Source organism: Pedobacter sp. BG31, from assembly GCF_042464845.1.
Lineage (GTDB): Bacteria > Bacteroidota > Bacteroidia > Sphingobacteriales > Sphingobacteriaceae > Pedobacter > Pedobacter suwonensis.
Genome location: NZ_JBHNZK010000025.1, coordinates 1 through 57,214, shown reverse-complemented (window position 1 = coordinate 57,214; position 57,214 = coordinate 1). Strand labels below are relative to the sequence as shown.

Sequence of the window (57,214 nt, the reverse complement as noted above, 5' to 3'; positions counted from 1 at the left end):
TGAAGGGCAAGCTCTCCGCCCTGTTCGTAAAGTTCTTTGAAACGATAAAAGCTATCGCGTGAATAACCCATTACCTTGCAGGCTTGCGAGACATTGCCCAAATGCTGAGCAAGCTCAAGGATACCTAATTTGTTCTTAATGATCTTTAATTGTGTAGTCATAATACTAATCTCTGTTACGTTGTTTAATTTATCGTAACTGTCAGATTAAGTTTTGACTAATTCACATCTGCTGCTTCCGCCTTTTCCGTTCTGCAAGTTCCACAGGATTTACATCTGGTTCGATCGACTGCACTGGTTCCAGCATTGCCTCGATAAATCCACTAATTGATTGGCCTGTTACTTTGACCATATCCGCAACCGTTGAAAAAAGCCCGTCTGCTACATCCCGTGCCAGTTCATTAACATGCTCAAAATTATGGTGCTGATTTGTTGACAGTTCAAGAATATCCATTTGTTCCCTCTGAGCAGTGCTACCATTCTTCTGGACATTAGCATGCGCAAAAGTCTCCTTTAGCCCCCTGTCAAAACCAAAGAGCCTATCAAAGATGGTCTCTCCCGATTGCTTGAATGCCACACGGTTGAACTGCCCAAGCTTAGCAGAATGCTCCTTGTTCTTTCCCTTTGAGGTATTTTGGGGGCTTAGCTTAATCCTATTCGTAATGTCCTTACGGCTGACGATGATCTGAATATGATCTTGTCTTCCATCTTTGCGCTCGCCCGTTTTCCTTGTCCCGTCTTTTACTTCCTTATCTGTGTGTTTGTAATATCGGAAGTTTTCGTGCTTGCCGTACCAGAGCAAATCTTTATGGCTGTTAATGCCTGGTCTTTTAAAGTTCCTTGCGTACTCATCCATCATCTTCACCGCAAATTCCTTTAGTTTTTCTTTTGTACCTTTCTTGCCGTATAGATCGTAAAGGTGCGCCAGTTCCTTTTGGCTTGGACTGATGTTGATTAGAAAAAACTTACTGTCATCACAGCTAAGCTTTGCAATGTTATTATCGATCTTAACTCGGACTTCCTGTCTCTTGGTATCGTTTCTAACACCATTGAACCAGTTTTCGTAATCCGATACGGAATTTTTCCCATTCTTTAGATCATTCTCCTTTTCCAAATAATTGACCAAAGCTCTACTACTGCCTTTGTTATTCCCCGTTTCGGATGCTGTGATGTTGATGTAAATAGGCTAAATATTTTCAAGGGATTTTCTGACATGGCTTTGCAATTCCTCCTTTTTGGCAGCTGATACCGGCCATCCTAAAGATTCTCTCTGATTAATATAATAATTGAGTATCTCTCTAAAACTCGACTTTAGTTTACTTTTTTCATTGTAGTATTGGTGTGTTCTGGCAATTTCTTTTTCCAGTTGTGCCATGCGGTTAGAAATTCCGTCACTTTTCTTTTCCTCTCTCTGTAGATGCTGCCAGATTATTTTGAAATATTCCGTATGCTCTTTTGCTATAATGATGAGTCCATTACTACCGGTAAAGATTGGTAGCAGAAAATCTTTCTCCTGTTTTTTAAAAAAGGAAATTATTCTATTTACTCCGTTAACGAGCTCTTTTTTAAGTAGCTCATCGTTGAAATCGACAGGATCTTTTTTTGTACCATAAAAATAATTTACCATCTGTATAACCAACAGTTTTTTTGTTCTCCCAAGTTTCAGAGAAATTTTTTCCAGTTTTTCGTCCGTTGCTTTTGGGTATCGCACAGACTTGATATTGATATCTTCCATTACCATTCCTTAAAAGTTTTTCTCCAGTTCTATATTAAGTTTCACTTCACTTCCCAGCTTTGGATGCCATGAGGGTTTATATTTAATAAAACCGCTTTCCTTCAATTCCCTGATATTTTTGTGGTAAGTAGAAACAGACTTTATCCTTGAAAATCGCATAAGCTTTTTTCTGCTTACATTAAATGGAAGCTTTATATCCTGATAATTGCAACACTGAACCAATGCAATTAATATGCTTAAATGCGTTGGAAAAAAATGTGGCTGTATTGACGCCTGCTCAAAGTATCTATGCAATCCTTTGTGGTACAAATTTTCATCTTTATTCATTTTATTTCCCCTCCATCATCTTTTCAATTTTTTCCCTGCTGTAAAACATAGTTCCCCCGACCTTACGAAATGGCAAATTGCCATTGATACGCAAATTCTGTAATGTACCAGTCGAAATATTTAGCATTTTCCTTACTTCAGCACTCCTCAACCATGATTTATTTGAAGTTCCACTATTAGTTTTAAAATATTTTTCATTTCATTCAGCATTTCTGTTTTGAACTGCTGCAGATCATCCATTGTAATGATATCCATCTTCATAATTAGCTCCTTTCATTTTGTTATGTACATGAATTCACACATACATTATTTTTAAACCTAAATATTTGGTATACCTTAAAGTATACCGTTTAGTCTTTCTATCGGCTTGAAAAGCCGACAAGTATCCCCGGAGGATACTTGAAACCCCTGTAGCGATAGCTCAGGGCAAGCAAGTAGGGCCACTGCCCAACTTCCGCTTGCTCAGCCCCCGAAAAGGGTACTGACTGCCTGAACCACCTTTCCACCGCTAATGACCGCACCACAACCTTTTGCGCTGTCCCGAATTATCAAGCTGTGCCAGTGGTTTTTGTTACATAGAAACCTTTGCTAGTAGATATATGTGTATGTTGTTATATGCAGATATATCTACTCGGCTATATGGATATATAATTATGTGGGTGGTATGATGCCGTTCGTAGGTAAATGGATTTCTTCCGTGTTTTTCTTCCTTCCAGATCTTACCCATTCGGATAGTTCCACCATGGAGAAATATAGTCTTTTGCCCCGCTTGTTCACTGGGATTTCCTTCCGGCTCACTTTGGTGTAAAGCGTGGGTACGGTCAGGCTGAGAAATTCGGCAGCCTGACCAATTGTCAATAAATCGTCTCGGGGACGTTGGGGATTTTGCGACCTGTTTTCCAGCAGCAGGTCTTTAATACGGTCTATCTTTTCGTGCAGATTACTAATGGCCTGTGGTAGTTCTTCAAATGTGTACTTCATAAGCGGTATCTTTTGTTTTGATACCGCAATATTAGTGGCTTGTTTTGTACGGTTACAACACGTTAAACCGCATCCTTACTGTTTCCCTACTAATATTTACTGTTTTTTTGTTCCGGACTGTTGGAACTAGAAAAGGAACTTTGTCTTTTATCCTTACCTCTAAAATCGGTGATTTGCAAACCTTAGCATCAGAAGATATTATCGCACTAAGCCAGCCCTCCGAATATTCGTTTACTTTATCTCCATTGCTATATAGGAAGTGTTTTAGAATCCATTTTTCAAGTTCTGCTTTATTGCATCCCACAATCAGGTTAGCTTCATACAGCTGCTTAAAAGCATCGGCCAGTTTATTACTGTTTCCGTTGAAGATCAACTGGCTTGCAGGTTGTTCGTCCGCTTTTATTAGAGCGTCAAGCTGGCTGAAATGTTCTTCTGAAAAATAAGTCCTTATCAGTTGCAAGAAATCATCTATATATTGATGATTGAATTTTGGTCGACCCGCATCAGGATTATATGGGATTTTTGGAGGTAACTCTGGCGTAGCATCTTCGACTTGTTTGGGGCTTTTCTGTTTGGCCATCCATTCCTCGAACGTTTCACGGGGATTTATAATTTCATCGATTTCGTTGACCAGCTCACTTAAAAACTTGTCTCTGATCTTCAAAGTATCGTGCAGACTTTCCACAAACTCATCACCTATATAAATATCCTTGTAGTCTGATTGCAGGTTGTTAACGATGAACAAATATTGGAGTTGGATCGAAAATATGAAGTTGCCGGGATATGCGGCTTTAAGTTCACCGTAATGCTGGTGAAAATTTGTCCATATCAGTTTAAACCTTTCCTTTATTTTTTTGAGCTGTTCAAATTCTCTTTTTAAGCTGATGTCATTAAGTGAGAGCAGGTCAATTAACGCCATATCTTTTAATATCCTGATTTCACTCTTATAAGTAAAAGAATCATAGTAGTGTGTTTCGTGCGCAAGGCTATAAGCTGGCTTATTTCCATCTTCTTTTATGGGGTTCTGCAATTCAGCTTTGGTAACGATATGGAGGTTAAAACTTTGTAAACGAGTTAAAAAAATGGCCAGATTTTGCATAACTTAATTAAGTTTTAGGAGTAGTAACTAATGTAACTAATTCTGATCTAAATTAAAAAAACTTGCTGTTATAGACATGTGGTAAGGTTCGCTAGTGATGTCCTGATCCCGAAAACCGAAGAGGCCATCCAGCACAGAAATAAGAATGGCTCTACCTTTTAGCAGCGATTATCTTTCAAGTATCTGCCTCAAGGCATCCTATTAGGCAGTTTTATATATTAAATTATATCTGGATAGTTTAACAGTACTAACCGGAATTTATAATAACATCCGCAAGAGAATCAAATATTAAAATGGGAGACCGTCCGGGAATAACTTTCCGGAACAGCCCGCCAACTGCTGTGCCCACTTGCGGATTAGGCATTACCAGTAGAAAAAAACTTCTTTATATCCAAGAATCAGGCGCCTTGTCAATCCGATGCCTTTTTCAATTCCATTGGAAACTACTGTATGGTCAGGCTACCGCCCATCATCTTAGACTGGAGGACACCGATCTGCAGGAGATAGTTCCCAAAGCCGTCAAAGGCCCCGATTCTCGAAGTACAGATAGTCTCATAGATACCCGTCCCGGATCTAAGCGTATATTGAGAATACAGACAGATCGGAATCTGCCTATTTTTGTTAAAGCGCCGGTCCGGTCCGCCGTTCCTGTTGACATACTTCCAAGTGTGATCCACAACCATTGCGTCGCCGGGCACAATTTCATCTTCGATAAAACGGGTTGTGCCCCCTTCAATCTGGAGGTTGCGGTAAAATACCGCTGCAAACCTGTTGCCTCTTCTAATCAAAAGCCGCTCGGGCAGAAAAAACAGCTGGGTATTCCTTAACCTGATATGAGGTATATCCACATTGGTCTTAAAGTATTTTATCGGTACCTTATTGGCTGAAACCCCGGACACAGGAACCCTATTGATCAGTTTCCCTGCCCCAGCATTACGTTTCCAGTCGTGGTTCTGTTGGGCATGAAGGTACTGCCACTTTCTCACGCAGGAATTAAAACTGGAAAAGTGGCTGGCAAAGGCACTGTATACCACAGTCATCTGCTCATCCATGTCATAACGCAGTTCCATTTCAAACCGTTTTCTGTCAACTTTTGATAAAAACCGGATGAACAACACAAAAAATAGGATACCCGTCCCAAGCATCCAGAAATAATAAGGATTGATCAGGTAAACTTCCAAAGTCGTTTTTTTTGGATCGTCGATAACAGATTTACGGGCCAGTTTCTTTGAAACATAACCTATAGAATCTTTAAAACGTATCTTGAGCCATCCCTTTGCGGCTGAGTCAAGTAAAACGAATTCCTCCGCATCCTTTGCTGTACCCAATATCTTCGCATCCGCATTCGGAAGCATGCGGACATTGCAGCCCACATAAGAGTCAATAATCGCAACATTCCTCTTTCCACCCGGATCCAGGACAATTTCCCTGCTACCAAGTGAATACCAGCTGAGCAGGGCAACAAAAATCATCATCGGCCACACCCCAAACCACCTAACAAAAGAGATCTTGCCTGCTTTTTCACTCAGTTCCTCGATAAAGGCCTTGGAATCAACATCGGTCAGCTGATCGATATGAGCAGAGGTGATCGTGTGTATCCCTTGATCCTGTACGCTCACAGGACTAGGCTGATCCACCTGGCCTCCCCCGATCTTTTGTCTATAATAGATCCCATTGGCACCAATGGTCACATAAGTCCCTTTCGGCCCAGTACTGATCCTTGCCCCCCTAACATCAGTGGAATAACTTATCCCACTATTCGAAAAATTCATACGCACCGGTCCTAATTTCACCGATCTGCGGAACTGTAATCCCATAACCGACGTTTTATTGTGCTAACTTCGATATTTGCCCTGATAGAAAAATACGGTTTCCCCTAGGCAAAGGGCACCCCATCTCATCGGAAACAAAGTTTGCAGGCCCTATATTTATATTTTTTGATCGCATCCTCTTTGCTTACCTTTATCATCTGATGGGTGCATGCCTGAATACCCTTACACCCGTCCTTGGATTTGTGGTAGGCAACAGCGGTTGGACTCAGGCATATATATACCTCTCCGCTATCGGGACCTTTGTAAGAACAGAGGCCGAGCAAAAGAATGAGATTGATCAGTACTTTCATGATGAAGTGGGATGATTAATTTGGTAATCTGTTAGGTCAAAAAAACAGTATATCACGTTTATTTCTTATTTTTTTCTGTCCGGCCTATATCTGGTAGACCGCAAATACAGGGATATGGTCCGAAATCTTCCTTGCCTGCTTGATGTCTGGAAGCAGCCGGTAAAAATGGATAACCCCTGCTGCCTTTAACCTGATCTTTGACATATCGTAATAAAAGTTATCAAACTCCGATGCCAGGCATCCCGTCTCCAGACACTTCTGCCGCAGGGTTGTTTTCTGTTTGATAAGCGCAGGACCGTAGCCGGCTGACTTTAATGGATTGAATACGCTATGGGATTGGGGCAGATTAAAGTCTCCGCAGAAAATCAAATTGTCCGCAGGGTACAGCCCGGACAGATACCTGAAATACTTAACCTCTGTTTCCGGATGGGCAGATTTAGTAATGGCATGGAAATTCACCAGGGTCACCGTTTTTCCCCCGGCAACAAAACGGCCATAAAAAGGTTCACGCTCGATCTGACCTTCAAAGTACCCGTCAAGCCAGCCATTGCCCGACCTGGATACCCTCGAATCCTGCCAGAGAAATGCATAACGCTCCGCCTTATGTGCCGAAATTCCCGATGTAACACTACTGATCTCAAACTTCCATTTCAGCCTTCCCCTGTTAAGTTCATTAACCAGCCTCCTCACAGCCGCCGGACCACCCGGACCTGCTACTACTTCCTGGATAGCGATGACATCATATGGCTCAACTATCCGTGCGATCATTCCTATATCTGTAGCGCTCTTTGAAACCCCAAGGTCTTTCAGGTTCCACGATAGAACACTGAGCGTCACCTGTGCATAACAAAAGGAAGAAGTTAAAACAAGATAAAGGATAAAGAGTAAATATTTTTTTTTCATACCGTACCGTTATTTTAAGTGCAGTATCCTGATATCGATTACAAAATTGAGTTTTCCTTTAGCAATACTGGGTAAAGTAATGCCGACAACCTGACCCTCCTTATTAAGGAGCGGTCCGCCGCCATTCCTCGGTGTTATTTTGGCCGTGGTCTGGATAAGGTGTTCCTCTTTTTTCAATAAAGAAACAATACCGCTCGAGGTACTCCGATCCATTCTGTCTTGACCGCCCATCGCAAATACACTTTCGCCAATTTTTGGAGCCTCCTCTGCAACGGATAGGAAAGGAAATACCTCCGAACTATCCGTTTTCAATTTAAATACAACATAATCCAGCTCCTTACTGGACAACAGTACTTCGGAAACACGATACTCCCGTCCATCCTTCAGCCTGATTTTTTCCTCAACCGGGCTTTTCTGGACAAAGACATGGTAATTACTTACCGCAATACCATTATCTGAAATAAGAAATCCGGAACCTCTCACATCAGCTTTTTCATTAGAAGTGTAGACGGAAAAAACGGCATCCCTGTGTTCTTCATAAAGCCTTTGTAAGCTTTCACGTGTATCTCCTGTATCATCCTCGATATCATAGCTGGGCATATCCCGCACCGTCCCCACCACTTTACTGCGCCCTTGGGACGGTTTTCCTGATTGTGAACAGGAAAATACCACAACCAGAGGCAATACAAATATTAAACCCGTCTTTTTCATAAGCTTAATCGATATGGGCGATTTTGGGAAAGATCTGTATAAGAAAGCGCTGATTATCGTCTTCGTTGTTCAAACGCCCCACGCCTCCCCATCCATTACCGGAGATCTGGAGATCTATGAGATTCCTATATTCCGGGGACTCAAAATCAATACCCATGGTATATTTCCAATAGCTCCAAAGACTCATTGCCCTTTTATAACTCAACTCATAATTATGGGCAAGCCGCTTCGGGTTAAAGTCCTTAGAGGCATAACCTGCGATTACCAGGATATAGGAAAGATTCTTCATTTTTGGATCCGATTCCTTCTTCCTTTTAAGACCGTCGATTACCGATCTGAGTTTCAGTCCTGCCTCCTGTATCTTTTTCCTGGTGTAATCCGGATTGATCAGATCGTCATCAGAGAGGATAACTGCCCGGTCAGCATTGAACTTTACCTCGAAAGCGAGCTTAAAACGGTTATACTGTTCTTCAAATTTAAAAAGTGCCGTATCCTGTTTAAGTGGTATCAAGTTGGCCTCCACGGTCTCGATTATCTTTACTTTTTCCTCAAGAACAATGTTTTTGTGCTTGAGCTGCACATAGGTAAAAACATACAGGACAAGCATAATAAAGAAAAGACTGGTCACCAGATCGGCGAAACTCGGCCAAAAAAAATCATTTTTGTTTTTCATCAGGACTTCCCGTTGGTAAAAAATTTGGAAAACAGCGGTTTCTTGGTTTCCCGTTCTATCCGTTCCAGGGTACCATTTGTGGTCAGTATGCCCGCGCTCAGCTGCTCTATCCTTCCACTCAACTGTTCGGATATCTGGGTCCCTCCTTTTAAAGCCTTTACCTCTGCAAGTAGCGTTTGAAGATGCTTAAGTTCATCAAGGCTTGATTTCTTCTGCTCAATGACTTCTGCAACACGCTCAGATTGCTCAATAAAAAAGCTTTTTAAATCTTCAGAAAAATCCCCAAAAAGCTTTCTGGCTTCCAGATTACGCTGAACAGCCTCTTCACCAAGCAGCTCTGTCGAGCGTTGCAGGGATTGCTGTAACTGTCCGAAACTATCACTGATATGGAATCCGGTACTGACAATGGCTTCATCGACCTTTGCCTTATGTGCTTCCAGGTCACTAAAGTGCGCCGACAAAAAAGTTGTGAGCTTATTCCCATCATGGAGATACTGTTTAACGGAATTTGCAATAACTTCGAAATTGGATGTCCTTGCAAGCATGTCACGACTGGTCTTTGTCAGTTCAACCGAATTGGCCAGATGACTATTAATGTTTGAGAAGAACGAATTGAACTTCTCAAACTGGGCCAAAGCATTGCCCATCTCCGCTAATACCTTGACATTGAACCCGCTGATCTCAGCCACCTTTGATCTGTCCATCTGTTCAACAAGCTGTTTTTGCATCAATATCGAGTCATAGTTTTTATCGAAGACTGTACCAAGCCTATCAAGATTGGCATCAAATTTCTCATTGAAACGGAAAAGATTACGCTGAAGCGAATCAAAGGTCGCATTCATTCCCTGATTAAGGGAAGGTAAGAGCTCAACTTGTATCTTAGTGTAAAAATCATTTTTCTTATTCTCCAATCTGAATTTTGAGCCCTTGAAAGTTACTGCCGAATTTGAAATGGTTAGTAATAACCCAACAAAACTTGCAATCATTGCGATCTTTACGCTTCCCAATAATGTTGCAATACCGACTGAAACCGAACTTTCCCTGATATCGGCCCCTATGAGAGAGGACATACTGAATATTCCGATCACAATACCCAGCATGGTGCCCATTAGGCCAAGATACAACGGGGTGGACAGCGTGAGGTTCACCTCTTCTTCGAGCGTATCTGTATTACGTTCGACGATATCTTTAATGAGGCTGAAATCCGCCACCGAATGCCTGTTCCTGAGCAGGTATTTATTCATTGAATTAAGTATGTTCCCAAAAACCACGCTATTTCCCTGTGTACTTTCGACCAACCTTATCCTGACAGGTTCGCTTAGGGGACGGGCCATCACAATATCTTCCTTAATGAGGTTAATCCCTCCCACATTCTCTTCGACATCCGCCTCTTGACCGGAATAACCTGCCTGGACATCCTTTTCAAGCTCTGCAAAAATATCTGCAGTGGAGGAAAAACTGTCGATCTGTTCTTGGTTTAATTGCTGTTCGCTGATACTTATAGTAGTAATATCGGCTATGGAAAGGTCAAATTCTCTGATCTTTTTTCGAGTACGGATGAAAAAAATGATCTGCGCTATAACGATTACTCCGAATAGAATATATTCGATATTCTCAAGGCTTGTTTCCATATCTATAAGTATTTGATCTTGACTTTTCTAACCACATTCCATTTATTATCCTCAAGAACAGCTCTCCCCGATTCCCCTTTGTGAGTACTTATTTTTTTCGCCGTAGCATAATTACCCTCCATTTCTTCTGCTACGCTGAGGATCAGCTCATTTCTATTATTGAGTGCCATTGACACTGAAGAGATTTCTTCACAGAAATCAAAACTCGCTTCTGTATCTCCTGAGAGCCTAAAACAGTAAATACTGGCTCCTTCCAAAAAGGATTCCCTCCCATCCACACGACGGAATGAACCATCTGACAGCGGGCTTGGAAAGTACTGCCGTTTTATACTTTCCCTTAAGGGGCTCTCCACAGGTACCTCAACGGCATTCTGCAATAGCTCTTCTTCAATCATCTGACCATTTTCCATTTCGGCCATCGTTAGTTCAGCTTTTTTAAGGCTTAGATTTTTTTCATGGAGTTCTTCCCTTAATCGTTCTATTTCCCTTTGAAGCTTTTCGTTTTCACTTTTGAATATCAATAACTCTTTTAGTTGTCCTGGATCTCCGTCAAATCTGCTCTCGTTTTGCATTTTTTTTATTGTTGTAGTATTTCGCCTTTTGTTTTCCTTGCACGGCTTTCTTCCTATCTGAAAAAGCAGCGCTATAACCAAAGCCCCACCAGCTACACATAGTAGATATTCCCAATATGCGCCGGAAAAAGGTCTTACCTTTTGCACCATGACCTGTGTCTCCATAGTTTTGTAATTGCTCGTATCAATCGGAATTTCGGCCCGTAGCTCGCCCTCTGACCTGGTATATTTCCGGCCTATCGAATCCGTGAATTTGCGGAAACTTAACTCATCTTTTTTTAAGTTGAGTTGCCGATAAAAGCCATAAATTGAATCCAGTGTCAGGTTGGGATTTTCTTTAAGCTCATTAATCTTACTTATGAGATGCCGGTATTCATCAATCCTGCTTACTTCTCTATCGCTACGCGATGCAAAAAATAACCTGATTGCACTTGTATCCTGCAGATTCTTCACCTGATCATTGAATTCTTTTAATGAGTTCTTTTGATCGTTGGCTGCGAGCGCATAGCGGATAAAATCAAAATTTATGGAGTCCACCCTACCGGCGGGATATAACTGTTGGCCTTTTGAGTAAAAATTGAGTACAAGTAGAAAGACAATAGATATGCCGGCACCTTTTCTTAAGCTCATTGTTCCACCTCCTCCACTGATAATGCATTGATAAGCTGTTGGATTGTTTCGCTTAATGGCAGAAAAAATGGTGTTTCTGCCAGTACTGCTTTGGTATTGATCGGCGCGCCTTCCATTTTTTCATTGAATTCTATCGCAGCCTTTAAGAATTCTTTAAGATGTTTATTGCTGACCTCCCTGAAAACCTCGATCGACCGATAAGAAACCCCAAATTTGTCCTCGCATTCAAACCCCATCAAAAGTTCTGCAAAAAAGCCATTGAATTCACGGACCTGGGAGACGATCCCACTCTGCACGCTTTCATCAAGAAGGTCCCCGTGGGTGATTGTGTCCAGTCCCTCAACACAGCTAAGGGTATATTTGATATCTTTAAGGGAGACTTCATTTTCCAAACGGCTATAATGGATAATACTTCCTTTTGAAGTGATAGCTTTTGGGATATCTCTCTCTATTGACACTTTCAAACCTTTTGGTGCGGCCTCCTGGTAAACATATCCAAAGACTTCGCTGGCGAGCTCTGCAAGCCGCACGGGATTTGCCGAGACAATATTGAGCACCTTTGATCCGTTTCCACTGAATATCAGATTACCGGGAAGCGCAATCCCTTTTGTCTTCATCACCTTGGCTACGTGATATATCTTGGCGACATAAAAATATAAGAATACAATCTTGATATCACCGTCGTCTGCAAGTTTACTGTTGTAATCCAGTAGCGCCTTGTTTTTGATCGTGGCATTATTGGAAAGTGAAAACAGGAAAGCGTTGAAATCAGCTGCTTTATTGTTTGCAAACAGTTCATCTGCTATGCTTTTGAGTATAGAATGCTCATTAAGAAGCTCACTGAACTCCCGGTAATATTTCTGGACGAGCATATTGTTCGGGATATTACCGAATTCACTGAATCCATCACCGAATATTGTATTACCGGCAAATCTATAAGAAGAAACTAGCATAGGGATATTGTCCCGGTAAACCACAACGTCAGAAGTACCGCCTCCTATATCCATCAATACACTTGTCCCAAACCCCGAGGCTTCCAGATTCTGGTTGGTTTTAAAATAATAATAAGGTGCCAGCGATTCAGAAAGGCTTAAGGTATCACCACGCTCATTGATGTATTGTTGATACAGTGTGTTCCACAGCTGTGAAAGTCTATCTTTCCTTACCGCACTCATACTGACAGGGTAGGTCCAGATGACCTTTGTCAATGGAAGATCACCTCCATTAACAAGTACTTTTGCCCGGATCATCAACATTAATTGCTCTATAAATGCCTTAATCCTCATTTCATTATTACTTTCCCTACTGTCCCATTTCAGGTTGGTAAAATATCTACTGTTCTTATCGACATCTTTTTCGAAAACAAAGGGAATATTGAAATCCAATAGGGCCTTTCCGCCGGCCTTGGGTGCCAGCGACCTGCTCTGTGAGAGCGCGGTTCTGATCGGAAATGAAAAAACACTGTCCTTTCGGATGATACGGGGTACGAACTCCTTACTGACCGTTGTTCTTAGATCCACTGCACCAAGTCCTGAAAAATTATGTTCGGTTTCTTCTGATATCAATGAAACGGCCTGGATATCATGCTCGGTTATATCGAAAGCTTTTGGCTGTCCACCATTTACCGAATATTCTACATGTGAATTGGTTGTTCCAAAGTCCACCGCAAAAGTATAACTGTCGCCAGTGTTATGTGAATTCCTCCACTTGGGTGCGATGATTCCCCTGCCCTGTCCGCTGTCAACCTGGACAAAATCAAATGATTTGCCAACGAGAAAATATTTGGTTGTTGTTTTAGTAAAGTCGCCCCTGATTTTCTGGCTCCTCATCTTCTGCTCAATATCTGTCAGTTCGCGTTTGTCGGTATCGGAATAAAAGTGGAGCAGGTAGTCGATCTCAAAAGACCTACTGCCCATATTTCTGTCAACCAACTGCAGGCTGTATCTTACATTAACCCCCGCAGGGTGTTGAACAAAAGGAAAAAGTGTGATGCTGAACTGCTGTTCGGCAATAGCTCCCTTATTGGACTGGGCGTCTGCGGTACTTTCATTGTGGTAGACCCGTTCGAAAATTATAAAATCAGCACCTTTTTTAACCGGAACTTTTAGCAGTACGCGCACGCTATCTTTTATCCCTTCCTCAATACTGATATGTGGGCTTCCATATTTCCCCTCGGTCAGCTCTGAAACCTTGAAAAACTCAAAAAACAGTGGCTTTAAAGGCAACAGATAGCTTTTGGTATTATCTGCGTCAGAGAGCTTGAGGTTTCCGTCAAAATAGTGTACAGCATCAAGCGGGTAAACCATCCTGATGAGTGTATCCTCTAAAAAATCACTGACGGTAAGGTATGGGTACTTTATATTCAAACCCGGAAGGATACGCTGGCTTAAAGAGTCATTATCCACGTATTTCACCATGGTACGCTGGTCCCAGTTTCCATTAACATATTTAAAGGGTTTGTTAAAACTGTTCTGTAGGACCAGGGGCTTAGTCCCGTTATATTTGATACTATGGATAACAAAGTCACTCTGATCCACCGGAATCTTATCCGAATCAAGAATTTTGAACGCGACATCAAAAACTTCCACCACCTGTCCGGCGTCCTTGGTATACAGGCTTTGATAACTGCTCTCCAGATCAGAGGTCTTTAGGGTATTAAGGGCATTGTAAAGCGCAGGCTCTAAGGATAAAAGAATGTTAAGGTTTTTATTTAGATACTCTTGGAACGCTTTCATCTTTTCACCCAGCTCAGGTCTTGCTTTAAACAGCAGGTAAATGTATTTTTGAAATTCTGGATCCCGCTCATAAAGCGGTACTATATCCGAAAAAAAAACTTTGCCCTTTGTACTGATCAGGTTGAGTGAGCCCGAGCGGTTTGCGGCATTGAAAAACAATGTCAGCGGCGAAGTCCCGCCGATAACCTGATGGTTACACTTGATAATATAAATGCTGTTGAGCGCTTGAAAGTTGAATGAACCGGCATCCTGTCTAAGGTACATATCCAGCACATCACCCAACTTCCGGTGGCCTGGATTTGGGCTATCGATCAGTGTCCTTACCTGGTGCTGTTTATTCCATTCGATAATCTCAATCCTGTCCTTGAAATTCTCGTAAAAAAAGAGCAGTTCTGCAAGATCCAAACACTGTGAAACCGCCCGTTCGTCCTCCCTACTGGCCACCACTGTTTCCCCCCTTTGATAAAAACCAAGGCGCGGGCTCTGTCCAATATTCTCGAAAGACTTCCTGACCAGATCCATCCTTGCAAAAGGGCTGGGTATAGATGTAGGTGCATTCAGGGCGTGCCCTCCTTCCGGATCGGGAATCGCCTGTATCTCTTTTGTGCCATACTGGGCGGAAACGAACCAATCCTCTCCGCCGTTATCTGTAAATCCTATAATTGCTGACATATTTTAAATCTGTTGATATCCGTACTTTTCACCTGTTATTTCACCCGTTGTTTTGTAGAACAGGCTGATCAGTTTCTGTTCGGCCGAGCTGTAAGCCTGTCTATTATCCAGCTGGTTCAGTTTGGTGTCAAATGTGTCATATTTGAACTTGCCCATACCGAGCCAGTTTGCCTGCAGGGGTTTATCCCTCACCAGGTTCATCAGATCCGACTGACGGTCGAAAGGCCGGAAAGATCTTGCGTTCGCTCCCAGTTCATCAAGCCATTCATCATATTGCCTTAAGAATCCTAGAAGGTTTGAACCATAAAACTGTGCGTTTTTCTGCTTTTTATCGAAACTCGGCTGAGATGTTGACCAAGCCTGTCTTTCGATGGATTCTTCCAGATTTTCTTGAAGATATTTTCTGAACAGGGTAAACTGGGTGAGACTGCGTCCAAGCAGGTTTCTACTGCCGTCACATAGTTCTGCGAAAGAAAGGTCCTGGCTATTGTTTCTGATTGCATACTCCTTGTATACACTGTTTACAGGCCGACCATTCATAGTACTGAGTTCACTGTCCCCGACATTCATGAAATCGATGATTGCCAGTGCTCCGGCAACCTCAACAAAATGCGCCTTGTTTTTCTGTCCGTTGCTCCCTGGGTCGTTCTCATACGCCTTACCAACATGCCTGTCACCCAAATAGTACATCATGTTGAGCGAGCTGTTCACATTTCTCCGGTAATATTCCAGTGCTGCCTTGGTTTTTTCTATAAAATCTGATTTGTTGATGGGGCTTTTCTCGTCAACCTCGATGTTGAAGTATGGAAGGACGGTTAATGCCCCTATCGCCGAGTCCCTTAAAAAACCGGCATTGCTGATATCTGATTGTCCGGCAGCATCCCGGATACTCTTCAGTATAGTCGGGAACCCCGCCGCACCAGTCCCACCGAAGATCGAGCTGATAATAAAAATACGGTCATCTTTTCCGAAGTTATTGGCAAAAACCCTAAACTCCTCGGAATGTTTGAACTGATTGAGCACAACACTGCCCACATTAGGGTTTCCGACAAAACCGATATCCATCGGGATCTCTAAAAGATCGATTTCCTCCTTTGCACTGTTTATCGTCCGCCCTGAAAATATCAGGTCGGCAAGTGCCTTGTTCTCTTCCCCAAGCGAGTTGTATGAAAAATAGTCCTTGAATTTGGTCGATTCCACGTCCTTAAGGGTAAACGTATAAGTTCCCCCAAGCGAACCCTTGGTATCAAGTGATTGTAATGTTGAGAGCTTAGTAGAAAAAAAACCATTTCCAGTACCGACTTTTTCGGTAATGCGCTGATAGTTATTCAGTGCTGAAACTGTACGTTTAAGATCTTCATTGTCTTTATGCGGATCTATGATGACCGGCACAATCTCAAAATCGTTAAGCGGCTTGAGCCCGGAAGCGAGTAGCATGGTAAGGGACTTGATCACCCGTGATCCTGTACCACCTATACCGAATATAAAAAGTTTAGCCATATATTTATTAAATTAAGGTTTCCAGAAAGTGGTAAGCCGCGCATTAGTGGACAGACTCCTGGGAAATGAAAATGAGGTTAACAATATGAAGCATACCAGGCCCCAGAAAGCATTGGCAGTCCCGAAAAGCATAAGGTCTCCAGAACCGAAGATAAGTTGGTCGCATCTGTCAACTGTTTTTGGCAGCGAAAAGGCAATCCCGAAATTCATGGCCACACCCACCAGTGCTGTTATCCACCAGGAAAGTTTCGAGCTGAATTTCGCTGTGAAACGGTCAATAATCAGATACATCAACATAAAGAGGCCCAAGCTGATGGCAATCATGATCAGAAAGACCTCCAGGTATAAATTGCTTCCGCTAAAAGCGTCACAGGTAATGTCCCATCCCCGCAGGTGGGTCCCAAGATCGGTCTGGTAACCAAACCATTCATAAATCATTGCTATAAAGTCTGTCATGTTATTTATCTATTTTAATTTTGATTTCAATAATCTTGCGGTCGTTAACGCCTTGTCCAAAAGCCTGGTAAACCCCGCCAAGTAAATGGGACAGCCCGAAAGTACGTACCTGTTCTGTAATGTCGGTACCGATAGCAGAGTCATCAAGAGAGCTGCAGGCATTTACCCATTGAGGAACTTTATCCATCGCCGATATTACCAGCTGGTCTGTCTGGAGCTTTTTGGTCCGGAGCGTGATAAGGTGGGTATACCCTGAGAAAGAGGCGGAATGAAGCTCTGCAGAACTTAGTTTCCTCACCGAGATCGAGTAGGCGCTATTACTTAATCCGTAAATGTCCTTGTCCGAGAAATAATCTAGACCTTTAAGATTTGAGCTGAAATCAACAGCGATATTAAAGGCAAAATCGCCATTGGCCGTCTTCGCCGCAGAAATATGGTCTGAGTTCTCGAATTTAAAATCCCCTATACGCCCTTTGTTTACAACCTTATACCGAGGCACTCCCGGTACACCTGTTTTAAAAAATACTGCATTTTGGATCAGATGGCCGTTCTCCTCACTGACAATATGATTCTTTAGCGCCAGGGAAACCTGTTCTGCAGTACCCATAAACCAGATATAATATGGCCGTGTAACCTGATGAAGGGCAACCTGACGCGATTTATAATCAAAGTAAGTGCCCGTAAAATCTGCCCTAAGCTGAAATATTGCGATGGACAGGTCCTGCTTCCCGAGCTGATCAATTACAGCATCTTTTATAGCAACCTGTTGCATTTCCAGGTAACTTACAGCGTTGGTCTTTGCTCCCGGCGAAAACACAAAATCAGAAATCAAAACCGATGCATTGCCTGCATCTGTACGCCTAAGCACCTCTTTGATCACCGCAGCGATATCTGAGGTTCCTCGTTTGCCGCCCATTGCCTTAAAGCTTTTTCGCGTTAACATCTGACTGAAAGTGCCGATGTCTGTCGATGGAACCGCTATTACTTTGCTATTGATATAATTTAATTTCACCTCACGGCTAAACTGTTTGGTATTAACCAATAGGTCATAGACCGAACTTTTCAGATCAGCTTGACCGATGTATCCATCCATACTGAATGAGTTCTCAAAATAAACATTCACATCAAAAAGCCTTTTCTTTTCCACTGAGCCCACTGACAGGACAACATTAATGTTTTTAATGGCATAATATTTCTTCATATAAGCGATCAGGGCCATATCCTTCCTTAAGGCGGCAAACTTATCATCCTTAAGGATAGAGGCTTTGATACCGTCATATTCTCCCTGGGTAACCACACCGTCCCGGGCAATCAACGCCAGCTCATCCTGAAGTGAAAAAGACCCACAGGCCGATATGGCCAAAAGCGGAAACATCCACATCAGCTGCCTGATGAATGATCTTCTGTTATACATTTTATTTATCTTCATATTGTTTGGTTTATCACCCATATCACTGGCTAATGTGATAGAATGTCCAGCAGCCCATTCATGCGTGCCGGAACATCCCCACATTCCTATTGAGAGCTTATTGGTTATTTCGGTCGCTATTATTGGCGCAAAGACTAGTTTTCGATATCAAGAACATGTTACTTTTGGTATATTGGTCTGAATCTACAATGGGATATTGGGTTATTGATCCTGTTTTCATTTTTCGGGAAAATAGTTTGATATCTGTAGTTTGTTTACCAAAATTACCCAAGCCAAGTGAGGGTTTATTACGGGATCCCGTAAAGTGAAGATTATTTTGTTATCTGTTATCCGGGTAATCAGGATGCCCAGACCATGGGACAAAAAAAAGCCCCAGATCATTGAAAATCCGGGGCAATCGATATCGGTATCAGCCATTGATACGGCTGCAGTCCTTGCCTCCTTTTGCAAAAGCTTCGGAAATTAAGAAATCAGATGATGCCGTAATCCCGGCAATAAACAATCAGCTGCTCGTTATTGGAAAAACCAAGCCCCTCACGCATCTCTTTCAACCTCTTTTCCACTGTACTCAGTCCGGATGGTGAGATACCGTTGGCATCGAGAAATGTTGGGATATTTTTCTGCTTGGTGCCTTTGGAAAGCTGCGAAACAATAGTAATGTCCAGCTTATCGAATTCAAAGGTGTTATGGTGATGATTCTTTTTTTTGATCTCCAGCGGCATATATGTCCGCCCTTTAACGATCGTTTCGACAGCGGATGAGAGTTCTTCAGCATCCCTTCTGCCCTTTTGCACGAAAGCGTTGATCCCAAGATCCTGGTATAGCGAACGTATTACCGCGGGACGCCCTTCTGCAGAAAATACCACAATCCTGATATCCTCCTGTACGGCCTTAGCGGCCGTGATCAGGTCCTCTCCTCCTTTAAGTTCCTGTTCCCTGTGGTCCTCGGCAAATGAAAGGTCGGTAATGAGCAGGTCGAAAGGCTCGCCTGACTGCAAAGCCTTACGGATATGCATAAGTGCATCGTCACAGTAATAGGTGTACTGTCTCTGGGCAATCCCCAATGATTCCATGGTCTTGACGATGGAAATACTCGCCATCTGTTGGTCTTCAGCTATTAATACTTTTTTAAACATAGAAGATGAATTTAAACAGGAAAGCTAATCTGGATCTTTAGGCCCTGCTCTCCCTGAACGGTTTCAAAGATAATCGATCCCAAAACCGATTTCATACGGTTTCCCGTACTGCGCAGTCCATTGCCATGAACCATCTCTTCTTCCATCCCTTTTCCATTGTCACGGTAACTGATGTTTACCGTTCTCTCCACCCGTTCAAAACGCAACACCACGTTATCCGCACCGCTGTGCCTGCTCATATTGACCATCAGTTCCTGGAGTACCTGTTCGATCTCATAGAAAACATCGACAGTGATTCCTGACCATATATCCGCTTCGTTGCCCACGATAACAACCCTGGTCTGCTCTCCGGAAAACGAGCTTAACAGCTCCCGTGCATGCACATCAAAAGGCTGCTCAGGAACCACCGGCCGGTTATAGGAAATATTCCTTGATTTTTCATAAAGCAGTTCGATCTTATCCAAAAGGCTATCTGCACTGACATGTATGCGGTTCTGTATCTCTTTCATCATCCGGTATAGGCCGTTGGCCACCACATCATGAACGTGTTTAGAGGTTTTGAGCTCACTCTCCCTGATTCGTTTCTCAGTCGCCAGGGCCAGTTTACGCCTGTGCCTGTGAAACTCGGCCAGTCCAAACGAGAGCAATATCAGCGACACAAATGCGATTATGCCCATCTGATAATTCTTTGCCGTATTCTCTTTTTGCAATAACAGTTTATCCGCCTTATTCTTCTCGCTCTCATAACGGATCAACGCAAACTGGTTCTTGGCCCTGCTCCTCGAGGTCTGCAGACTGTCGTCCAGACGTTCATAGGCTTGAAAATAAGGTTTTGAACGCGCCGGATCTGAAAGCCTGATCAGCTTTTTGAGGGCCTGGAGCTTATCATCCCCACTGCCAAGCTTCCTGGCCACCCGGTACATACTGTCCGCATACGCTAAGGCCATTACACGCGAGGTCTGGGCATAATAGTCTGAGAGATGCGAATAACTGGCATTCAGTCCCCACTGATCCTTTTCCCTGCGCCGTATTTCCAATGCTTCCCTGAATTTTCCTATAACCGGAGCCGAAGGATCCTGCTGCCAACTGGCCCTTGCAATGTTGGAAAGGGTTCTGGCATATTCGCGCTGGTTCCTGCTTGCACCCGACAGCACCTCACGGTAAACGCTGAGTGCCCGTCCGTAATCCTTCATGTCCTGGTAGGTCTTTGCCTTGTTGTTCAGGTACACGCGGGTATAAAGGGAATCATTTGAAAACCTGATCGCGTCATCATAAAAACGCAGCGCATTGGTATAATCTTTTAATTTATAAGTGGCAATGCCAAGATTGTTATAGTTTGAACGGATAAAAACATACTGGCTGCTATCGCTGGGTTTAAAATAACTGATCGCTGCAAGAGAGAGTTCCTGCCCACCAAAATAATCCCCTTTATCAGTGGAAATGATGGCCATATTGAGCAGGCATTTGCCAACACCCAAACTATCGTTTTCCTGAATAAATACATCTTTTGCCCTGTTGAAATATAAAAAGGCACTATCTGCAGGCCCCTTTTCCCTGTACTCGAAAGCCCTGTCATAGGCAGGGTTAAGGGTGGTCTTTTTTTTATCTGCCTGTTGCCTGCAGCAAAAGATCAGCAAAATGAAGGGTATCAGGGCAATGGCGGAGCGTCTCACATTATCGGGATTTCCCGAAATTAAAGAATATATATCATTGTCCCAAAAAGCTGATCAAAGGAAATGCGAAAACAAAAAAAGGCCAGCCAAAAGAACCGATTGGTCCTACTGGCTGACCTGAGATAAAGAGGGACGCAAGCATCCCTCTTATGTACTATCCGTCTATCTTCGGTGGCGGCGTCTGACCGGTCTCACCACCTGTGTCACCATCATTGGGCGTACCATCCTGACCAGTACTGTTTTCGGCACTGCTGACCTGAGTGGTGCCGTGGCAGTTAGAAGTTGAAGATTCAGCTGGGTTCACTAGGCCCAGAATAAGTGCAATAAAATAAGGTAAGAACATGGTTTCCTAAATTTTAAAAGTTTCGAAAAATCAAGTCCCCGCGACCCTCGCAGGGACGGTTATAATTTTTTCAGAAGGCCTTCTGAAATTTGGAAAGCTTGAGATCCAGTGTACGGAGGCGAGTGGCAGCTTTCCGTTTTACCCCAGGTTACCGTACGCCGGTCTCATGTTTTTATCAATCAGTTCCTGGTGTTACTTCCGGCAGCTGACCGGTTCCTGAACTGGATGATGATGCAAATGTATATCGCCCTAAGCTCCTGTCATGCACAGAATTCCGATCGTGTCGATAATACCGATTGAATGTTTGAAATGCTTTTGGAATTCCTAAAATTCTCCTACATTGCACTTCTTAACGCATCAAAAAATGTTCGAGGAATACAAAGAACTTGTTGTAAAACACTATCAAAATGTCGTGGCATCAGAGGATACCTCGGTTTATCTGAAAAACCCAACACCGGCGAACCTTAAGAGTGAATGCCTAAAGGTTTACGGATCTAGGGACCACGATGCAGCGGACAAAAGAATACTGATTGATTTTTTTGGAAACCCCGATAAACTGGGTGATTTTGGTGAGGCTATCAATTCCTTTATCACCCCGAACTTCAGGCCCGTGCAACAATTTATCCAGGCGCCCACCAGGGACTCGCACCCCCGCAATATTGAACTCCTGGCCTGGCTGACCGATTACCAGCCCCGTCCTTTCCGATTTGACACTTTTAAAAGACCTGGCTATTCACCTCCCTCATCTGATACTCATCAACCGCCCGGGACTCCGGACAATACCGCTGTCCCTGTAAAAAAGAACTGGAAACAGTTGATCAAAAAATACCAGAAGGAAAGTGCCCTGGCCCTGATCGTACTAGGCCTTATGACCTTTTTGCTCATGAAAATATTACCGGGTAAGCAATGCATGTACTGGGCCGGTGACCACTACGAAGCCATCGACTGTAACAGACAGATATTCGGTGTACAGAGCATTGCCCTGGATACCATGAAACTCAACCATTTTAAAAAAATCACCAGACCCGACACCATGACAACCTATTCCATTGGAAAAGTATGGTACATTAAAACCGATAACCCCAAACCGGAATGTTTCACCGCAGATGGAACCCATCCCCTTTACCCAGGCAGGGACTTAAAACCTTTGACTTTGACCATATTGAGAAATCATTTCGGGATCACCCAGCAGGATAGCATCGCAAAGAAATAAACCATCAGTCAGAACTAATTAAAAGTGCTGCACCGAGAAAAATTAACTATTTAAAGCCTTGAGGGTTAACCGTATTTATCAATGTAGTTTAATGGATAATTTGCAGCTTAATCTTTAACCATAAATCAATTATCATGGCCAGTTATCGAGTTGTCTGCATTACCAAGCCAGACGTGAACAGTTCCACCGAACACATTACAGAAATCGGATATTATGAATCGGCTTTTAAGCCCAAAGTTACCATCAGCACCGAGGAGACGATCAAGCGTATTGATGCAAATTCATCTGAATTTTATGTCAGCACTCCCCAGGGAACTGCTTATGTTAAAGTCGAACGCCCCATCGGCAGAAGGGCTTATATCAGAACAGTGCCCGACAGGACAGAAAAGGATAACCTTTTAAGTTTACAACAGTGTAAAAATGCCTAAAACAAAAAGGGCTACCGATCCATCGGTAGCCCTTTTATTATCTTACCTAACCTCAAGCCCGGTATGCCCGCAGGTGAAAAAGGTTAATACGATTGTTGTATCTGTTAATGGCTATTGCTTACCCAGGTAATGTCCTTAAAACCACTAGCTCCCTCAAAATCGAAATACCTTTGTTTTAATAACCGCAACCTGTACCTCACAGGAAGATAAGCTGCCCATTTGGAGCCGGATAATATATCAGGGTGTGCATATAGAAAATTCTCAAGATGAAAATCCAGATCATCTGATGAGGGAACAAGCAGCTTACCGAAATCGCCGGTATCCATCACAGCGCCTTCAACCTTAAACCGGCTCTGATCATCATTAAAATGAACTTCCACCCCGTTCAGGCCCCAAAAGAAAGAAAGCGTCCTATTGATGCGTGACCCTGTGAATGAATAAAGGCTGATTTCCTTTGCTTCAATAAGCATCGGCCGTTGCAGGGCAAGATCCTCAATTGGAAAAACACTGAATTCTGCCCTTAATTTCCCGATCTCTTTAGCACTGTTTTCATCAAGCATGGGATATATCTCCTTGCTGAAAAGAATTTCCATCATCTTTTCTCGGATCCGCGGATGTACATCCCCACCTTCACCAAAAAACAACGGTTTCCTGCCATCGTTTGCCGGCACAACCTCGATTTTTTTTGCTTCATGATCAACAAACCTGATCTTCCAGATCTTGGCTGCCAGCAAAATATTCTCATTTTCGCGTACCTGTGCTGTCATAGGGATCTGACCGATACCAGTTCCGGAACTGAGTACCTTATAATAACTCTGTGCATTAAACACAGTATAAAAATCACGCCCGTTAACAATCTTTTCTCCCTCTATCCCAATGATAAGTTCTTTTCCAAGCTCTTCCAGAAAATCAATGGCAATCAGCTGTTCTATAATCTCAAGGATTGCAGACTCTTCGATCAGTTCAAAAGCGTAGTTAGATTTTAAATTTCGGATCAGCTCTTTTTTTGTGATCCCCAAACGTTCCTTTGTGATCGAAAGCGCCTGGTGGAGCAGGATATCATAGGAATAGTCAATGATTTCAGGCGGCTCGATAAAACCTTCCAGATATAAAAGCCAGCCTGCAAGCGATTGCAACAGGCTCCATGGACTTGTTGCATACAATAAAAGCCTGCTTTTCGCCCCTTCCCTGCGTCCACTTCTGCCCACACGCTGGATGAGCGAGGCAATGCTATGAGCTGCATCAAGCTGCACCACCTGGTCGACCGAGCCGATATCAATCCCAAGTTCAAGCGTGGAGGTACAGGCAATGGTAAAATTCCTACGCACCTTGCTTTTCGCAAACTCCTCTACATATTCCCTTACCTGTTTATCAACGGATGAATGGTGTGAAAAATAATTCGCATGGCCACCAACACGCCCAGATAATTTCATCAGGCTCACCGCAACCTCCTCGGCCCTTCCCCTACTATTGGGAAATACCAATACCTTTGAATCCCTGGTTTCCCTGTAAAGATCCTTTAGAAGTTCCAGTGGTAAACTCATTCCTCCCTGTTCAAAATATTTAAAAGTGGTGTCAAGATCTTTCGAAGTCGGATCCCGTAAAACAATGGTCTTTTCAGGCTTCCCGGTAAACTTCTTAGCTTCCGAAAAATCACCCAAAGTTGCCGACAAACCGACAACGGAGAAGCCAACGGAATTAATATCCTGCAACCTGGACAGCAGCGATTTTAAATGAACGCCCCTGTCAGATCCGATAAAAGAATGGATTTCATCGATCACTACATATTTTAGATTGGAAAAAAGGTTTTTGACATCGTAAGGTTTGTTGACAAACATCGCCTCCAGAGATTCAGGGGTAATAAGTACCACGCCCTGCGGATCCTTGAGCAGTTTCCCCTTAAGTGACCTGCTCGCCTCACCATGCCATTTGGTTACCGCTATCTCCATATCACTGCATAGGTCTTCCACCCTCATGAACTGATCGTTTATCAGCGCAATGAGCGGCGAAATATAAAGCACAGCAACTCCGCTTTGATTGAAATCCACTTTGGACAATATCGGAAGAAAGGCTGCCTCGGTCTTTCCCGAAGCGGTCCTGGATGCCAGTATATAATGTCCATTGTCGCCCATGATCTTTTTGATCGCAGCCGACTGGATATCACGGAAACCCTCCCAGCGTTTGTCCCTTACAAACTTTCTTACCGCTGGCGACAATAGCTCGAATGCTGTCACAGTTCCTCGATTCCGTCCAAAATGAGATCATCAGGTCTTTCATCAGAAATCTGCACCTGTGAAAACAGACGATTTTTATCCAGGTCCGGATTCTGCCGCAATATATTCAGTATGTTCAGAAAATCACGGATCACTTCCCTTGGCGTCAAAAATTCATCAGCGCCAGGTTTATTGAACATTTCTTCCATGAAACTCAGGATATCATCGTCATTGATATTGATTTCAGTTTTATAGTTGAAATCAAAGATCAGCTTAAGTTTTTTAAGCAGTACGAATATCTCATTGTTATCCAGTGGCAATAACCTGATCACCGGCTGGGCAAAATCCCTGATTCCGGCAGTCTCAAACTTATTTGTCTCGAGCCTTGTCTTTAATGCATTGTAGCTGAACAGCCCCCTGCGCTCATTCTGCAGGAATTCAAAAGTACCCGCAAAGTTGAAAAACAGGTTGGACACCTTTCCCTGGAAACAATCATTGTAAATACTCAGGATCTTTTCATAGTTCTTTTCCCGCATGGCAGCCGTGGAGATCTTGTAAAGATTGATTGCCTCATCTAGATTGATCATAAAGCCGCTATAGCCCATACTCACAAATAACCGGGTAAAGTTTTTGAGCATATCATAGTAGTTTAAATCATTAATGATCTCGCGCACGCCCAGATCCTGTCTTGCCTCGGTCCTTGTCGAATATTCCCCTTTTAACCATTTCAGCGCGCTCCTTCTGAGCATATCATCCCCTGAGATATAAGCTTGGTAATATTTGAGCACCACCGTACCAAAGTCAAATCCACCAGCATCAGAAAGCTCATTGATCGTTTTCATGATCGCATTCTGTACCAGTGGCAGATTGGCCTCATCCCGTATCGAATGTAAGGGCAGCTGGTTTTCCTCAGCTGTTTTTGTCAATACCTGCTCAATCCATTTCTCCAGCAGCGTCGGCAATGCACCGCCCTCCGGTTTAGTCTGGATCGAGATATTGTCCATGATGGCGGAATATAGCGCAAGTCCTTTCCCATCGTTTGCATACAATCTATTGTCCGGGGTAAAATCGGCTTTGGCCACCACGAATTTCTGTTTTAGCGCAACCGTGTTAAGCAGATGCAGGATAAAAGATTTTCCGGAACCGAAATCCCCTATCCAGAACTTGACCATGCTATGCCCGTTTTTCACATCTTCCAGTGCTGCCACGACCGCATCGATCTCCTCAGACCTTCCCACTGTAATATGTTGTATCCCAATCTTTGGGACTACCCCGCCGATCAGCGAATTGATGATCGCGGTAGCCTCTTTGGGTTTTAGATTCTCTATCATTTTGCTAAAATATTTTCATAATAATGTTCGTAAATCACGTAATTGTCTTCTTCCTCTTCAATCAGCACATCACCTATATAATCATAACAGGCTTCATTGATACTGTCTATGAGCTGGTTTTTAAAAACGCCCCTTTCCTTTGCCATCTGCTCAATCTCACACTGCGGGACGGCGTAATTGTTCCTGCTAAAATGCATCAGGATATCGCTTTGGACTGCAGAAAGATTGACATCTGCAGTAAAAATTGCCGCTGTTCCACCTGGAGCTGACATTAGAGGTTCTGGCATATCCACTACCAACGGAACCTGTTCTACAGCAATAGGCCCTTCGTCCTCCTGCAGGTATTTGTTCAACAGTTCGACAGTACCTGAATGCCTTTGTTTGATCACTTCGATCGCATCAGCATTAAGCGAAATTTTCTTGCGTTTGGGCAGCAGTACGGTAGAAACAGCCGCAAGTGCCTGCCCCAGATCCTTACTGGCAACCAGGTTTTCGATCACCACCTGAAAATCATGTAGCTGCTCATCTGTTTTAAACAGCTTTTTGATATTGCTTTTGTTCAAAGGGCGGTTGTCGAAAGTATCGGACAGCAGATCAGCATGGATATAATAGATATATAAGGTCAATGCAGCCTGCGGATCCACTGAAGAAATATCTTTGGACGCCTCATAGTAGATCATTTCCAGTGACGGGTTGGAACTGTTCAGTTCGGCAAGATCCATCACAAGGTCCATATATCGGGCCATATTGTTTCTAAACTCCTTACTGATCCGCTCAAAAGATTGCCTCCATCTGCCAGGACTCTGGCCGTATAATAACCGTTCGGTTTTCCTGTCTGGCATATCGACCCTAGGGATCCAGATCTGCAATACCTGTGAGAGTTTATTGGTGATCCTGAGGTGATACTCCGTTAAAACCTCTTCATCGCTTACATCCGGATCGGTATTGATCTTTCTGGTATGGCCATAATGGATCCGGAGTGCATTTTCAGCATGTTTAAAAATATTATAATGGATATCCGTCAGCGAGGATAACATGGTATGTTTATAGCTATAATCATTAAGGCCATGTTTGACACGGCTTCGCGTCATCAGGTCCGCTACGGTATTAAACTCCACTTCAATGGCCGTACCCTGCTTTTGGTATTTGTAAGACAGATCATCCAGGATAAGTACAAAAAGCTTAACGATCTGTGACCTGCAGAACGGGATACTGCTGAAATTGTTACTGGGATACCATAACTGGTTCAGGATATGAACCTGCTGGTCATTCAGGTTTAACTGTTTTTGGTATTCGTCCCCCAACCTGTCCACCCTACTGGTATCATAATCCGTATGGGAAAATGAAATCCGTTCGCCTGCACCGGTTACGTCGATTATAGATGAATCCATGAATGTTATTGATAAGAGTCCTTAATTTAGCATACGGCAGCCACACAAATATTAAAAATATCAGGCACTGCTATAGCCACTAATATAACCAACTTAAACCTGTATTTCCAAATCAAATCCATTGTTATCTTATTGCCTCTGGCATTATCGGGTAGCCACCATTCTCCTGTCCAGGTAAGCTTAATAGCATCTATTACTGATACCTGTTGATATATTCCTGAAGACCGCCCTTCATGCCCACGCCAACAGCTTCAAACCTCCACTCCCCGTTACGGCGGTAAATCCTTCCGAATTCAACAGCAGTTTCGATCGAGAAATCCTCTTCAAGCTCGTACTTCAGTACTTCCACACCATCCTTGTCCACAATACGCACAAATGAATTGCGTACCTGGCCAAAATTCTGCCTACGCGCCTCAGCTTCGTGGATGGTCACCACGATACACAGTTCGCTCACTACAGGACTGACAATCGATAAGTCCACGTTAATCGCCTCATCGTCCCCATCGCCCTCGCCCGTCAGGTTGTCCCCGGTATGCACCAAAGCCCCATCAGGAGAAGTTAAATTGTTATAGAATATAAAATGCTCATCGCTGACCAGCTTTTTGTTTTCGCCCAGCATAAATACCGACGCGTCTAAATCAAAATCATTGCCGCCAAAGCTGTTGGTATCCCAGCCTAGTCCGATTGTAAATTTCGGTGCCGTTAAATTCTCCCGTTGTCCTTTTTGTAGATTGATTGCCATATAAATTAAATTTTTGCCTTAATAATTGATTAGTTGGGGCTGAAATTGGAACTATTACTAGCCTACGCGATAAGCCTCAGGCTGTGATTTCCAATTAGAAAATACACCTATTTCTTTGATAGTTGATTATGTAGTTGAAAAACGGGGATGTTTGGTAGGAAGAAAGAATCTGGACAGTTTGTTGGCTGGATACTGGTTAAGATAATTCGACCTGCAAAAGCAATATCCACAGTTTCTAGTACGGACCATCCCAGCCAACCTCCTATCTGGGAGATTCAATAATTCCTCATTTGCCACAGTATAAAGTTCGGTGTCATCGTATATCACCACATTTGGGTTATCCAATATTATTTCTTCCAAGTGCTCAAAAGGAATAGGAGCAGTCGGTTTTCGCAAAGTTACCATCTTTCTATGACTCTGATATTTATCCCACTTCTCTGTAAGATCATCAATACTGATAAAGTATTTCTCTTCATATGGCGTATCAGGCTTCCAAAATATAGGGTTATTTTTTGTAATGAAAATTTCTAGATCTTCCTCCAATAGTAGACTGAAATGATATTTAAAAAGTACTGGACCATAAAGATTCTGCCTAGGAAAAAGTCCATGCAAATCTGTGGTGTCAAAAAAAACATCTTCCCATACGTCGTTATCCTTGTCATCCTTATCCGAATCCTGAACAGTCTGATATAGGCCCGACTTTTCGATCAATCCCCTAGAGTAAAGTCCACCGTTATTTAAAAAAGACTGCGATGTGGCAAGTGTATTGGCATGGTGGAGATGAGTAATTCCTTGCTCACCAAGAAACCTATACACAAAATTATTATCTAATCTCATCCTAAAAATTGAATTTCTGCTGATTGTCGATGCTTTTTCTGTCTTCGATGATTCGGCTATCCTTAATGGCACTTTCAGACATAGTGGCTACGTCATCTATCGAAATAACTGAACTATACTTGGGGTATTTTTCAAGAAAGGTCTCAAGCCTTCTAAACAGGGAACCATGTTGCAGCTTTAAATTGATTATTGAGCGTGCGAGGTATGTGGTACAATTTTCAGAAAATGACAACTCAAATTTTTTAGCTAAAAAAAATGCTCTCAAGATATTTGCCTCAACAGTAGGATTTTTCTTTTTGTACAAATCATTTTTTCTTAGAATATCTAATGTCTTTTCCGTAACGCATTCGTTGTAATTTCTCACGTGTATAAAATTCCCCTTGTTTACATTTATCACAAGAGAATCATAGTTAAAAAAACAGCCGTCTGCTATTCTTTCTATAATATAATTCTCATTCCTGTTAACTACATCAGTTCTAAATGCCCAATTGTTATCGATCGTCCAGAGATCGACCTCACTATCAAGCAGACTTATTTTAACGCCGGACATCCTGTTGAATTTATATTTAAGTTGCGATCTTTTGAGTATATCCTCAAGTAGTTCCTGATCAATATCAACCATCATATCAAGATCCCGAGATAAAGAGCCATTGGCGATATCCCTAAGAAATCCTCCTACGACATAGGCTGTACCATTAGCCAATATTTCCATAAGAAAATCGTTAAAAGCATAATTAGTCAATCTAAAAACATCGAACTTTAGCTTGAACCGATCTTTAAATTCATTTATCTCCTCAATTTTCTGCAACATTTTTCTATATTTTAATTCCTTTCAGTTTTTGAAAGAGCGCCAGTGCGTAGGAATCCGTCATACCGCTAATAAAATCTACTACAAGCTGAAATTTGCTATACTCCTCATTTCTGTTGTAATGATTAAAGTTAAGATATATGTGCCTATAGCTTGACGAAATTAAATTAAATAATCGGGACTCTTTTGAATTCCCTGAATCTTTAAACTTTGGACTCTTTGCCGCTGTGATAAACACATCCAAAAGGCCATAAATGATTTCCCAACCGGCAATTTCTGTCTCTACAATACGTCTGTTTTTAAAAACATGATATGAAAGATCCTTAAATGCATTTCGTACATTATTTGCTTTTGATCGGTTAATTAATTCACTTTTATAATTTCCATCCATTATATCGTCATAGTTCTCTGTAAACTCCTTTACTATTGAGCCTATCATAAAACCTTGGGCACTAATTCTAAACCGCTGAACAGTAAGATTTAATCTGTCTGAGGGTAGGTTACGGTAGTCTGTATGAAATTTTTCCAAATCATTTAAAAGTCGTCCCTCGTCTGGATCATGCCTGTTTAAGTGTTTTTCAAAAACTTCCCGAATCAGTTCAAAACTTAGATTTCCAACCTTTACACCATCTTCTATATCCGCTGCCGAATAAGCAATGTCATCGGCCGCTTCCAGGAGAAAAGTAATCGGGTGCCGCTTGCCATTGAGTTTCAGATGACTGTCAATGGCTAGAAAGTCGTCCGTTTCTGAGACAAAATATCCAAATTTCTTCTCTGAAACATCAGTTGTTTTCCCTTTATTGCCGTCAATAGAGGATTTTGGATATTTTATAATACCCGCCAATGTTGGAAAAGTGAGATTGTAACTGAATTCATCTACTAAAAACTGTAGCTTGCGTAAGATGCGAAAAGTTTGCACATTACCATCAAAGTTTGTGAGATCTGCTATTTCTTGATCGTTCCAGCCATTTCTATTATCCGAGTTTTCAAAGTATGTATTAAAAAAGGACTGTATTGCAGATTCACCAAAATGTCCAAAAGGTGGATTGCCGATATCATGAATAAGACCGATTGTCGACAATAGGGAACTTAAATGCCCACTGTATTTAAATTGATCGAGTTTATTATTTTCAAAGAGATATTTCTCGATACTTTTCCCAATTGATCTGCCAATTGAAGACACTTCCATTGAGTGTGTAAGCCTCGTGCGAATAAAATCACTCTTTTCCAACGGAAAAACCTGTGTTTTATCCTGCAATCTTCTTACTGCCGAACTCGAAATCAATCTTCCGTAATCACTTTCGAAGGGATCCCTCCCGTCGCTATCTATTGTTTGACTCCTTACTCTAAAAGTTTTGGGATCTAGTAAGATCTCCCACGTATTACCCATCTATTTTTATATTTATTGTGTTAATTTATTTGATCAAGTTTTCAACGGCAAAGCAGAACTAATCTAGTTAGAATATGTTCACTATAGTCCAATTTTAACCCAATCCAACCTAAACTTATACCCCATAGCAGTGATCTTCTGATATGTATCATAAAGTGTTATTTTGGAAAAAAAAGGCACTTTGAATTTCTTACCGCTTTTGAGTATCCTGAAAACAATGGTTACCTCTTCTGGATAAAACTTTTTGACGTTGTACACACTTCTTATTTTGGTGTCGTGTATAGCTTTCTTAAATTCCTGGCGAAAGCCTACATCGTTAAGCATCAACCTTGCCGAAACCAATCCTTGATTAAAAAGATGACTCAGCTTGGCCGAACCTGTCCCTGCTTTTACATGTACGATCTCTAAGTTGTCACCTACGATATCTGCCATTTCAATCTTTTCTCCTGCTTTTTTATAGAATATCTGATCCAATACCTCATAACCCTTAGAAGCAAAATGTTTCAGGTAGGGTGGCTCTGTGCCATGAAAAGTCTGTCCAGTTCCATCAAATTCAGTTGTGCTAATAATGAGCTTATCGAAAAATTTGTTTACACTCTCATAGTAAGATTTATCAAGCTTGAACCAGATGCCATTGGAGAACACATAATAGTCCCCAGAGTATTCCAATTCTGAAGATAAACTGCGATAAATTGAATACGGTCTCTTTATTGTATCGGTGTCATCGTAGAGATTCATCTGGAGTCTATCCAATTCATGTTCTAGTTTGAGATACCCAGCTTTACGGTAGTCGTCAATGAACTCTGAGATATCCGGATAATCAAATTCGCCAAATGACCCAAATCCTCCATAAGCAACGTGGTCAATTGCGAAATCGTTAATTATTTCTGGATAAGAAATCACAAACGCATCATAATCTTGGTTCGTTATTGCATCACTGAGCTTATCTGCCAACTCTTTGTCAAGTTTCTCGATAAGTGCACGATCTTTCACTGGAGATATGAAATCTATCCATTCAAAGTTTGTCTTATACGTAGTGAGCGAGTATCGTTTTAAGATCTGCTGGCTCTTCTTTCTAATTGATGATCCATCCATATCAACAGTCATCATAAGACTTTCACTTCCAACTATACCTTTTGCAAAGTCAGTATCAACAGATACTCCAGATATTTGGCTTACAAGATCATTCATGATGTCTAGATCAAATTCGGCAATGCTGCCCTGACTTCCCAACTGAACTCGCTTGGTCTTGGCCTTACGTCCGAGCGATTTCGAATCAAGACTTCGGATTGCATCTCCTTTAATGGTATTGATAACTACTTTTACGCCAAAATCCCATTCAGTTTTTCCTTCGATCAGATCGCTGTGACCATAACCGAACATATAAATGAGATAGCGATTACCGATAGGTATAAATAGCAGGGCAGCTACCCCCTGATTCCTAAGTTCGGGAATTGGCTCGGTTGTCCCAGATTCTAGAAAGACCTTCCAACTTGGCTCACCGCCATAGGATTGTCCATAATAAAGCTCTGATCCCTCTATTTTGTCCCAGTTTTTAAAGGGGCCTTGCAGCCCATGATTTGTTTTAAGTAAATCTTTGATTTTTAGTCCAGATTTACCCAATCTCGTGGTTAACTTCATTATGAACGTCAAATTAGTGGTCAATATAGTTGTTAAAATCTATCGAGCTATCTCAAACCATTCAAATACTCAATCATGAGTATCGATGACTAAATTCGATGCTGTTCTGAGTTCTCTAATGTTTCTTATGATGCTTGTTTCATATCTTTCAATCTGAACTCGAGATAGAATAAGTAAATCTAGTGGTATTATGTTAACCAGTATTACGGTTTCCCCTATCCAAATATTATTTATCGCAATCCTTAGAACACATAATTTTTAGAATAACTTTGAGATAATTTTACACCAGATATAATACCTTTTTGACCAGCCGTTTAACAATAGGATTAATCCACTTTTCTCATAACCGGATAACGGCACAGCAATAATCAACGAGTTTCTTTTCATAAATTATGCTATTGGATTTTGGATGTAGAATTTCTATTGATGGCAACGCTAAGAAAATCAATGCTGAACACAATCGAATCAGCAGTGTTTTGGAAGTCAACTTTACAGTTATAAAAACCAAGTATGAATTCATCAGTCCATCAATGCTGAAAAATTCATACAAAAATATTGCGATTGTAAGCAAAGGAAAGATCAAATCGAATAATCTGAACAAGGTTCCTTCATTATAGGAATTGGTCAATTTCCATATTGAGGAATTTGGAGGGCTAGTTGAAAAGGCTTTGAGGTCAAAAGAAACCTTAAAACAATGGAAGGCCACTGAGAAGAAGATTGCAGAATTCCTAAAAGAGGAATTAAGGATGGATGATATTAATTTATCAGATATTGAACATTCTTTTGCTCAGAAATTTTATAATTACCTTATTCTAGAGAGATCTCCATTATTAAAAGATGCTGCTGCAATGAAGCAGATTAAAAACTTAAAACAGTTATTAAATACAGCTGAAGCAAATCAATGGATATTAAAAAATCCTATTGAAAAATTCAAGTGTGGTTCGGAAGATCCAGAGATAATACCTCTTGAAATCTCAGAGATTGAAAAGATATGGCGTAAGAAACTTACAATTGATCGTCTGGTAAAGGTCAGAGATGCATTCATTTTCCTATGCTTCCCAGGTTTTGCCTATCAAGATATCTATAACCTTAGCAAAGACCATATCGTATATGTGGGATCAGACAAAGAAAAATGGCTGGTAAAAGAGCGTGGAAAAACGAAGGTAACAGAAATGGTTCCAGTTTTACCGATTGTCTATGAGTTGATTTTGAAATACGAAAATGCGCCATATTGCAAGATATATAATCGCTTAATACCCATTAACAGTAATTTTAGGTACAATTCATATCTAAAGGAACTTTCTGATTTATGTGATATCGGAAGGACATTAAATAGCCACCTTGCGCGTCATACTTTTGCAGATATGATGCTGAATTTACTTCAATTTCCATTGGAAAGACGTAAGCAAAATGCCAGGTCATAAAAATATTCGAACGACCCAGAGATATGCCAGGATAAAGAAAAGTCGGATTGGAAAAAGATTAACGAGCCAATAGCATAATATTTGATGAACGAGGTGAACTAAGGCGGTTTGATTATTGAAATTTTTGATATCAGCTTTTTAAATATTCAAGATGCTTTTTACTTTTTTAATTTCGATAAAAATAAATCACGAATCGCAAGATATATTTCAAACAGTTAGAGCGCTACCTGAGGCTTAGACAAAATTACTGAGGGATTACAGCAAAGAAAAGTTATTTAAAATCCAATTTACTCCTCAAGGTAATTTTTAACTATAGTGCTTTGAGAAGACTATCTTCTAACTAAAGAAAAGGCACACATTAAAATTATTATGTATAACGTTCAGGTCATTGACGGTGCGTAATTCAAACCATTTTGTGAACGAATTGATTGAAATAGGCAGTTTTCGAAAATTTTGGAAGAATAAATTGTATAACTTAATTTCTTCAACAAAAGGTGTAAATCGACCAGGCAAAAGTGTAACTTACCTGTACTTGCCGAAATATACTATAGCTTAACTTGATTTATGCTTAAGAAATTTAATTTTAAAACAATTATTGAAATCATTGCCTCAATATTTTTGTTAAGTCTGCCGCTTCTGATTATAGATCAAAACATTAAATACATCACGACAGTATTTGGCTTATCCCAATATCTCCATTTTTGTCTGATTTTTATTTCAATTTATTTTCTGCACACATTTTATCTATTTCCAGTACTGTACAGTAAGTCACGTCACTCTCTATATCTATTAGGTCTGTTGGCTATCCTGGCAGTTGTTCTTTGGCAAAGACCCTTTGATAAATTTATCAATCAGAAACAAAATTTTTCACCTCATGATTTCCGGATAGACCAACCTATGAGGCATTCTGACCAAACACTCATTTTTCCTAGGGAGAAAACGCCACTTAAACCACCATTTAAAAGCGGAGACGGTGATAGTGGTCCATGGATTGATGTGGTAAGTGTTTTTCTTTTTTTTCTGACCATTATCATCAGTTTCACCAAAGAAACAAATAAGCAGTTAAACTTAAGCAGGCAAAGGGCACTTGTTGCCGAATCCGAGAAAACACAAGCCCAACTATCCTTCTTAAAAGCACAGGTAAATCCGCACTTCTTATTCAATACCTTAAACAATATTTATACACTTGCTATTATAAATGATAAAAATACAGCACCATCAATAATGAAACTTTCGAATATCATGAGATATATAACCGATGAGGCTGGAAACGATTTTGTAAGTTTACAGAAAGAACTGAATTGTCTTGCCGATTTTATTGATTTACAAAAATTGAGACTTACTCAAAAAACAACATTATTATTTGAGGTGGAAGGAGATTGTGAAAAGCAAAAAATTGCACCTTTGATATTAATGGCCTTTGTGGAAAATGCTTTTAAATACGGCATTAGCAATCACAGGAGCAACAAACTGGTCATCAAAGTTTTCTGCGAACAAAACTCATTGAACTTATTTTGCCAAAACACCATGCATCCTGATAAAACCAATACGGAACGCAGCGGTATCGGTTTGGAAAATACCAGACGAAGACTAAATTATATTTATAAAAACATGCATGTGTTAAATGTCAACCACGATATAAACTGGTATACTGTTAATTTAAGCATTCAATTATAATGGGCAAAACTCTAAAATGCGTAATTGTTGATGATGAACCTTTGGCAGCTGTTCTGATTAAAAATTACATTGAAGCCTCTCCTGATTTAGAAGTTTCCGGCGTGTTCGAAGATGCAATTGCAGCCTTGGAATATTTAAACAGTTCCAAAATAGACCTTCTTTTTTTAGATATAAATATGCCTGATATGACTGGTATCGAATTATTTAAATCTTTAAGACATAAGCCTATGTTGATTTTTACTACCGCTTATAAAAATTTTGCTTTTGAAGGCTTTGAGCTTGAAGCTATCGATTATCTGCTTAAACCAATAGATTACCTGCGATTTAAAAAAGCGGTAAGCAAAGCAAAAGAATCTCATCGCTATCAAAATGAAAAACAAGTTCATGAACTGGTAGAAAGCATTTTCGTGTACTCCGAATACAAGCTGATTAAGGTTGACTTTTCTGATATTTTATTTATCGAAAGTCTGGAAGACTACGTCAAAATCCATTTAAAAGATGAGAAAATGATTTTAACTTTAATGCCACTAAAAAAAATGATGGAAAAGCTGCCAGCTGAGCATTTTCAGCGTATTCATAGAAGTTTTATAGTATCGATAAAAAAAATTAAAGTCATACATAAGCGAAAAATCGAACTGATTACTGGTGATATATTGCCGGTTAGTAACAGTTACACGGCACTGATGAATGAATGGAAAAAAGGTCGCCAGAATGCTTAACATATTTTAACAAACTTGATTTCACCGATACAAATCCCTTCTCTATCGGCACATATTTGCCTAACACAGAATGTGTTTCTAGATTAGCTCCATCACTAACAAGCAGATATCAGTATGGAAAGAAAAAATTTTATCAGGAGTTTAATGATTGGGGCATTTTCCACCCCTGTAATTATTGACGCCTGCAAAAAAAGCGGCATAGCCGAAACTACCGACAGTTTTGGATCGGGAACGGCAGGTACAATCAATAGTACTAATGGAACGTGTACGGTAGCACCAACAGAAACGGAAGGACCGTTCCCAACCAAAGTGCCAGCATCTTACATACGCAGCGACATTACCGATGGCCGTAGTGGCTATAAGATGACAGTCAAAATATCGGTTGGTAATCTAAACAATAATTGTACTGGGTTGGCTGGTGCCATTGTTGATATCTGGCATTGCGATGCCGAAGGGAACTATTCAGAATATGGAGGTAGCGGCATGCAAAGCACAAATTATCAATCTGTACATTTTTTACGTGGCCGCCAAACTACTGATGCTAACGGATTGGTTACTTTTACTACCATTTTTCCAGGCTGGTATACAGGTAGGGCAACTCACATTCATGTGCATGTTTATAATTCGGCAGGAACATCATTAAATGTAACCCAAATTGCTTTTCCGGAAGGTAGCGGAACATCTTTAGCACTGGTGAATGGATATAATAAAGGAATGACAGGGTACACTTACAATAATGCTGACAATGTATTTAGCGATGATAAAACAGGGGTACAGATTGCCAAAGTGACCGGAACATTAGCCACAGGCTTTGATCTTGCCTTTAAATTGAATGTTAAAGCATAATATCGTTCATATCATTTCTCTTTGATTACCTACGGACGTTAGATTTTCCTGACGTCTTTTCATTTTTTATCATGACGGAAAAACTAATAACCTTATGCTATCGGAAAATAATTGATAATACCAATACTAGCCCTTGGGATAAATTGGTATATGAAGATAGTTATGCAGAATTTAAAATGCAAGCTCAGTTTTATAACCAGGAGCAACGCTTTTGTACTTTTGCAGAAATGTTAATGAATGTACCAGAAGCCAAAAAGTTGCACTTTTTGGTTAGCGCAGCCATAACAGGTTATCTGAAACAATTAAATGGAATTATTCCCGATGTACTGGACAACCTGGGCCGACGTTTTTTAACTTTCGAAGATTATGTCTTCGAAATCATCAATTCGGATATCAGTAATTCTGAGAAACACAAAGTAGCAATCAATTTCTTCTCAAAACCGATATGTTGGAGAGAAACTATTGATAATATGTTATTGGTTTCACAACTTAAAGAAACCGCTGAAGGTGAAATCTTCACACATCTTTTACAGCTAAAACCTTTTGTGAGTATCTACTCCATAAAAAAAATCGTTTAAAAATGGAATTTAGCAGTGGAAAGATATTTTTGGCCGAGCAGCGCGGTGTGACTGAAAATCAGGTATCAAGAAGTTACTTCACCTTTAATTTCAAACAATACTATAACGAAAATAAAAGTGCTTTTGGTAATTTATTTTTATGCAATGATGAGTTGATCGCGGATGGAAAAAACACTTTTTTACATTGTGAGGAGTATTCACTGCATATATTCATACCCATTACGGGGGGAATAACCATTGTCAGGGATGGAAAAGAATTGGTTTTAGATACTGGTCAGGTACAGGTTTTACATTTGAGAAAGGGGGAAGTACTTGAGATCATAAATTCTTACCAATGCAATGTGATAAATTACTTGCATTTTGGTATTAAAACCGAAATGTTCTCAATGCAGGCGATTGAAACCCTTTACCATTTCGATTTCGATCGGTACCAAAACCAATTGATCAAGATCATAACCACCCCTAAATTACCTTTTAGATTAAATGCAGGTATTTTTGCTGGCAGAGCTGAGGCTATTTATAAAATGCAAAATAATAGCAACCAAATATACGCCTTCGTTATTGATGGTGCTTTTGAAATTGAAGGTCGCTTACTGCACGCAAGAGATGGCCTCGGTTTATGGAATGTTCAACAAGTAGAACTAGAGGCCTTGAGCAATAATGCCATTCTTGTAGTTCTGGAACTCGGTCTTTAATCGTAGCTGCCATTTCGCTGGCGGCTGGAGGACGAACGATATGGAAAAACGTAAATATAATCAATGGAAGCTCAACCATTATTTTACCAGCGGACAGTGCCTGTAATCGCTTGAGACTACAATAACACTTGCAAATGCTGGTGCCACGGTCATTTTGCATGGAAGGGATTTTAATAAAGCTCAAAAGAATTTCGTAGGCAACAAAATTACAGAACTGGAAATATTTGATGTTATTAATAATCCCACTTCCATCGATGCGTTTGCGTAAAAATTCCCGGCTTCGAATGGAAATTAAGATTTCGCAAAACTCGGCTCATCCAGAAATAATTCAGGAAGATTCTAAATGTTGATAGTACAACAGGTTGTAACTGTTACGTAAATTACCATATTCAAATGATGAAGTTAATGTCATTTTAATAAAGAAATCAAAGTGTTTTTAAGTACCGTTTGTTGGCGACCTTCCAATCCAGGAAAGATTAATTAAAAATGAAGATCTAATTGTTCCCGCAGCATGGATGTCATCGTAATCTTCTGTATCTGTTTTTTTGCAGGTCTTTACACAAATGTTATCTATACCTTCATAGCCCAAAATAATCAAAAATAAACTAAAAAAATTTTATCATAAAAAAATAAATGTTATATTAACGTTTATTAATTTTACAATAATATTCTAACCTATTATTTCAGTGTTAATTTGGCATCTGAACAGTAAAGTAAAAAAATATGAGAATCAAAATCCATTCCGGAAGCTTTCTTGCCTGGTTATGTTACCATTTCCCTCGAGTTTATGCACAAGGAGTAGCTGCTTTTGCAATCAGGTTGCCGCTGGCAACATATCTAAAAGATAGCACGCGTTTGGCAGCGCTTATTTCACTTGCAGAGGTAAAACCAGATTTACCAGTTTTTCATGAGCCTTTCAAACCCATGAGGAAATCTATAGTGATAAATTGATCCAGATGATGCGGCCAGGCCTAGAGATAAAAAAACTGGCAGCCGGGGCTTCTTGGTTCGGAGACTCCTGGAGAAAGAGCCGGTTGGAAAGCATTGATTTACATAGTCTATACACGAAGGTTATGATTATCGTCTTAAAAAAGAGAGCGTAGATTCCGATAAAAGCCATAGACTAGCGAACCATATTTGATTCTATGTTTGGTTTTACCTGATTATAACTATAAAAAGTGTGCAATGAAATTCATCAAAAATAATTTTCATCTTCTCAATGTCGACGCTGTTAAATTAGATACAGACTGGAATTTCAATAATGTGATTAGTCCTTATTACCGTTTATATTACATTGCGGGTGGCGAGGGTCATATCAATTCTCTATCAGGAAAGACGCAGCTTATTACAGGCAATTTGTATCTGATTCCAAGTTATACGCTATGTGATCTTCATTGCAATGACTATATGGAACAATATTTTATACAGTTTTTCGAAGATACGCCTGAGGGAATATCTATCTTCGGCCACTATAGGGAAATCATGTCAGTAAAAGCTGATCCTTTGGACATGATCAGCTTCGAAAGAATTATAGCGATTAATCCTGGGCGAGGCATCAACCGTTCTTTCGACCCTAAAGTGTATGAAAAAGATATTTTTTACAAAGAGTACACAAAGTTGAATGAACTGCAAAGTATGTCTGTGCGATTCGAGACCCAAGGCATTATTCTAGCATTACTCTCCAGATTCATGCGGTCTAAAAATTTTCTAATGTTCAACCAAACTGCCATCCCGCTGGCGGTAACTGCTGCCATACGATATATTCAGATGAATATTTCAAAATCATTAAAAGTTAGTCTGCTTGCATCTATTGCTAATTTAAGCGTGAATTATTTTTCCCGCATTTTTCATCAATCGACGGGAAAAAGTCCGGCAAGTTACGTTTTGGAGAAAAGGATCGAAAGAGCCCAATATCTAGTCACAACAACAAGTATGCAATATAAAGAAATAGCGGAGCTGGCAGGCTTTGAAAATCAGCAATATTTCTCCAGAATATTTAAGAACATGACAGGTTTAAGTCCTAAAGCTTACAGAAAGCAAAGCCAGGGGTGGTGTTAACGAAGAACAATATTATTTAATACCAATATTTCTTGGCTTTTTGGGAAATTATTTGCTTAATAATTTTAATCAGCCATAAGGGATGAAATACCAATAAACACCAGGCAACAACTATTTAGCGGTATATACATTTTACTCCCCCACTTATCAATGCTATTTAACAAACAAATCCGGAAAAGAACCGATTTCCGTCTGATTGCTCCCTATTTTGAAACTTACTGCTTTTTTGCCAGAAGACAAATCGTAAGGAGGTTCAGGATTAATCTTCATACCTGGTAGTTTTGGAAATATTGGATCGAAACTTTTTAGTTTTGCCGCATACTCAACAGGATAAAACACCTTTTTTCTTGCAGAATCTATAACGATGTTATTTTTTTTGATTAAACGGGAATTTACATTAGAAATAGCCATCAAAGGATTGCCATACTTTTTAAGCAATAACACAGCTTCTTTTTTTGTTAAAGGCATCACTGTACCATGCCTTGGATGAAAGTTCATGGCGATTTGCTTATCAATGCCCTTAAAGGTTTTTAAGTCTTCGGAATGGGTAAACTGATATTTGCCGTTAGTATAAAGATCGTACATTAGTATATAACCCTTTTCGTCGTTAAGTTTAAATACCCCTGAACCTTCTACTGGCGGGCTGGTTTGCTGAATGTATTGATTTCCATCTATGAAAGGGCCTGTTAAATTTTCAGAAGTAGCAATGCGCAATCCGGCACCGTTTACATCCTGATGTTTGTAGAACAGATGGAATTTATTGTTAAATTCAACAATGTCACCATCAATGGCCGAACCCCGATCTGATGGGGTAAAAAGCTGTTTGGACTCGGTAGACAGATCGGTAAAACTGTCATTGACATATGCATAATAAATTCGATCGGGTCCGTTATTATATTTCATAGACCAGTATATCACGTATTTTTTTTGCCTTTTTGTCGAAAATGGTTTGGGGTGCCTATACCTGCTTAAGCGAATCATTTCCTTTGAACTTTTTTTGAATATCGACTACAGTTGATGACCAGTTGATCAGATCGTTTGATTTTAGCAATGCCATTGCCCGGTTTGAATCCCAACCTTTGGCTGATACCATATCGGTGGCGACCATATAAAATCCCTTTCCGTCAGCTTTTCTCAGTATATGGGGATCACGGATGCCACCTGTACTACTGATCTTCGCTGAGCTCAATATAGGTTGATCATTATTTAGTGCCAAGAAATTATAACCATCATTACTCAGGGCATAATGGATACTTTCATCTGCTTTTTCATTTCCTGTAAAATAAACAAAAAGGTAAGCAGAAAAGTCAGCACTCTGCGCTTTGATAAACGTTGGAAAAAAATAACAAGCAGTACAAGTAATAGTCGGATATTCATATGATTTTTGATACTCTGATTTGTGCGCCGCGGTCAATAATCGGTTTGCCATTTATAATTTGGCAAAAAGTATTTAAGCACCAGATCGCGTATAAGCCAATCTGTATTTTTTAGTTTTTTAACGTTACACCAGTAGGCCAACGGGTTCGCATCAGACAAATTTAATAATGCTGATCGAGCAATATTTGATGTAAACAGACTTTTTTTTTGATACTATTCCGACCTGTAATATTTCAGCAGGCAACGCTATGCTGAGCTTTTGATGTTAAGCGCAACAAATGTGCATGTAATTATCCTATATTAAATATGACAGGTATTTGAGTAAAAAAGCAAAACAAGTAAAGGAGGGTTAATGGCACAACTATAAAATGCCGGCATCGGGCAATTAATCTGCCCAAATCAATCCTGCTGCTAACACTTAAAAAAATGGGCATGCTATTGTAATTGAAGAACAAGTCTCGAATGAAAGATGGCGCCATTCTCAATGGAATGACGCCGTTAACTAACTAACCATTTATTTTAGTTCAGCTGCCAGGTTGTAAAACACTTCTTTATAAATATCCTGGCATTGGCCTGATCATTTCAATTGTCATGGTTTTTACCTTTGTTTGATCAGATTCGCGAATTAATCGGTATATAACCTCACTTTACTAAATCTAATACTGCTCTGACTTTTGACGACCATGGTTGAGACAAAACCTATAGTTATCTCCTGGGCTTGCGTTAATGTAAATGGAACAGTGTAATCTTTTCCATTTTGTGAATTATCCAAAAACCTGAAATTTCCAAGTGCCTGCGAAATATTTTCCACATCGGGGAGTGTTTGCCCGGGGTTTACTGCAGCATAAGTTGCTTCCAATGGACCTGCTATTTCAGAAACGGTGATTACAAAACGATATTTCCCTGGAGGCAGGTTTGTGGTCTGATAAATTTTGCCGTTTGTTATAGACGGGGTGCCCCAATATTCAAATGAAATAAATCCGCCTCCATTAATAGAATCCCAACCGCCTACGATGCCATTTGACATATTTCTGGCTGCAGCGTTTGTGGTCCAGTCTGCAAGTAGTCCCCATCTTCCGTCCTTTACGCTTTGAGCGAACGGGGCACCCGGGTTTTTCAGGAAAATCTCTCCTATTTTTTTTGAAGTTGCCGCACTGTAAAATGTATCAATCGCTAAAGAATCAGGTAAAAAAAGCGTACGATACTGTATACTTGTTGCCGGATCATGATCGGTTAGGATTAACTGGGTGGCACTTTTAGCTACACGTTTGGTATGGCTTAGCCCACTTAAAGTCGTATAGGTAACATCAACACCAACTGATCCGGCCTCAGATGCCCGCCAATTAAGAATAGTTGATCCACTTGAAGGTTGATAAACGACACTTTCCAGTATGCGATTCAACAGCGATTTCTCGTAAACATCTCCGTATGTAGCACCTTGTTTTAGTGATGCGACAGACTTATTGCCACTTTTATCAAAAGTGTACACCTCGAACGAATAATTTCCTTCCGGTAAAGGAGAAACGATTGCGCTTATCGTGTCAATTCCTTTACCTCTTAAAATATTAACATCTTGTTTATTTGCCCGGTTGTTCCAGTAAATAGTTGCCTTAACAACATTGGGATCGGATATAACAAAAAACTTCACTAATGCGCGATTTCTTCCTGAAAAAACCCTTAATGAATCTGGTTTACCTGGATAAACAATTAATTTTCCATCAGTAAAATTCTTGTAGTCATCCATTTTACTGCAGGATGCCATCAATAAGGCAAATGCGATAAAACAATAATAGAATATCGGTTTCATATTTTTATATCTATAAAAGTTATTTATCATTTCCGTATAAAGTCATTTCTGAAACATGCGTTGCCAATCCACCTGCCCAAGTTTCCAACACTCTGACACGGATATAACGAACTGCAGGAGCATTAAGAGATACCGTAGTTTCCTCACCCCGAGCCGCAGCTGAAACATCTTCCTGGCTATTGGATCCCGACGGTTGTCCTGAAGGTTTTACGGAAACGCAGGATGCGAGCATTGTCCAGTTGTTATAACTACCGTCGCTAGCTGGGTTATTAGAACCCCAGATCTCGTAACGTTTTGGATTTCCATGTGCGTAGATCCAAACGCCCTGACGCTGCCAAATTGTAAAACGACTGATCTTTGCCGTAACCCCCATATCAAAAGTAATCTGACAAGGCATTCCCGTATCATCTGTATGCCACATATCATTTGGTCCGATTACATTATTCCATAAATTAGGAATAGGAAGGCCAAATCCTACTTTCGCATCCGTTGGCAGTGTAAGTACCCTGAATTTAGTCTTATCAAGCTCCTTTTCAAAAATGGGGGTTAATGTTGCTTTAATTGTATCGGTACGATTATCCCATCTATCTCTGATATAAACCCCGAAAACAGTTTCTTTTGAAGGAAATCCCCGCGAAGAAAATAAGCCATTTTTTTGTTTGGTATAAATTGTTTCTTTGGTTGAAAAATTTCCTAAAGAGTCTTTATATAAAACCACTACTGCAATATTTGCTTCGGTGGGATTAGCAAAAGTGATATTTATACCTCCAAAATCAGACACCAAAGTCAGGCTCCTGCGAATTCCAAAAATGGGTGGTTCCTGCGCCTTCACCCTTATGGTTACAGGGGCAGATTTATTTTCAGATTTATCAACGGCATACAGGCTGAGATCATAGGAAGCGGTATCTGCAAAACCATCAACAGTGATGGAATTTGTATACGAAGAAGCCTTTACACTGATTAATTTACCATATTTATTTTTGTATTCTGCCATCACATACATTAGGTCCGGGTCTGATGGCAAGCTATATGTAACTTTTACGGCCCCAGGTGAACTCGTTGACACGGGATTTGAAATTTGCTGTGGGGCCACACTGTCTTTTTCCAGGGGAGACAAAACGTCCTCTTTACAACCGATTACTGCGATACATAATAACGCAAGTAACAGATACCAATTATTATTTTTCATAATCTGAATTTTACTTTCTATTAATAATTACCAGCCCGGATTCTGAACCAGGTTCGGGTTTACAATTGTATTATACTCTTTTATAGGCCATAAGTAGTCTCTTGGAGCTACAAATCGCTGATTAAACAGCAGTTTTGGCCTATAATACCCTGTAGCATCAGCCTGTTCAATATCCCATCCAAAAATACCTCCGTTAAGGGTTGCTGAAGCCTCTTTCCAGCGCTTCAAATCCCAAAACCTGCTCCCCTCAAACGCGAGTTCTATTCCACGTTCCTGATGTATAATCTGTCTCAATCCTGCTTGATCTTTGTATTTACCCGGGTTAATCGAATAATTATCCCAAGATGCCTGAACGGTCTGTAAACCTGCCCTGTCTCTAACAAGGTTCAGGTATTGATAAATGGTTTCTGACGGCCCGCTAGCTTCGTTTAAAGCCTCAGCATACATCAAATATAGATCCGACAGGCGCATCATTGGCCATGGATAGTTTTCAGTTGTGAACCCCTGCCCATCTTGAATCACAAATTTCCAATTGACCAACTTTTTAGTAAAAAATCCGGTAGCGGAATAACCGAAAGCAAGCTTTCTAGACTGTGCCTGGCCCGATTTTGCCTGTACTACCCATGGGCTCGATGGTGTTCTATTTTCCATATACCATACCGAACCATCAAATCCCAGATCTGCATAGAAGCGAGGCTCTCTATCAAAATGCAGGGCGGCAGTAGTATATCCGTTTTGCAAATAGTCCTGATCAGTTCCACCGGCCGTTTTCAGTGTATATCGATTCGAGAAATCCCAGGTTTTATCTTCATTAATCGGCACGCCATTTTTTGTGTAAAAGAGTTCGGCAATGCGTAAAGTTGGTGCTAGCTGACCCAGCGTGCTTTCATTTATTGATCTCGCCGGATCGAGTTTAGGCATAGTCTGGCGTTGCAATGCAGAACCATTATTATTCGAATAGCCCCAAATTAATTCCTGATTCCAAGGTTGGCATACGCTGTTCCTAATGCTCATTTCAGTTTTTAACCTGTCAGACAAGGCAATGATTGAACTAAACTTGTATAATTGGATTCCAACCTGGGTGCAAAGATCAATCGCTTGTTTACAGGCATCAGCTGCCCGCTTCCATTTTTCTACACTGTAGGTGGTATTTACCAGTGCAGTACCATCAGCATTCTTTAACCCTGCATAATCAGCATTTCCATTGAATTGAGGACTTGCAGCCATCGTCAGCAGCTTGGCCTTAACTGATAACGCAATAGGCTTGGTAATGTGTCCTAATTCGGAAGCGCGGTTTTGGATAGTTAACGGAAGATTATTTGCGGCTGTATCGAGTAAATTAGCAAGGTAATCTACAACTTTGTCTACTGGCTCTCGTGCTACTCTAACCTCTTCTGTTGTTGAGGTAATCGGTAGATTCTTATCAATGATGGGAATCGGTCCATACATCCTTAACAAATAAAAATGGTAGTAGGCTTTTAAAAATTGCACCTCACCAGTCCATATTGCCCTCTTCGATGGGTCCAGATCAGGCACCTTGCCTACATTTTCTAAAAAGATATTGCAATCCCTTAGTGCTCTGTAAATGGGGCTCCCGTCTTGCTCTCCGTCCCAAAAATTGAGAAACGGCGAGGTAACTGATTGATTTCCCCTGGCTATCAATTGAGGATTTTGTGGCAGTTGGCTGAGCGAGGTTATTGGCCAATAGGTCCATAATTCGTCGCCTCCAAGCATGGCTGGATTTTTATAGATGTCATTATCCGATGGCAGGTAAGAATAGCAGGTGAACAAAAACTTTTCTGCTTCATTTCTATTCGTAAAAGCATTATCAATGGTTGCAATGTTATCAGGTACAATATCCAGATAGTCTTTCTTACATGAAAGTATTAAAGTGAACATCAACGCTGATAAAAATATTATTGTCTTTTTCATAATTAAAATCCTAATTGTATCCCAACATTATAAACTCGCTGAACCGGGTAACCCAGGCCATTCCCGCCCATTTCGATATCCCAAAGTTTGAACCCGCTCAAGCTAAACAAGTTAGTTCCACTAACGTAAAAACGGAGGTTACTCAATTTAATCCGGTTAAGTACTTTTTTAGGGATGGAATATCCTAACTCCGCTGATTTCAACCTGAGGAATGAACCGTTCCGCATGAACCAGGTATTGGTTTGAAGATTGTTTAAATTTGTATTGTCACTTAAGCGTGGCCATAATGCATAAAGATTTTGATTGTCTTCGGACCAATAGTTATCCGCATAGGCCTTAATCAATGCATTTTGCGTACCTGCTAAGGTTTCGCCGGAATAATTATACGCTACGAATGGTGCAGTAGCCCTGGTATCTATCCAAAAAGAAGATCTGGCAGAGCCCTGAAAAAATACCGAAAAATCGAAATTTTTATAACCTGAAGAGAAACCAAAACCGTAAATGATTTCCGGCACGGTTGGTAATCCGATAGGAACTTTATCTAAATCTGTAATTTGCCCGTCACCGTTTACATCCCGGTACTTGATATCGCCTGCAGCATATTCACCAAAGGTTTGTTTGGGAGAATTCGCCACATCGTACTGATCAATGAATAGGCGTTCTGCGATCAAGCCATAATTTTGGTTTAGTGACTGGCCTATACGAGATAGGTAACTTTCTTTATACTGAGGCTCTTCATACTGTAAAAACTCGCTATGTGCATAGGTGAAATTACCTTGCATGCGAAACCAGAAAGAAGAATTAAAATTCTTACTGTAGTCTGCAGAAATGTCTATTCCGTTGGCCTTTGCTTTGCCGGTATTGGCCTTAACAGTTGCCGACAACCCCATTGTTGTAGGAATCGAGGCCCGTTCCATTAAAATATTATCCCTTACCTCAGAGAATATATCTGCCTGTAGATTAAAATCATTAAAAAGTGTTAGTTCAGTACCAAAATTGAATTTTTTAGCACGTTCCCAAGTGATAAAGGCATTATCATAACGGTTAATGGTATAACCTGCTTTGGTATATCCAAATTGCTCACCAAAAGTTGCACTTTTTGAAGCATCATTAGGATTAACCTCAGAAAGGTAGAAGAACCTATCTTCAGGTGCACCTATTGCATCATTACCAACCATACCATATGTTGCTTTCAATCTCAATTTACTAACGACGTTACTGATCGGTTTCCAAAACTTCTCATTTGAAATGAGCCATCCCACACCGATAGCCGGAAAAAAGCCATAACGTTCTGATTTATAAAAACGTTCAGAGCCATTGTATCCAAAAGTTGCTTCAAACAAATAACGGTTGTCATAACCATATGTAAAACGTCCTGAAACCCCTTGGTTACGGTAAGGCAGCGATTTTTGTAAAGTACCGCTATTTGCGAAAAGCTGTTGCCTTCTGATGTATACCAGTAAACCACTAATGTCATGCAGTTTTGCAATCTGTTTGTTATAATTCACGGCTGCCTCCATATAGGTGGTGGTATTTATATCCTTTGTGCCTTCATTATAATTTAAATACTCAGTAGCAGTTCCTTCATTAAGTAAGTTTAAACTATAGCTGTCTGTTAAACTATTATACCCTGTAGCCGCATAATAGAACGGATTATAGTTCCGGGTTACATCAAAAAACGAATAACGCGAAGTGTTGAACAAGCCTCTCGCAGAAAGGCCACTGGTAATCGACGATAAATCTTGTTTTATTTCAAATTGCGCACTCATATTCGACCTGGAATAATCACGGTAACCTTTTACCAGATCTGCATAAGGGTTGATTAAAAGACCATTGCTTGAATTTCCGAATAAGATATGTTTGGTATTGGGCATGAGTTCAGACGGATAATATGCAGGAAACAATACCGGATTACTTCTCATTATCTTGGTATACAAACCGCTCCCTCCATCAATAGGGCCTGTATAATCATCAAAACTTCCTCCTAAACGCACAATTACTTCCGTGCTTTTGGTCATGTTGATGTTTATGTTTGAGCGGAGCTGGTAGGATTTTAAGCTGATATTGCTATTGAAATTATTTCTTTCATCAACTTTTAATAAGCCGTTGTCATTGTTATAAGTTCCTGCAATATAATACCGGGCAATTTTTCCGCCCCCGTTTGCACTGAAATTCATTCTCTGGTTGTTCGTTTGGTTCTTCAACAACATCGCACGCCAGTCATTAGCAGGATAAATATTAGGATTAGCTCCAAGGGCAGTTTGGTCTATCTTATTTTGAGAATAAGGAAGAATACCCAATGGATTTCTGGTAATCACAGCTTCATTTGCTAACTTCATGTATGTTATGGGATGGGCAAACTCAAGGTTCCGTGTGTTTTGTGAAGTGGAATTTTCGAGTCGGACCTGAACTTTGGCCCTACCCTCATCACCCGTTTTTGTGACAATTAAAATTACGCCATTTGCACCCCTTGCTCCGTAAAGCGAAGTGGCTGTCGCATCTTTCATAATCGAAAAACTGGCAATATCATCCGGTTGCATCCTAGCTAAATCTGTGGCACTCACCTCAATTCCGTCGATTAGAATAAGCGGATCTTTCTTATAGCCAAAGGTGGTTACCCCACGAATAAAAAATGATGCGTTATCCTGCCCAGGCTCTCCGCTGCGCTGATAAGCAATAACGCCAGCTAATTTACCAGCCAAGGCTGTAGTTAGGTTGCTGGAAGGCACTTTTAAATCTTTAGGGTTAATAGTAGTAATCGCACTGATCATACTGGATTTCTTTTGTGTTCCAAATGCCACTACCGCTACTTCATCAAGATTGTTGAGGGATTCTAAAACCACATCTATTTTGCTTTCGCCCTTGATCTCTACTTCTTTGGCTTTATAACCCACCATGCTAAAGATCAAAGTTCCATTTGCCGGTACTTTTAAACTGAATTTCCCTTCATTATCAGCCTGAACAACCAGTTTAGAAAACTTAAGTGTTACACTTGCCCCTGGCAGGGGACCGTCAGAATCTCTAACAGTTCCTTTCACTATAATTTCCTCCTGTCGGAAAAAATTGTAAGCTGACATGTCGTGGGTTGTTCTTGAATAAGCATTGCCTGAGGCGCTGAGACCTAAAAGCAAAATAATAATCCCGCTCAAATAGAAATGATTCTGATTTGCAGAATAAAAAAGCAACGCCGATTGCCGTAATTTTGCTACATACTTCTCTAGTGTAAAAACATTCATTGATTTGATATTTGGTTTAGTTGTTTGATTTATCTGACTTTATTCACTTTTATTTTCCTATCATTTCTACCAATAGTCTGCTGGTTAAAAACAACAATAGTTCAATGGCACAGCACCGATACTCCATCATCCGTTTGATTTAAAACGCATGAAATATTGAGTTAGCCAATATTTATCAGTTTTAAATTGGGCCAATTTTCGGGGTCGAACAAGTGCTGATCTCAGACTTGTCGAACCGCTTGGTAAGATAACTTCGATTGATATTTTCCGAAAGGGTAAAAGTTGCTGCTTCTTTGCAGCATACATGATTAAAGTAGAAGTATCCATGGTTGTTCAGGTTTGGTTAAGTTCTTTGCGGCAGGCATACACTTTCAAAAGATTAAGCCTCCATTATTTTTTCTATGATATTTATGAATATAAATTAGTATAGAAGCAACAATACTCAGCTCTAAATCCTTAAATAATATTTTATCGCTTTAGTTATAGTTGCACTTATCTTTTATTTTTTTTGGCAAAACAATCCCACTCACCTGATATTTCAGGTGTTACAGAATAAGGATTGAAAATTTACGGTATTGCTATTGGATAGAGAGTGGTATGGTTTTCCTCATAATATTGGCTTTAAAGTTTATTTAGTTACAAAAAATATGATCCTTGCATTGCTGCCTCTGCAATTTAAAAATTTCAACGGTGGGCGATACTATGGATATGCTCTACAAAACATCCTTATCTGAAGTCTCCCATCTCGTGATCATTGCTGCGTTGGTTAATTACAGCATTTACTCAAATGTACCACATAACCCAGTTACACAATTTATAGCAAACAGACGTCTTTTTATCCTTTTCCGATATTCAACCTCTATTTTCTTGTAAATCACGACTATAATTAGCACCTCACAAACACAGTTTTTTTGTTAAGAGCATCTTATTAAGAATAAATGGGGAGATTTGTAATACAGCCCTTTCAGCATTAAAATATTTATGTCGTCTTTATTCAATTTGTTTATTTAGTGATCCGAAAGTGATTCAATAAAAATTTTCACAAGGTTTAGGATAGTATTAATATAGTTATCCAAATGATAAGGCATCAGTAAAGTTTCTTTATCCGGTTTATAGTTGGTAATACAAAAGCTATAGGCATTTTAAAAATACCGGAGTCAATCTATTCCGTTTACCCAAACATTTAGGATATGCCGCAAAAAGAGCGAAAAGATGTTGCACTTTTTTTGGAATGAGTTTTAAAACAGTTTCTTTCTCATAATAATATTATTTTTGTTGCTTATTCACAATGCTGATATTCACCTTCTAATGAGCATAAGACATTAGAAAACAATATTTGGTTACCTATTCATTTTTTACTGCATTCCTTAACGGTAATGCATAATTTGGTTAGATTCGCTGCATTGGCCAATTACAGCATCTAATCAAAGATACATCAGTACATAGGCACTGAATTTATTGTAATCCGCCATTTTTTTATACTTTTCAGCTGTCAAACCCTTTTATTTATCTGCACAATTAAGTATTATCTGAGAAATATCTATGCTATCGATCGGCATAATTGGGTATCATATTTTGGTTTTTATAGGCACCAGGCGTTAATCCGGTAATCCTCTTGAATACCCTAGAGAAATGTTGTACATTTTCAAATCCTGTTAATTCTGCAATTTCCCCCTGCTGTTTTTCAGTAGTAGTTATAAGATACTGTGCACGCTCAATTTTTTTCTGAAGAATATAGTTGATAGGGCTTTGTCCCGTGCTGAGATGAAAAATCTTTGAAAAATAATCAACACTAAGATTGGCCCGGTCCGCAAGCTGGCTTACCTTTAACGGCTCACCTAGCCTTCGCTGAATATATTCCATCGCACCCACCACAACAGGTGGCCTGGTCTCCTGTTTGTTGCGATTAAATATATCAGGTTTTAGAAATTTAGAAATCAGTTGGAAGATGATACCCTGGGTTTCGTACTGAACTGCAGCACTTTGCAGGTTATTAAGTTCAATAAATTCCCTATAATATATATCTTTTTCATACACTACCGGATCAGCCGAACGCTCAAGTCCTCTTCCTGGATTGATCGCGATTAAACGCTTAAAATTTTCAATATCAATCAAATCCGCTTTAGACTCAAAAATCTCCCTGCAGTTGGTAAAAAGAGAAATACCGTCGGAGGATTCTTCAAAAAATTGAACAAAATACTGCCCCAAAGTACTTTCACAGTACAGGTTGCAGTGGGTAAAGCTTGGAATAAGATAGAGATTGCCAGGTTTTAATTCGACAGCATCATTTGGCCCCGATATTACACCTTCGCCATCATCAATATAATACAACCTGTAATATGGGCTGATAACATTTTCAAAATTCCATTCACTCCCTAGTTTAACGTAATCGGCGTTCAATAACTTGAAAGAATATTTTATAACTGCCTTATTCATGATAACCTTTTTTTGTAATAAAAGATAATGGTACCACGCTTGATACTATACTAAAATGATGCGTTGATCAGCACGCTTACTTCTGTATAGGATCAAAAAATGCTCATAACAGGTCAAATCTAAATAGTTTTCGCATAAAAAATTTGTCCACTATACACGATGTTTTATATAAAACCGTGATTTTAAATGTGCGCCGTGTTATGATTTGTTTATCTTTAAACTCTATTTTGTGGAAAGAATTCTTTTAGCCAGGCAAAAGAATATATGATTAAATGCTATGTCTACGGATTGACGGCTTTTTTATTAATCGGTATTTCTGGGACAAAACTAACTTGCGCAGGAGTAATCAGGTCAAATGTATTGTCTTGATAAGGAATCTCGTAACCGTCAAATGTTTGAGCTTCTTTTTAAACTGGAACGGTTACCACTTTTTATAAGGTAAACACCGCTTAGAAACTGGCGGCACTTACCCGAATTTATTTGATGCACACCCTCCTTTCCAGATCGTTGGAAATTTTGGTGGCGCTGCAGGCATAATTGAAATGCTGATGCAATCATCTGATGAGGAAGGAATACCATTATTGCCCGCATTACCTTATGCCTGGCAAACCGGAACCATATCCGGTATCTGTGCAAGAGGTGGGTTTGAAATTGCTCTTAAATGGAAAGAAGGTATTCAATAATGATTCTGAAGTCATACTTCATGCAGACCGGGATTTTTTGTTGAAAAATATCAGAAAAATCAGTAACGATAGTTTTATTCTTAAAGACGGAGATAAAATACCGATTGTCGGCATTTTACTCGGTTAATACCACCGCTTGTGGTGTTTATGCTACGATACGAAATTTTTCGCATTAAGTTAATTCTCCAGTCGAAGGTAGAATTGTTGATAGATCACGAAGAAAATTGACTTCGGAAAATATTTCGAACTGAAGATGTCGGATTTATATAAATTCTGGTATGAATTGTACAAGATTTATTTGGAGTAATGCCCTAACTTTGATTTATTAACAATAATAAGATAAGCAGAAAAAAATCAACAAAGCGTTTTATGGATGGGATAGATCTGACGGATCTTTTGGATCATGTGAAGCTTTTTTTAAGATGTTATCGCTTTCTTCGTATTTCGTTAAAGGAAATCTATAAATCATCTCCAGCCCGTAACTACAAGTTGTCCTTTAGCAATGGCTATATTTGTAAGTTGGTCTTGGAAGAATACAAAAACAATTTATGTAATTAAAAATAAATGTTCTATTGAAGTTTATTAACTTTAACAACCGGCAACCCCATCTCCACGACTTAATTTAATTCTTAAACCCTTTTTACAAATTATGAGAATCAAAAACTTTATAGCAATCTTCCTCACTTTATTTTGTTTCTATCAACTAAGTGCTCAGGAGTCCGCCAACCAGCAGAAGACACTCCCTCCCATCCCAAATATTCCACCTCCGGGACAAAAAAACAGCACAGCATTGGGCAACATCAATACTTTTGCTGAAGTAAAACTTGATTTGCCGATTTATCCGGGACCCTTCAAGCCTACATGGCAATCTATAGAAGCCAACTATCCTGGAGATCCATCCTGGTTAAGAGATGCAAAATTTGGAATCTGGGTTCATTTTGGACCGCAGGCATCTGGCGAAAGTGGAGATTGGTATGCCAGAAAATTATATACCCCAGGATCAAAAGCTTATGAGAATCATCTTAAAAAATACGGTCATCCTTCAGATTCTGGTTACAAGGAAGTTCTTCACAGTTGGAATCCAAAAAAACTAGATCCAGCTAAGCTTGCGAAAATTTACAAGGATGCAGGAGCCAGGTTTTTAATGATACAGGGCGTTCACCATGACAATTTTGATTTGTGGAACTCCCGTTATCAGCCCTGGAATTCAGTAAACATAGGACCCAAACGTGATTTATTAGGTGAGTGGGCCAAGGCGTGCCGGGCAAATAATATTCGTTACGGCATAACTTTCCACCATGAATATACATGGTGGTGGTGGCAAACCGCTTTTGGAAGCGACACATCGGGTGACAAAAAAGGCATACCTTATGATGGAAATTTAACAATGGAAGATGGCAAGGGAAAATGGTGGGAAGGCCTTGACCCTAAACGACTTTACGGTATCGACCTCAGGGAATACAAAGGAGTAGAGGAGCGGGCTCATTCTCCTTGGTCACCACCAGACCCTGGCATATTCACTAAGCACCTCGACTATGCAAAATGGTACACGACCCAATGGGCACTACGGATGATGGATGTGACTGAACACTATGATCCGGATTTTATCTACACCGACGGAACAGTTCAGGGACCTTTTACTGGTAATGGTACAGGAACTGGTTACAAAGCAGATGCGATGCAAAATGTAATTGCTGATTATTACAACAGGACCTTGCAGAAAAGGGGAAAAGTTAACACTTTCAGTATCGTTAAGTTTAGAGATAAAACTAATGGAACAGTAACAACCGAAGAATTCGCGATACCAGCCAACATCAAAACTGACCAGCCATGGATTGCTGAAGCACCTGTTGGAGACTGGTATTATGCGCCTAATTTCACGTATGATTCCGGTATGATGATCCGCTATATCATCGAGGCAATTGCCAGAGATGGAAATGCCGCACTTTGCATCTCCCTGCTGCCTGACGGTTCGCTGGATGAAGGGAGTACAAAAATGCTGAAAGAGGTTGGTGTTTGGATGCGTAGAAACGGAGATGCCATTTATGGCAGTCATGCTTGGCGCATTCCGGGAGAAGGACAGCAAGAAAACGGCAAATTAAGGATGATCCCTGGAGGAGCGCTAAACAAGCGACATGCTGATTTTAAATTTAGCCCGGAAGATTTTAGATTCACTAAAGGAAAAGATGGATCTTTATACACCTTCAGTATGACGATTCCGGAAGGTGGGTCGCAAATTAAGATAAAATCACTGGGTAGTCAAAGTGATTATTTAAAAGCCAAAGTTAAAAATGTTAGCCTGTTGGGTTACCGTGGACGTTTGCAATGGAAACAGGAGTCCGGTGCCTTAATCGTAACATGCCCGAATAATATCAAGTTCTCAACCGCTCTGGTTTTCAAGGTCGAATCCTAACAGTATGAATTATCAATTTTGATAAACAGCATTCAGTGATTAGATAAACTATCCGAGATTTGATAATGCAGGTCAGGTATGAGTCTAACAATCCTATCAAGTATTTGCTCATGTAAATTGTAGCAAATGCTTGTTTTTTTTATAACCAATTGATATACAGTATTTACAGAACATTAAAAACCTAAAATATCTTCGAATACCATCAATTAAGTTTTGGCAGAATACTGGGATATTTGAGAATTTGGATGAGTATGAAAATCGCCTTACACTGATTTATTAAATAGCTAAGGATACAGGTCATAGTCAAATAAATTAGATGAGCCGATTATTAATATAGATTTAAAAGGTCTCTTGTTAATATTTTTGACTCATTTCGTCACCCTGAATTTATTTCAGGATCTTTATAGCTGGAAAGATGCTAAATCTTATCAGCATGCATAAACATTAATCGAACACGGGTTATAAGCATTTAAAAGCCTCCGAATATGGATTCGGTTAATGATATCGTTTATCGTGCAAAAAGGATGGCCTTTTGCCACAAGCTCATCAAGGGTCATTCGGAATGGCCATGACCTTGTCTTGATAATAGGAATTAAAAATGGATTTTGGACAGGCATAAGCCTAAATTATTTACAATAAGCTACTGACAACCAATACGATAAAACAAACTTAAACAGTGAAAAAAGTCTGCTTTTTATATCGAGTAAGAAGCAGGGAATTAGTTTCCCTGCTGTCTCCTCACACCACCGTACGTACCGTTCGGTATACGGCGGTTTGTTAGAATAACTTCGTTTGGTGCGTCGTTTTCCAATAGTAATAGTTA

At 40.3% G+C, this 57,214-nt stretch carries 43 protein-coding genes and 1 pseudogene; 11 read left to right on the top strand and 33 right to left on the bottom strand.

What is annotated here, in order from left to right; translation table 11 throughout:
• From ACFE6N_RS21465 to ACFE6N_RS21380, 18 genes are all read right to left on the bottom strand, one after another.
• A partial coding sequence (locus tag ACFE6N_RS21465) for a helix-turn-helix domain-containing protein (RefSeq protein ID WP_378939921.1) occupies positions 1–161 on the bottom strand: 161 nt, incomplete at its 3' end.
• A 61-nt stretch (positions 162–222) separates the two neighbouring features.
• The gene (locus ACFE6N_RS21460; RefSeq protein ID WP_378939919.1) at positions 223–1,182 is read right to left on the bottom strand and encodes a DUF5712 family protein; all 960 of its coding nucleotides are present in this window, start codon (positions 1,180–1,182) and stop codon (positions 223–225) included.
• A 3-nt stretch (positions 1,183–1,185) separates the two neighbouring features.
• Positions 1,186–1,734 (bottom strand): BfmA/BtgA family mobilization protein, encoded by a 549-nt coding sequence (locus tag ACFE6N_RS21455; protein WP_378939917.1) that lies wholly within the window; start codon positions 1,732–1,734, stop codon positions 1,186–1,188.
• A 328-nt stretch (positions 1,735–2,062) separates the two neighbouring features.
• Positions 2,063–2,188, bottom strand: coding sequence for a helix-turn-helix domain-containing protein (locus ACFE6N_RS21450; protein WP_378939915.1), 126 nt, complete (start codon positions 2,186–2,188; stop codon positions 2,063–2,065).
• Between the two features lie 524 nt (positions 2,189–2,712).
• Positions 2,713–3,042 (bottom strand): helix-turn-helix domain-containing protein, encoded by a 330-nt coding sequence (locus tag ACFE6N_RS21445; RefSeq protein ID WP_378939913.1) that lies wholly within the window; start codon positions 3,040–3,042, stop codon positions 2,713–2,715.
• 52 nt (positions 3,043–3,094) lie between these two features.
• Positions 3,095–4,141 carry a hypothetical protein gene (locus tag ACFE6N_RS21440; protein ID WP_378939911.1) on the bottom strand — a complete coding sequence of 349 codons (1,047 nt, stop codon included), beginning with the start codon at positions 4,139–4,141 and terminating at the stop codon, positions 3,095–3,097.
• Positions 4,142–4,584: 443 nt separating this feature from the next.
• Positions 4,585–5,958: a DUF4236 domain-containing protein gene (locus tag ACFE6N_RS21435; protein WP_378939909.1), complete on the bottom strand. Its 1,374-nt coding sequence runs from the start codon at positions 5,956–5,958 to the stop codon at positions 4,585–4,587.
• A 389-nt stretch (positions 5,959–6,347) separates the two neighbouring features.
• The gene (locus ACFE6N_RS21430) at positions 6,348–7,166 is read right to left on the bottom strand and encodes an endonuclease/exonuclease/phosphatase family protein (RefSeq protein ID WP_378939907.1); all 819 of its coding nucleotides are present in this window, start codon (positions 7,164–7,166) and stop codon (positions 6,348–6,350) included.
• A gap of 9 nt (positions 7,167–7,175) precedes the next feature.
• A complete protein-coding gene (locus ACFE6N_RS21425; protein ID WP_378939905.1) occupies positions 7,176–7,877 on the bottom strand; it encodes a S1C family serine protease in 702 nt (233 codons plus the stop codon).
• A 4-nt stretch (positions 7,878–7,881) separates the two neighbouring features.
• Positions 7,882–8,550 (bottom strand): hypothetical protein, encoded by a 669-nt coding sequence (locus tag ACFE6N_RS21420; protein ID WP_378939903.1) that lies wholly within the window; start codon positions 8,548–8,550, stop codon positions 7,882–7,884.
• Positions 8,550–10,181: a hypothetical protein gene (locus ACFE6N_RS21415; RefSeq protein WP_378939902.1), complete on the bottom strand. Its 1,632-nt coding sequence runs from the start codon at positions 10,179–10,181 to the stop codon at positions 8,550–8,552. Before ACFE6N_RS21415 ends, ACFE6N_RS21420 begins: the two co-directional genes overlap by 1 nt.
• Positions 10,182–10,183: 2 nt before the next feature.
• Positions 10,184–11,206 carry a hypothetical protein gene (locus ACFE6N_RS21410; protein ID WP_378939900.1) on the bottom strand — a complete coding sequence of 341 codons (1,023 nt, stop codon included), beginning with the start codon at positions 11,204–11,206 and terminating at the stop codon, positions 10,184–10,186.
• Positions 11,207–11,379: 173 nt separating this feature from the next.
• Entirely contained in the window at positions 11,380–14,790 is a 3,411-nt protein-coding gene (locus ACFE6N_RS21405; RefSeq protein WP_378939898.1) for a hypothetical protein, read from the bottom strand.
• A gap of 3 nt (positions 14,791–14,793) precedes the next feature.
• Positions 14,794–16,290, bottom strand: a complete 1,497-nt coding sequence (locus ACFE6N_RS21400; RefSeq protein ID WP_378939896.1) for a hypothetical protein — start codon at positions 16,288–16,290, stop codon at positions 14,794–14,796.
• Positions 16,291–16,302: 12 nt separating this feature from the next.
• The gene (locus tag ACFE6N_RS21395; RefSeq protein WP_378939894.1) at positions 16,303–16,746 is read right to left on the bottom strand and encodes a hypothetical protein; all 444 of its coding nucleotides are present in this window, start codon (positions 16,744–16,746) and stop codon (positions 16,303–16,305) included.
• 1 nt (position 16,747) lies between these two features.
• The gene (locus tag ACFE6N_RS21390) at positions 16,748–18,175 is read right to left on the bottom strand and encodes a hypothetical protein (protein WP_378939892.1); all 1,428 of its coding nucleotides are present in this window, start codon (positions 18,173–18,175) and stop codon (positions 16,748–16,750) included.
• A gap of 470 nt (positions 18,176–18,645) precedes the next feature.
• Entirely contained in the window at positions 18,646–19,311 is a 666-nt protein-coding gene (locus ACFE6N_RS21385; RefSeq protein WP_378939890.1) for a response regulator, read from the bottom strand.
• Between the two features lie 11 nt (positions 19,312–19,322).
• The gene (locus tag ACFE6N_RS21380; RefSeq protein WP_378939888.1) at positions 19,323–20,984 is read right to left on the bottom strand and encodes a tetratricopeptide repeat protein; all 1,662 of its coding nucleotides are present in this window, start codon (positions 20,982–20,984) and stop codon (positions 19,323–19,325) included.
• Positions 20,985–21,691: 707 nt separating this feature from the next.
• Here ACFE6N_RS21380 and ACFE6N_RS21375 point away from each other — a divergent pair.
• Both ACFE6N_RS21375 and ACFE6N_RS21370 read left to right on the top strand, forming a co-directional pair.
• Entirely contained in the window at positions 21,692–22,540 is an 849-nt protein-coding gene (locus ACFE6N_RS21375) for a hypothetical protein (RefSeq protein WP_378939886.1), read from the top strand.
• 134 nt (positions 22,541–22,674) lie between these two features.
• On the top strand, positions 22,675–22,968 hold the full coding sequence (locus ACFE6N_RS21370; RefSeq protein ID WP_378939884.1) for a DUF3892 domain-containing protein: 294 nt from the start codon (positions 22,675–22,677) through the stop codon (positions 22,966–22,968).
• A gap of 104 nt (positions 22,969–23,072) precedes the next feature.
• On the opposite strand, the gene ACFE6N_RS21365 is transcribed toward ACFE6N_RS21370, so the two are convergent.
• From ACFE6N_RS21365 to ACFE6N_RS21330, 8 genes are all read right to left on the bottom strand, one after another.
• Positions 23,073–25,202 carry a DEAD/DEAH box helicase gene (locus ACFE6N_RS21365; RefSeq protein WP_378939882.1) on the bottom strand — a complete coding sequence of 710 codons (2,130 nt, stop codon included), beginning with the start codon at positions 25,200–25,202 and terminating at the stop codon, positions 23,073–23,075.
• Positions 25,199–26,512: an ATP-binding protein gene (locus tag ACFE6N_RS21360; RefSeq protein WP_378939880.1), complete on the bottom strand. Its 1,314-nt coding sequence runs from the start codon at positions 26,510–26,512 to the stop codon at positions 25,199–25,201. Before ACFE6N_RS21360 ends, ACFE6N_RS21365 begins: the two co-directional genes overlap by 4 nt.
• Positions 26,509–27,903, bottom strand: a complete 1,395-nt coding sequence (locus tag ACFE6N_RS21355; protein ID WP_378939878.1) for a tellurite resistance TerB C-terminal domain-containing protein — start codon at positions 27,901–27,903, stop codon at positions 26,509–26,511. The genes ACFE6N_RS21360 and ACFE6N_RS21355 overlap by 4 nt, the downstream gene beginning before the upstream one ends.
• Positions 27,904–28,096: 193 nt before the next feature.
• The gene (locus tag ACFE6N_RS21350; RefSeq protein ID WP_378939876.1) at positions 28,097–28,645 is read right to left on the bottom strand and encodes a TerD family protein; all 549 of its coding nucleotides are present in this window, start codon (positions 28,643–28,645) and stop codon (positions 28,097–28,099) included.
• Between the two features lie 126 nt (positions 28,646–28,771).
• Entirely contained in the window at positions 28,772–29,482 is a 711-nt protein-coding gene (locus tag ACFE6N_RS21345; protein WP_378939874.1) for a hypothetical protein, read from the bottom strand.
• Between the two features lies 1 nt (position 29,483).
• Positions 29,484–30,293 (bottom strand): hypothetical protein, encoded by an 810-nt coding sequence (locus ACFE6N_RS21340; RefSeq protein ID WP_378939872.1) that lies wholly within the window; start codon positions 30,291–30,293, stop codon positions 29,484–29,486.
• A gap of 4 nt (positions 30,294–30,297) precedes the next feature.
• The gene (dgt, locus tag ACFE6N_RS21335; protein WP_378939870.1) at positions 30,298–31,680 is read right to left on the bottom strand and encodes a dGTP triphosphohydrolase; all 1,383 of its coding nucleotides are present in this window, start codon (positions 31,678–31,680) and stop codon (positions 30,298–30,300) included.
• A gap of 81 nt (positions 31,681–31,761) precedes the next feature.
• Positions 31,762–33,321: a DUF6119 family protein gene (locus ACFE6N_RS21330; protein ID WP_378939868.1), complete on the bottom strand. Its 1,560-nt coding sequence runs from the start codon at positions 33,319–33,321 to the stop codon at positions 31,762–31,764.
• Between the two features lie 620 nt (positions 33,322–33,941).
• On the opposite strand from ACFE6N_RS21330, the gene ACFE6N_RS21325 reads away from it, so the two are divergent.
• The 7 genes from ACFE6N_RS21325 to ACFE6N_RS21295 all read left to right on the top strand — a co-directional run bounded on the left by ACFE6N_RS21325 (position 33,942) and on the right by ACFE6N_RS21295 (position 41,318).
• Positions 33,942–34,745, top strand: a complete 804-nt coding sequence (locus ACFE6N_RS21325; protein WP_378939866.1) for a phage integrase SAM-like domain-containing protein — start codon at positions 33,942–33,944, stop codon at positions 34,743–34,745.
• Between the two features lie 897 nt (positions 34,746–35,642).
• Positions 35,643–36,422 (top strand): sensor histidine kinase, encoded by a 780-nt coding sequence (locus ACFE6N_RS21320; protein WP_378939864.1) that lies wholly within the window; start codon positions 35,643–35,645, stop codon positions 36,420–36,422.
• Entirely contained in the window at positions 36,422–37,141 is a 720-nt protein-coding gene (locus ACFE6N_RS21315) for a LytR/AlgR family response regulator transcription factor (RefSeq protein ID WP_378939862.1), read from the top strand. Before ACFE6N_RS21320 ends, ACFE6N_RS21315 begins: the two co-directional genes overlap by 1 nt.
• 114 nt (positions 37,142–37,255) lie before the next feature.
• On the top strand, positions 37,256–37,987 hold the full coding sequence (locus tag ACFE6N_RS21310) for an intradiol ring-cleavage dioxygenase (protein ID WP_378939861.1): 732 nt from the start codon (positions 37,256–37,258) through the stop codon (positions 37,985–37,987).
• Between the two features lie 71 nt (positions 37,988–38,058).
• A complete protein-coding gene (locus ACFE6N_RS21305) occupies positions 38,059–38,565 on the top strand; it encodes a hypothetical protein (protein ID WP_378939859.1) in 507 nt (168 codons plus the stop codon).
• Between the two features lie 2 nt (positions 38,566–38,567).
• The gene (locus ACFE6N_RS21300) at positions 38,568–39,260 is read left to right on the top strand and encodes a hypothetical protein (RefSeq protein WP_378939857.1); all 693 of its coding nucleotides are present in this window, start codon (positions 38,568–38,570) and stop codon (positions 39,258–39,260) included.
• 1,185 nt (positions 39,261–40,445) lie between these two features.
• Positions 40,446–41,318 carry a helix-turn-helix domain-containing protein gene (locus tag ACFE6N_RS21295; RefSeq protein WP_378939855.1) on the top strand — a complete coding sequence of 291 codons (873 nt, stop codon included), beginning with the start codon at positions 40,446–40,448 and terminating at the stop codon, positions 41,316–41,318.
• A gap of 153 nt (positions 41,319–41,471) precedes the next feature.
• Here the strand turns inward: ACFE6N_RS21295 and ACFE6N_RS21290 are convergent, their stop codons facing one another.
• The 7 genes from ACFE6N_RS21290 to ACFE6N_RS21260 form a co-directional block, all read right to left on the bottom strand.
• Entirely contained in the window at positions 41,472–42,221 is a 750-nt protein-coding gene (locus tag ACFE6N_RS21290) for a hypothetical protein (RefSeq protein ID WP_378939853.1), read from the bottom strand.
• A 55-nt stretch (positions 42,222–42,276) separates the two neighbouring features.
• Positions 42,277–42,747, bottom strand: coding sequence for a hypothetical protein (locus tag ACFE6N_RS21285; RefSeq protein WP_378939851.1), 471 nt, complete (start codon positions 42,745–42,747; stop codon positions 42,277–42,279).
• A 573-nt stretch (positions 42,748–43,320) separates the two neighbouring features.
• Positions 43,321–44,502, bottom strand: a complete 1,182-nt coding sequence (locus ACFE6N_RS21280; protein ID WP_378939849.1) for a DUF4998 domain-containing protein — start codon at positions 44,500–44,502, stop codon at positions 43,321–43,323.
• Between the two features lie 19 nt (positions 44,503–44,521).
• Positions 44,522–45,691 (bottom strand): DUF5000 domain-containing lipoprotein, encoded by a 1,170-nt coding sequence (locus tag ACFE6N_RS21275; protein ID WP_378939847.1) that lies wholly within the window; start codon positions 45,689–45,691, stop codon positions 44,522–44,524.
• A gap of 27 nt (positions 45,692–45,718) precedes the next feature.
• Complete coding sequence (locus ACFE6N_RS21270; protein WP_378939845.1) at positions 45,719–47,623, bottom strand: RagB/SusD family nutrient uptake outer membrane protein; 1,905 nt, start codon at positions 47,621–47,623, stop codon at positions 45,719–45,721.
• 2 nt (positions 47,624–47,625) lie between these two features.
• Positions 47,626–50,859 carry a SusC/RagA family TonB-linked outer membrane protein gene (locus ACFE6N_RS21265; RefSeq protein ID WP_378939843.1) on the bottom strand — a complete coding sequence of 1,078 codons (3,234 nt, stop codon included), beginning with the start codon at positions 50,857–50,859 and terminating at the stop codon, positions 47,626–47,628.
• Between the two features lie 1,545 nt (positions 50,860–52,404).
• On the bottom strand, positions 52,405–53,295 hold the full coding sequence (locus tag ACFE6N_RS21260) for a helix-turn-helix domain-containing protein (RefSeq protein ID WP_378939841.1): 891 nt from the start codon (positions 53,293–53,295) through the stop codon (positions 52,405–52,407).
• Positions 53,296–53,750: 455 nt separating this feature from the next.
• Between ACFE6N_RS21260 and ACFE6N_RS21255 the strand changes: the two are divergent.
• Together ACFE6N_RS21255 and ACFE6N_RS21250 are read left to right on the top strand one after the other, a co-directional pair.
• A pseudogene (locus ACFE6N_RS21255) lies at positions 53,751–53,978 on the top strand (glycoside hydrolase family 95-like protein); the annotation flags it as partial.
• Positions 53,979–54,627: 649 nt separating this feature from the next.
• Positions 54,628–56,391, top strand: a complete 1,764-nt coding sequence (locus ACFE6N_RS21250; protein ID WP_378939839.1) for an alpha-L-fucosidase — start codon at positions 54,628–54,630, stop codon at positions 56,389–56,391.
• Positions 56,392–57,214 lie beyond the last annotated feature (823 nt).

Bases quoted from the DNA above. Each gene is read 5' to 3' on its own strand.
- ACFE6N_RS21455 (WP_378939917.1), bottom strand. From the start codon at position 1,734: ATGGAAGATATCAATATCAAGTCTGTGCGATACCCAAAAGCAACGGAC.
- ACFE6N_RS21450 (WP_378939915.1), bottom strand. From the start codon at position 2,188: ATGCTAAATATTTCGACTGGTACATTACAGAATTTGCGTATCAATGGC.
- ACFE6N_RS21445 (WP_378939913.1), bottom strand. From the start codon at position 3,042: ATGAAGTACACATTTGAAGAACTACCACAGGCCATTAGTAATCTGCAC.
- ACFE6N_RS21440 (WP_378939911.1), bottom strand. From the start codon at position 4,141: ATGCAAAATCTGGCCATTTTTTTAACTCGTTTACAAAGTTTTAACCTC.
- ACFE6N_RS21435 (WP_378939909.1), bottom strand. From the start codon at position 5,958: ATGGGATTACAGTTCCGCAGATCGGTGAAATTAGGACCGGTGCGTATG.
- ACFE6N_RS21430 (WP_378939907.1), bottom strand. From the start codon at position 7,166: ATGAAAAAAAAATATTTACTCTTTATCCTTTATCTTGTTTTAACTTCT.
- ACFE6N_RS21425 (WP_378939905.1), bottom strand. From the start codon at position 7,877: ATGAAAAAGACGGGTTTAATATTTGTATTGCCTCTGGTTGTGGTATTT.
- ACFE6N_RS21420 (WP_378939903.1), bottom strand. From the start codon at position 8,550: ATGAAAAACAAAAATGATTTTTTTTGGCCGAGTTTCGCCGATCTGGTG.
- ACFE6N_RS21415 (WP_378939902.1), bottom strand. From the start codon at position 10,181: ATGGAAACAAGCCTTGAGAATATCGAATATATTCTATTCGGAGTAATC.
- ACFE6N_RS21405 (WP_378939898.1), bottom strand. From the start codon at position 14,790: ATGTCAGCAATTATAGGATTTACAGATAACGGCGGAGAGGATTGGTTC.
- ACFE6N_RS21400 (WP_378939896.1), bottom strand. From the start codon at position 16,290: ATGGCTAAACTTTTTATATTCGGTATAGGTGGTACAGGATCACGGGTG.
- ACFE6N_RS21395 (WP_378939894.1), bottom strand. From the start codon at position 16,746: ATGACAGACTTTATAGCAATGATTTATGAATGGTTTGGTTACCAGACC.
- ACFE6N_RS21390 (WP_378939892.1), bottom strand. From the start codon at position 18,175: ATGAAGATAAATAAAATGTATAACAGAAGATCATTCATCAGGCAGCTG.
- ACFE6N_RS21385 (WP_378939890.1), bottom strand. From the start codon at position 19,311: ATGTTTAAAAAAGTATTAATAGCTGAAGACCAACAGATGGCGAGTATT.
- ACFE6N_RS21375 (WP_378939886.1), top strand. From the start codon at position 21,692: ATGTTCGAGGAATACAAAGAACTTGTTGTAAAACACTATCAAAATGTC.
- ACFE6N_RS21370 (WP_378939884.1), top strand. From the start codon at position 22,675: ATGGCCAGTTATCGAGTTGTCTGCATTACCAAGCCAGACGTGAACAGT.
- ACFE6N_RS21360 (WP_378939880.1), bottom strand. From the start codon at position 26,512: ATGATAGAGAATCTAAAACCCAAAGAGGCTACCGCGATCATCAATTCG.
- ACFE6N_RS21355 (WP_378939878.1), bottom strand. From the start codon at position 27,903: ATGGATTCATCTATAATCGACGTAACCGGTGCAGGCGAACGGATTTCA.
- ACFE6N_RS21350 (WP_378939876.1), bottom strand. From the start codon at position 28,645: ATGGCAATCAATCTACAAAAAGGACAACGGGAGAATTTAACGGCACCG.
- ACFE6N_RS21345 (WP_378939874.1), bottom strand. From the start codon at position 29,482: ATGAGATTAGATAATAATTTTGTGTATAGGTTTCTTGGTGAGCAAGGA.
- ACFE6N_RS21340 (WP_378939872.1), bottom strand. From the start codon at position 30,293: ATGTTGCAGAAAATTGAGGAGATAAATGAATTTAAAGATCGGTTCAAG.
- dgt (WP_378939870.1), bottom strand. From the start codon at position 31,680: ATGGGTAATACGTGGGAGATCTTACTAGATCCCAAAACTTTTAGAGTA.
- ACFE6N_RS21330 (WP_378939868.1), bottom strand. From the start codon at position 33,321: ATGAAGTTAACCACGAGATTGGGTAAATCTGGACTAAAAATCAAAGAT.
- ACFE6N_RS21320 (WP_378939864.1), top strand. From the start codon at position 35,643: ATGAGGCATTCTGACCAAACACTCATTTTTCCTAGGGAGAAAACGCCA.
- ACFE6N_RS21315 (WP_378939862.1), top strand. From the start codon at position 36,422: ATGGGCAAAACTCTAAAATGCGTAATTGTTGATGATGAACCTTTGGCA.
- ACFE6N_RS21310 (WP_378939861.1), top strand. From the start codon at position 37,256: ATGGAAAGAAAAAATTTTATCAGGAGTTTAATGATTGGGGCATTTTCC.
- ACFE6N_RS21305 (WP_378939859.1), top strand. From the start codon at position 38,059: ATGACGGAAAAACTAATAACCTTATGCTATCGGAAAATAATTGATAAT.
- ACFE6N_RS21300 (WP_378939857.1), top strand. From the start codon at position 38,568: ATGGAATTTAGCAGTGGAAAGATATTTTTGGCCGAGCAGCGCGGTGTG.
- ACFE6N_RS21295 (WP_378939855.1), top strand. From the start codon at position 40,446: ATGAAATTCATCAAAAATAATTTTCATCTTCTCAATGTCGACGCTGTT.
- ACFE6N_RS21290 (WP_378939853.1), bottom strand. From the start codon at position 42,221: ATGAAATATAATAACGGACCCGATCGAATTTATTATGCATATGTCAAT.
- ACFE6N_RS21285 (WP_378939851.1), bottom strand. From the start codon at position 42,747: ATGGCAAACCGATTATTGACCGCGGCGCACAAATCAGAGTATCAAAAA.
- ACFE6N_RS21280 (WP_378939849.1), bottom strand. From the start codon at position 44,502: ATGAAACCGATATTCTATTATTGTTTTATCGCATTTGCCTTATTGATG.
- ACFE6N_RS21275 (WP_378939847.1), bottom strand. From the start codon at position 45,691: ATGAAAAATAATAATTGGTATCTGTTACTTGCGTTATTATGTATCGCA.
- ACFE6N_RS21270 (WP_378939845.1), bottom strand. From the start codon at position 47,623: ATGAAAAAGACAATAATATTTTTATCAGCGTTGATGTTCACTTTAATA.
- ACFE6N_RS21265 (WP_378939843.1), bottom strand. From the start codon at position 50,859: ATGAATGTTTTTACACTAGAGAAGTATGTAGCAAAATTACGGCAATCG.
- ACFE6N_RS21260 (WP_378939841.1), bottom strand. From the start codon at position 53,295: ATGAATAAGGCAGTTATAAAATATTCTTTCAAGTTATTGAACGCCGAT.
- ACFE6N_RS21250 (WP_378939839.1), top strand. From the start codon at position 54,628: ATGAGAATCAAAAACTTTATAGCAATCTTCCTCACTTTATTTTGTTTC.